Annotated in this window: 58 protein-coding genes and 1 tRNA gene (2 of these 59 only partly in view); 19 read left to right on the top strand and 40 right to left on the bottom strand. The window is 72.3% G+C overall.

Going from position 1 to position 54,227, the window contains the following annotated elements:
• Window positions 1–223 carry the 5' portion of an AraC family transcriptional regulator gene (locus tag ACQSSQ_RS01130; RefSeq protein WP_431325191.1) on the bottom strand. It extends 497 nt beyond the left edge of the window, so 223 of the gene's 720 nt are visible here — the first part of the coding sequence; its start codon is at window positions 221–223; its stop codon lies beyond the left edge, outside the window.
• Between the two features lie 111 nt (window positions 224–334).
• Here ACQSSQ_RS01130 and ACQSSQ_RS01125 point away from each other — a divergent pair, with 111 nt between their 5' ends.
• From ACQSSQ_RS01125 to ACQSSQ_RS01115, 3 genes are all read left to right on the top strand, one after another.
• Window positions 335–937 (top strand): malonic semialdehyde reductase, encoded by a 603-nt coding sequence (locus tag ACQSSQ_RS01125; protein WP_431325190.1) that lies wholly within the window; start codon window positions 335–337, stop codon window positions 935–937.
• 114 nt (window positions 938–1,051) lie between these two features.
• A tRNA-Phe gene (locus ACQSSQ_RS01120) sits at window positions 1,052–1,125 on the top strand.
• Between the two features lie 70 nt (window positions 1,126–1,195).
• On the top strand, window positions 1,196–1,534 hold the full coding sequence (locus ACQSSQ_RS01115; protein ID WP_431325189.1) for a DUF6191 domain-containing protein: 339 nt from the start codon (window positions 1,196–1,198) through the stop codon (window positions 1,532–1,534).
• Here the strand turns inward: ACQSSQ_RS01115 and ACQSSQ_RS01110 are convergent.
• Entirely contained in the window at window positions 1,510–1,962 is a 453-nt protein-coding gene (locus tag ACQSSQ_RS01110) for a hypothetical protein (RefSeq protein ID WP_431325188.1), read from the bottom strand. The genes ACQSSQ_RS01115 and ACQSSQ_RS01110 overlap by 25 nt on opposite strands.
• Before the next feature lie 76 nt (window positions 1,963–2,038).
• The gene (locus tag ACQSSQ_RS01105) at window positions 2,039–2,254 is read right to left on the bottom strand and encodes a BldC family transcriptional regulator (protein WP_431325187.1); all 216 of its coding nucleotides are present in this window, start codon (window positions 2,252–2,254) and stop codon (window positions 2,039–2,041) included.
• Window positions 2,255–2,413: 159 nt separating this feature from the next.
• On the opposite strand from ACQSSQ_RS01105, the gene ACQSSQ_RS01100 reads away from it, so the two are divergent.
• From ACQSSQ_RS01100 to ACQSSQ_RS01090, 3 genes are all read left to right on the top strand, one after another.
• Window positions 2,414–3,493, top strand: coding sequence for a Leu/Phe/Val dehydrogenase (locus ACQSSQ_RS01100; RefSeq protein WP_431325186.1), 1,080 nt, complete (start codon window positions 2,414–2,416; stop codon window positions 3,491–3,493).
• 82 nt (window positions 3,494–3,575) lie between these two features.
• Window positions 3,576–5,282, top strand: a complete 1,707-nt coding sequence (locus tag ACQSSQ_RS01095) for an ABC transporter ATP-binding protein (protein WP_431325185.1) — start codon at window positions 3,576–3,578, stop codon at window positions 5,280–5,282.
• Window positions 5,279–7,066, top strand: coding sequence for an ABC transporter ATP-binding protein (locus ACQSSQ_RS01090; RefSeq protein WP_431325184.1), 1,788 nt, complete (start codon window positions 5,279–5,281; stop codon window positions 7,064–7,066). Before ACQSSQ_RS01095 ends, ACQSSQ_RS01090 begins: the two co-directional genes overlap by 4 nt.
• An 86-nt stretch (window positions 7,067–7,152) precedes the next feature.
• Here the strand turns inward: ACQSSQ_RS01090 and ACQSSQ_RS01085 are convergent, their stop codons facing one another.
• The 3 genes from ACQSSQ_RS01085 to purF form a co-directional block, all read right to left on the bottom strand.
• Complete coding sequence (locus ACQSSQ_RS01085) at window positions 7,153–7,347, bottom strand: DUF3073 domain-containing protein (protein WP_431325183.1); 195 nt, start codon at window positions 7,345–7,347, stop codon at window positions 7,153–7,155.
• Window positions 7,348–7,485: 138 nt separating this feature from the next.
• Window positions 7,486–8,535 (bottom strand): phosphoribosylformylglycinamidine cyclo-ligase, encoded by a 1,050-nt coding sequence (purM, locus tag ACQSSQ_RS01080; RefSeq protein ID WP_431325182.1) that lies wholly within the window; start codon window positions 8,533–8,535, stop codon window positions 7,486–7,488.
• A 16-nt stretch (window positions 8,536–8,551) separates the two neighbouring features.
• A complete protein-coding gene (gene purF, locus ACQSSQ_RS01075) occupies window positions 8,552–10,066 on the bottom strand; it encodes an amidophosphoribosyltransferase (protein WP_431325181.1) in 1,515 nt (504 codons plus the stop codon).
• 61 nt (window positions 10,067–10,127) lie between these two features.
• Here purF and ACQSSQ_RS01070 point away from each other — a divergent pair, with 61 nt between their 5' ends.
• A complete protein-coding gene (locus tag ACQSSQ_RS01070; RefSeq protein ID WP_431325180.1) occupies window positions 10,128–10,586 on the top strand; it encodes an SRPBCC family protein in 459 nt (152 codons plus the stop codon).
• A gap of 9 nt (window positions 10,587–10,595) precedes the next feature.
• Here the strand turns inward: ACQSSQ_RS01070 and ACQSSQ_RS01065 are convergent, their stop codons facing one another.
• Window positions 10,596–10,724, bottom strand: a complete 129-nt coding sequence (locus tag ACQSSQ_RS01065; RefSeq protein ID WP_431325179.1) for a hypothetical protein — start codon at window positions 10,722–10,724, stop codon at window positions 10,596–10,598.
• Between the two features lie 138 nt (window positions 10,725–10,862).
• On the opposite strand from ACQSSQ_RS01065, the gene ACQSSQ_RS01060 reads away from it, so the two are divergent.
• Window positions 10,863–12,434 (top strand): long-chain-fatty-acid--CoA ligase, encoded by a 1,572-nt coding sequence (locus ACQSSQ_RS01060; RefSeq protein ID WP_431325178.1) that lies wholly within the window; start codon window positions 10,863–10,865, stop codon window positions 12,432–12,434.
• Window positions 12,435–12,506: 72 nt separating this feature from the next.
• Here the strand turns inward: ACQSSQ_RS01060 and ACQSSQ_RS01055 are convergent, their stop codons facing one another.
• Window positions 12,507–13,625 carry a hypothetical protein gene (locus ACQSSQ_RS01055; protein WP_431325177.1) on the bottom strand — a complete coding sequence of 373 codons (1,119 nt, stop codon included), beginning with the start codon at window positions 13,623–13,625 and terminating at the stop codon, window positions 12,507–12,509.
• Between the two features lie 154 nt (window positions 13,626–13,779).
• Window positions 13,780–15,117 carry a dipeptidase gene (locus ACQSSQ_RS01050; RefSeq protein WP_431325176.1) on the bottom strand — a complete coding sequence of 446 codons (1,338 nt, stop codon included), beginning with the start codon at window positions 15,115–15,117 and terminating at the stop codon, window positions 13,780–13,782.
• A 21-nt stretch (window positions 15,118–15,138) separates the two neighbouring features.
• Here ACQSSQ_RS01050 and ACQSSQ_RS01045 point away from each other — a divergent pair, with 21 nt between their 5' ends.
• The gene (locus ACQSSQ_RS01045; protein ID WP_431325175.1) at window positions 15,139–16,464 is read left to right on the top strand and encodes a glycoside hydrolase domain-containing protein; all 1,326 of its coding nucleotides are present in this window, start codon (window positions 15,139–15,141) and stop codon (window positions 16,462–16,464) included.
• Window positions 16,465–16,467: 3 nt separating this feature from the next.
• Here the strand turns inward: ACQSSQ_RS01045 and ACQSSQ_RS01040 are convergent, their stop codons facing one another.
• Together ACQSSQ_RS01040 and ACQSSQ_RS01035 are read right to left on the bottom strand one after the other, a co-directional pair.
• Window positions 16,468–16,833: a sterol carrier family protein gene (locus ACQSSQ_RS01040; RefSeq protein ID WP_431325174.1), complete on the bottom strand. Its 366-nt coding sequence runs from the start codon at window positions 16,831–16,833 to the stop codon at window positions 16,468–16,470.
• A gap of 4 nt (window positions 16,834–16,837) precedes the next feature.
• On the bottom strand, window positions 16,838–17,689 hold the full coding sequence (locus tag ACQSSQ_RS01035) for a patatin-like phospholipase family protein (RefSeq protein ID WP_431325173.1): 852 nt from the start codon (window positions 17,687–17,689) through the stop codon (window positions 16,838–16,840).
• A gap of 36 nt (window positions 17,690–17,725) precedes the next feature.
• Here ACQSSQ_RS01035 and ACQSSQ_RS01030 point away from each other — a divergent pair, with 36 nt between their 5' ends.
• The gene (locus ACQSSQ_RS01030; RefSeq protein ID WP_431325172.1) at window positions 17,726–18,766 is read left to right on the top strand and encodes an NAD(P)-dependent alcohol dehydrogenase; all 1,041 of its coding nucleotides are present in this window, start codon (window positions 17,726–17,728) and stop codon (window positions 18,764–18,766) included.
• Window positions 18,767–18,769: 3 nt separating this feature from the next.
• On the opposite strand, the gene ACQSSQ_RS01025 is transcribed toward ACQSSQ_RS01030, so the two are convergent.
• The 4 genes from ACQSSQ_RS01025 to ACQSSQ_RS01010 form a co-directional block, all read right to left on the bottom strand.
• Window positions 18,770–19,693: an AEC family transporter gene (locus ACQSSQ_RS01025; RefSeq protein WP_431325171.1), complete on the bottom strand. Its 924-nt coding sequence runs from the start codon at window positions 19,691–19,693 to the stop codon at window positions 18,770–18,772.
• A 114-nt stretch (window positions 19,694–19,807) separates the two neighbouring features.
• Window positions 19,808–21,460, bottom strand: a complete 1,653-nt coding sequence (locus ACQSSQ_RS01020; protein WP_431325170.1) for a solute symporter family protein — start codon at window positions 21,458–21,460, stop codon at window positions 19,808–19,810.
• Window positions 21,457–21,795 (bottom strand): DUF485 domain-containing protein, encoded by a 339-nt coding sequence (locus tag ACQSSQ_RS01015; RefSeq protein WP_431325169.1) that lies wholly within the window; start codon window positions 21,793–21,795, stop codon window positions 21,457–21,459. The genes ACQSSQ_RS01020 and ACQSSQ_RS01015 overlap by 4 nt, the downstream gene beginning before the upstream one ends.
• 171 nt (window positions 21,796–21,966) lie before the next feature.
• On the bottom strand, window positions 21,967–23,472 hold the full coding sequence (locus ACQSSQ_RS01010; RefSeq protein ID WP_431325168.1) for a glycosyltransferase family 39 protein: 1,506 nt from the start codon (window positions 23,470–23,472) through the stop codon (window positions 21,967–21,969).
• A gap of 255 nt (window positions 23,473–23,727) precedes the next feature.
• Between ACQSSQ_RS01010 and ACQSSQ_RS01005 the strand changes: the two genes are divergently transcribed.
• Both ACQSSQ_RS01005 and ACQSSQ_RS01000 read left to right on the top strand, forming a co-directional pair.
• On the top strand, window positions 23,728–25,194 hold the full coding sequence (locus ACQSSQ_RS01005; RefSeq protein WP_431325167.1) for a DEAD/DEAH box helicase: 1,467 nt from the start codon (window positions 23,728–23,730) through the stop codon (window positions 25,192–25,194).
• Between the two features lie 66 nt (window positions 25,195–25,260).
• On the top strand, window positions 25,261–26,517 hold the full coding sequence (locus ACQSSQ_RS01000; RefSeq protein WP_431325166.1) for a S1C family serine protease: 1,257 nt from the start codon (window positions 25,261–25,263) through the stop codon (window positions 26,515–26,517).
• Window positions 26,518–26,533: 16 nt separating this feature from the next.
• Here ACQSSQ_RS01000 and ACQSSQ_RS00995 read toward each other — a convergent pair whose 3' ends face one another.
• The 8 genes from ACQSSQ_RS00995 to ACQSSQ_RS00960 form a co-directional block, all read right to left on the bottom strand.
• A complete protein-coding gene (locus tag ACQSSQ_RS00995; protein WP_431325165.1) occupies window positions 26,534–28,045 on the bottom strand; it encodes a sodium/solute symporter in 1,512 nt (503 codons plus the stop codon).
• 18 nt (window positions 28,046–28,063) lie between these two features.
• Window positions 28,064–28,441, bottom strand: a complete 378-nt coding sequence (locus tag ACQSSQ_RS00990) for a hypothetical protein (protein ID WP_431325164.1) — start codon at window positions 28,439–28,441, stop codon at window positions 28,064–28,066.
• 1 nt (window position 28,442) lies between these two features.
• Window positions 28,443–29,195: a LytR/AlgR family response regulator transcription factor gene (locus ACQSSQ_RS00985; protein WP_431325163.1), complete on the bottom strand. Its 753-nt coding sequence runs from the start codon at window positions 29,193–29,195 to the stop codon at window positions 28,443–28,445.
• A 66-nt stretch (window positions 29,196–29,261) separates the two neighbouring features.
• Window positions 29,262–30,353 carry a sensor histidine kinase gene (locus ACQSSQ_RS00980; protein WP_431325162.1) on the bottom strand — a complete coding sequence of 364 codons (1,092 nt, stop codon included), beginning with the start codon at window positions 30,351–30,353 and terminating at the stop codon, window positions 29,262–29,264.
• 30 nt (window positions 30,354–30,383) lie between these two features.
• On the bottom strand, window positions 30,384–31,112 hold the full coding sequence (locus ACQSSQ_RS00975) for a hypothetical protein (RefSeq protein WP_431325161.1): 729 nt from the start codon (window positions 31,110–31,112) through the stop codon (window positions 30,384–30,386).
• Window positions 31,109–33,487, bottom strand: a complete 2,379-nt coding sequence (locus tag ACQSSQ_RS00970) for a MinD/ParA family ATP-binding protein (protein ID WP_431325160.1) — start codon at window positions 33,485–33,487, stop codon at window positions 31,109–31,111. The genes ACQSSQ_RS00975 and ACQSSQ_RS00970 overlap by 4 nt, the downstream gene beginning before the upstream one ends.
• A gap of 100 nt (window positions 33,488–33,587) precedes the next feature.
• A complete protein-coding gene (locus tag ACQSSQ_RS00965; RefSeq protein WP_431325159.1) occupies window positions 33,588–33,788 on the bottom strand; it encodes a hypothetical protein in 201 nt (66 codons plus the stop codon).
• Window positions 33,789–33,828: 40 nt separating this feature from the next.
• On the bottom strand, window positions 33,829–34,023 hold the full coding sequence (locus ACQSSQ_RS00960) for a hypothetical protein (protein WP_431325158.1): 195 nt from the start codon (window positions 34,021–34,023) through the stop codon (window positions 33,829–33,831).
• 262 nt (window positions 34,024–34,285) lie between these two features.
• Between ACQSSQ_RS00960 and ACQSSQ_RS00955 the strand changes: the two genes are divergently transcribed.
• The 3 genes from ACQSSQ_RS00955 (at window position 34,286) to ACQSSQ_RS00945 (ending at window position 35,794) form a co-directional block, all read left to right on the top strand.
• A complete protein-coding gene (locus ACQSSQ_RS00955; RefSeq protein ID WP_431325157.1) occupies window positions 34,286–34,498 on the top strand; it encodes a hypothetical protein in 213 nt (70 codons plus the stop codon).
• A gap of 152 nt (window positions 34,499–34,650) precedes the next feature.
• Window positions 34,651–35,382, top strand: coding sequence for an AfsR/SARP family transcriptional regulator (locus ACQSSQ_RS00950; protein ID WP_431325156.1), 732 nt, complete (start codon window positions 34,651–34,653; stop codon window positions 35,380–35,382).
• A 22-nt stretch (window positions 35,383–35,404) separates the two neighbouring features.
• Entirely contained in the window at window positions 35,405–35,794 is a 390-nt protein-coding gene (locus ACQSSQ_RS00945) for a nuclear transport factor 2 family protein (protein WP_431325155.1), read from the top strand.
• Between the two features lie 10 nt (window positions 35,795–35,804).
• Here ACQSSQ_RS00945 and ACQSSQ_RS00940 read toward each other — a convergent pair whose 3' ends face one another.
• The 4 genes from ACQSSQ_RS00940 to ACQSSQ_RS00925 are packed head-to-tail and all read right to left on the bottom strand — an operon-like array spanning window position 35,805 to window position 39,369.
• Entirely contained in the window at window positions 35,805–36,305 is a 501-nt protein-coding gene (locus ACQSSQ_RS00940) for a GNAT family N-acetyltransferase (RefSeq protein ID WP_431325154.1), read from the bottom strand.
• A gap of 6 nt (window positions 36,306–36,311) precedes the next feature.
• Window positions 36,312–38,618, bottom strand: a complete 2,307-nt coding sequence (purL, locus tag ACQSSQ_RS00935) for a phosphoribosylformylglycinamidine synthase subunit PurL (RefSeq protein WP_431325153.1) — start codon at window positions 38,616–38,618, stop codon at window positions 36,312–36,314.
• A 30-nt stretch (window positions 38,619–38,648) separates the two neighbouring features.
• Window positions 38,649–38,963 (bottom strand): cupin domain-containing protein, encoded by a 315-nt coding sequence (locus ACQSSQ_RS00930; protein ID WP_431325152.1) that lies wholly within the window; start codon window positions 38,961–38,963, stop codon window positions 38,649–38,651.
• A gap of 10 nt (window positions 38,964–38,973) precedes the next feature.
• Window positions 38,974–39,369, bottom strand: coding sequence for a VOC family protein (locus tag ACQSSQ_RS00925; protein WP_431325151.1), 396 nt, complete (start codon window positions 39,367–39,369; stop codon window positions 38,974–38,976).
• A 73-nt stretch (window positions 39,370–39,442) separates the two neighbouring features.
• On the opposite strand from ACQSSQ_RS00925, the gene ACQSSQ_RS00920 reads away from it, so the two are divergent.
• Entirely contained in the window at window positions 39,443–40,594 is a 1,152-nt protein-coding gene (locus ACQSSQ_RS00920) for a GNAT family N-acetyltransferase (protein ID WP_431325150.1), read from the top strand.
• A gap of 33 nt (window positions 40,595–40,627) precedes the next feature.
• Here the strand turns inward: ACQSSQ_RS00920 and ACQSSQ_RS00915 are convergent, their stop codons facing one another.
• The 12 genes from ACQSSQ_RS00915 to ACQSSQ_RS00860 form a co-directional block, all read right to left on the bottom strand.
• Window positions 40,628–41,473, bottom strand: coding sequence for a siderophore-interacting protein (locus tag ACQSSQ_RS00915; protein ID WP_431325149.1), 846 nt, complete (start codon window positions 41,471–41,473; stop codon window positions 40,628–40,630).
• Window positions 41,474–41,546: 73 nt separating this feature from the next.
• Window positions 41,547–41,963: a VOC family protein gene (locus ACQSSQ_RS00910; protein ID WP_431325148.1), complete on the bottom strand. Its 417-nt coding sequence runs from the start codon at window positions 41,961–41,963 to the stop codon at window positions 41,547–41,549.
• A 45-nt stretch (window positions 41,964–42,008) separates the two neighbouring features.
• Window positions 42,009–43,247 (bottom strand): Nramp family divalent metal transporter, encoded by a 1,239-nt coding sequence (locus ACQSSQ_RS00905; protein ID WP_431325147.1) that lies wholly within the window; start codon window positions 43,245–43,247, stop codon window positions 42,009–42,011.
• A 61-nt stretch (window positions 43,248–43,308) separates the two neighbouring features.
• Window positions 43,309–43,797, bottom strand: a complete 489-nt coding sequence (locus ACQSSQ_RS00900; RefSeq protein ID WP_431325146.1) for a hypothetical protein — start codon at window positions 43,795–43,797, stop codon at window positions 43,309–43,311.
• A gap of 2 nt (window positions 43,798–43,799) precedes the next feature.
• On the bottom strand, window positions 43,800–44,213 hold the full coding sequence (locus ACQSSQ_RS00895) for a hypothetical protein (RefSeq protein WP_431325145.1): 414 nt from the start codon (window positions 44,211–44,213) through the stop codon (window positions 43,800–43,802).
• A gap of 114 nt (window positions 44,214–44,327) precedes the next feature.
• Window positions 44,328–44,630 carry a GNAT family N-acetyltransferase gene (locus ACQSSQ_RS00890; RefSeq protein WP_431325144.1) on the bottom strand — a complete coding sequence of 101 codons (303 nt, stop codon included), beginning with the start codon at window positions 44,628–44,630 and terminating at the stop codon, window positions 44,328–44,330.
• Window positions 44,631–44,657: 27 nt separating this feature from the next.
• The gene (gene purQ, locus ACQSSQ_RS00885) at window positions 44,658–45,326 is read right to left on the bottom strand and encodes a phosphoribosylformylglycinamidine synthase subunit PurQ (RefSeq protein ID WP_431325143.1); all 669 of its coding nucleotides are present in this window, start codon (window positions 45,324–45,326) and stop codon (window positions 44,658–44,660) included.
• The gene (purS, locus tag ACQSSQ_RS00880; protein WP_431325142.1) at window positions 45,323–45,598 is read right to left on the bottom strand and encodes a phosphoribosylformylglycinamidine synthase subunit PurS; all 276 of its coding nucleotides are present in this window, start codon (window positions 45,596–45,598) and stop codon (window positions 45,323–45,325) included. Before purS ends, purQ begins: the two co-directional genes overlap by 4 nt.
• A 73-nt stretch (window positions 45,599–45,671) precedes the next feature.
• On the bottom strand, window positions 45,672–47,222 hold the full coding sequence (locus tag ACQSSQ_RS00875; protein WP_431325141.1) for a long-chain-fatty-acid--CoA ligase: 1,551 nt from the start codon (window positions 47,220–47,222) through the stop codon (window positions 45,672–45,674).
• Between the two features lie 26 nt (window positions 47,223–47,248).
• Window positions 47,249–48,904: an HNH endonuclease signature motif containing protein gene (locus ACQSSQ_RS00870; RefSeq protein WP_431325140.1), complete on the bottom strand. Its 1,656-nt coding sequence runs from the start codon at window positions 48,902–48,904 to the stop codon at window positions 47,249–47,251.
• A gap of 105 nt (window positions 48,905–49,009) precedes the next feature.
• Complete coding sequence (locus ACQSSQ_RS00865; protein WP_431325139.1) at window positions 49,010–49,879, bottom strand: phosphoribosylaminoimidazolesuccinocarboxamide synthase; 870 nt, start codon at window positions 49,877–49,879, stop codon at window positions 49,010–49,012.
• Between the two features lie 34 nt (window positions 49,880–49,913).
• Window positions 49,914–50,348 (bottom strand): nuclear transport factor 2 family protein, encoded by a 435-nt coding sequence (locus tag ACQSSQ_RS00860; protein ID WP_431325138.1) that lies wholly within the window; start codon window positions 50,346–50,348, stop codon window positions 49,914–49,916.
• A gap of 96 nt (window positions 50,349–50,444) precedes the next feature.
• On the opposite strand from ACQSSQ_RS00860, the gene ACQSSQ_RS00855 reads away from it, so the two are divergent.
• Window positions 50,445–50,879, top strand: a complete 435-nt coding sequence (locus ACQSSQ_RS00855) for a MarR family winged helix-turn-helix transcriptional regulator (RefSeq protein ID WP_431325137.1) — start codon at window positions 50,445–50,447, stop codon at window positions 50,877–50,879.
• Window positions 50,880–50,882: 3 nt separating this feature from the next.
• Here ACQSSQ_RS00855 and ACQSSQ_RS00850 read toward each other — a convergent pair whose 3' ends face one another.
• On the bottom strand, window positions 50,883–52,025 hold the full coding sequence (locus ACQSSQ_RS00850) for a serine hydrolase domain-containing protein (protein WP_431325136.1): 1,143 nt from the start codon (window positions 52,023–52,025) through the stop codon (window positions 50,883–50,885).
• A gap of 121 nt (window positions 52,026–52,146) precedes the next feature.
• Here ACQSSQ_RS00850 and ccmA point away from each other — a divergent pair, with 121 nt between their 5' ends.
• Window positions 52,147–52,788, top strand: coding sequence for a heme ABC exporter ATP-binding protein CcmA (ccmA, locus tag ACQSSQ_RS00845; RefSeq protein ID WP_431325135.1), 642 nt, complete (start codon window positions 52,147–52,149; stop codon window positions 52,786–52,788).
• Window positions 52,785–54,227, top strand: the 5' portion of a protein-coding gene (locus ACQSSQ_RS00840; protein WP_431325134.1) for a DUF6297 family protein. The gene runs 108 nt beyond the window's last position; the window shows 1,443 of its 1,551 coding nt (coding positions 1–1,443); its start codon is at window positions 52,785–52,787; its stop codon lies off the right edge, out of view. Before ccmA ends, ACQSSQ_RS00840 begins: the two co-directional genes overlap by 4 nt.

Here is a 54,227-nt window from a genome sequence, read left to right as displayed (position 1 = left end):
AGACGATCCCGAACGAGTCCGAGCCGTCGGGGACGTCCGCGCTCGTCGCCACCGTCTCCGGGCCGCGCATGCTGACGTGGAGGCTGCCCTCGTGCTCCCACACCACGAGCTCCTTGTGGGACGTGGCGATCGAGGTCATGCGGCTCACGCCCGCGGTGCGGCTGCGCCAGACGCGCTCGACGTACGGCGAGTCCGACTGCCGCTCCGCGATCTCCATCCCCATGCCGTCCCCCTGTCCCGGCCCCTAGGGTCCCACTTCGGACCGACACGTGGCGAACGCCACATCTGGTTGCGGAATGCACCTAAAGTGCTTGCCGTTTCAACCACCATGACCGTGACGCTTCCTGACCTCGCGCTGCCCCAGGCCGCGCAGGACCTGCTCTTCCGCCAGGCCCGCACCGCGAACACCTTCACCGACGAGCCCGTCACCCCGGACGAGATCCGGGCCGTGTACGACCTCGTCAAGTTCGGTCCGACGGCGATGAACAGCCAGCCGCTGCGCATCACGCTGGTCGAGACGGCCGAGGCTCGCGAGCGTCTGCTGCCGCACATGGCCGAGGGCAACCGCGCCAAGACGGCGAAGGCGCCTCTCGTGGCGATCCTCGCCGCCGACGCCGACTTCCACGAGAACCTGCCGACGGTCTTCCCCCACGCCCCCGGCATCCGCGACATGCTCCACGGCCAGGAGGACAGCCGCACCTCGATGGCGGCGCTCAACAGCGGCCTCCAGATCGGCTACTTCATCATCGGTGTGCGGGCTGCCGGCCTCTACGCCGGTCCCATGACCGGCTTCGACGGGGCCGGCATCGACGCCGAGTTCCACACCGGGACCTCCAAGAAGACGCTCGTCGTCGTCAACATCGGCCACCCCGCCGAGGACAGCTGGTTCGACCGGCTCCCCCGCCTCGACGACGCCGACGTGATCACCGTCGTCTGAGCCGCTGCTCGCAGGCCCGACCGGGTTTCTTCCCGGTCGGGCCCTCCTTGTATAGTGGTGCTCGCCCGGGCAGGCCCCGGGCACACCACTGTTGAGCACCTGGTGCTCGACGACGGCCAGGTAGCTCAGTTGGTACGAGCGTCCGCCTGAAAAGCGGAAGGTCGCCGGTTCGACCCCGGCCCTGGCCACCGCTCACCGAAGGCCCGCAGGCACCGCCTGCGGGCCTTCGTCGTCCGTACGACGGCTACGCTCGACAGCGTGAACGCCGGCCTGCTCTTCGCGACCACCTTCCCCGCGCTGGTGGTCCTCCTCGTCGCGGTCGCGGCGATCGAGGTCGTGGTGTCGCGCCGGCGCCGCCGCAACGGCGACCTCGACGCACACACGCCTGTGGCGGCAGCAGGCTTCGACGCGTTCACCGGCGTGGTCGCTCCCGGGTCGCAGGACGCCCTCGAGCACCGGGCGTCGCAGAAGGTCCGACGTGCCGACGACGCCGACGGCGTGCCGCCGTGGGGACGAGTCGACCTCGACCGCGGACTCGTCCGACTCCGCCCGACCGCGGGCCGGCGCGAGGGTCAGGACGGCGACACCGCACGGTAGGCGGCGTACGCGAGCCCGATCGAGACGACGTCCTCGACGACGGCGGCAGGGAAGTCCGGTCGACCCGACCGCGCCCAGGCCCCGCGCCAGGAGGCGCCGGCGTACGAGCCTGCGACCGCGGCGGCGGCTCCGGCGAGCGCGGGCGTCACCACGGAGACGCCGCGGGCACGGGCGAGCAGCACACCGGTCAGGCCCCCTGAGAGCGCGCGTCCGGTCAGTGGCACGGCGCCGAGCCGGCTCGGCGTACGAGGCAGCTTGTCGCCGACGAGCTCCGCGGCGACACCGGCGACCACGGCACCTCGGGCGAGGGCCGACGGTCCACGCACGAGGCGGGTGACGGCAGGTCCGAGCGACGAACGACCGCCGCTGGCGAGGCCGGCGACGACGCTCGCGAGCAGGACCGAGCGCGGCCCGGAGTCCTGTGACACGTCGTCCTCCTGGTCTGCGGTGCGAGGTCCCCCGACCCCTCTACCGCGGCTGCGCGGCCTGCTCGTGCGTCTCGGTCTAGCTTGCCCGGCTCTCGTCGTCGTGTCCGAACCCCTCCGCGAGGAGGCGCCGGACCTCGGCCTCGCGGAACCGGCGGTGGCCGCCGAGGGTGCGGATGGAGCTGATCTTGCCTGCTTGTGCCCAGCGGGTCACGGTCTTCGGGACCACGCGGAACATCGCGGCGACCTCGGACGGCGTGAGAAGGCGTTCCGCATCGGGGGAGTGCGAATCCATGGCTGAATGATGCCAAACGCACCTATGCCTGCCGAGGGGTATCTCCGAATCCGTACCGAGATGTAACCAAGCGGGCGACATCGGGACGTTTCGCTCCCGCTGACCCGCCAGCGGGAGGCGCCGATCCTAGAGTGGGGAGAAGGTACCGAGGAGGTTGGTGTGGACGGTCCACAGGGGGTGTCCCCGTTCGGCGGCGGGCACGAGCAGGTGGTGTTCTGCCAGGACGAGGCGAGCGGGCTGCGCGCGATCGTCGCGATCTGGTCCACGGCGCTCGGCCCGGGGCTCGGAGGTACGCGCTTCTACCCGTACGCCGACGAGCACGCCGCACTCGCCGACGTGCTCGCGCTGTCCCGGGCGATGGCCTACAAGGCGTCGCTGGCGGGGCTCGACCTCGGCGGCGGCAAGGCGGTCATCATCGGGGACCCGCACCGCGACAAGTCGGAGGCGCGGCTGCGGGCGTACGGGCGGTTCGTCGAGTCGCTGCACGGGCGCTACTACACGGCGTGCGACGTCGGCACCTTCCCGGAGGACATGGACCTGATCGCCCGCGAGACCTCCTACGTCACCGGTCGCACGACCGAGCACGGCGGTGCGGGCGACTCGTCGGTGCTCACGGCCTTCGGCGTCTTCCAGGGCATGCGCGCGAGCGCCGAGTTCGTCTGGGGCGCACCGTCGCTGTCCGGTCGCCGCGTCGGTGTCGCGGGTGTCGGCAAGGTCGGGCGGCACCTCGTCGGGCACCTGGTCGAGGACGGCGCCGACGTCGTCGTGGCCGACGTGGACCCGCGCGCCGTCGAGGCCGTGCGGACGGCCCACCCGTCCGTGAAGGCGGTCGCCGACACCGCGGCGCTGGTCCGCGAACCGCTCGACGTCTACGCCCCCTGCGCGCTCGGCGGTGCTCTGGACGACGAGACGGTCTCGGTGCTCAGCGCTCGGATCGTGTGCGGCGGGGCCAACAACCAGCTCGCGCACACCGGCACGGAAGACCTGCTCGCCGCGCGCGAGATCGTCTACGCGCCCGACTACTGCGTGAACGCCGGTGGCCTGATCCAGGTGGCTGACGAGCTCGAGGGCTTCTCCTTCGACCGGGCGAAGGCGCGGGCGACGCGGATCTACTCGACGACGCTCGACGTCCTGCACCGCGCGAAGGCCGAGGGTGTGGCTCCGTCGAACGCCGCCGACCGGATCGCGGAGCAGCGGATGCGCGAGGTCTCGCGCCTGCGCGGGGTCTGGCTGCCCTGACCCCGCGACACCGGCCGTACCATCGTCCTCGTGCTCCACGACCTGGCCTCGGCCGCGCGACGCAGAGACCAGCCCGTGGTCCATGGCTGAGCCCGCGGGCGCGCCCCCGCTGAGCGCCGGGGCGCTGCTGCGGCGGATGCTGCGCCGCCATCGCGGTCGCCTGCTCGGGTCGTACGCCCTCCTTAGTCTGTGGCACGTGTGCGAGGCGCTCGTCCCGGTCGCGATCGGCATCATCATCGACACGGGCATCGCGACCGGCGACCTGACCGCCTTCGCGTGGGGCGCGCTCGGGCTGTGCGTGCTGATGGGTGTGCTGAGCTTCGCCTACCGGTACGGCGCACGGCTGGGCTTCACCGCGGTCCAGCGCGAGCAGCACGCGCTCCGGCTCGAGATCACCGGCCGCGTGCTGCATCCCCGCGGCGCCCGCACCGGACTGCTGCCCGGCGAGCTGCTCTCGGTCGCGACCAGCGACACCGACGCGGTCACGTACGTCGTGCGCCAGCTCGGCTACGCGGTGAGCGCCGTCGTCGCGATCGTCGGCGCCGCGGCGTACCTGCTGTGGCTGGACGTCTGGCTCGGTCTCCTCGTGCTCGTCGGCGTGCCCGCGGTCGTGGGGCTCACGCAGGTGGTGAGCCCGGTGATCGCGCGCCGTTCCAGCACCGAGCAGGCCGCGGTCGCACGCGCCGCCGGCATGGCCACCGACCTCGTCCAGGGGGTACGCCCGCTGGCGGGCGTCGGCGCACAGCGGACCGCGGTCGACCGCTACCGCGACGCGAGCGGACGCGCGGCCCGTGCGGCGGTCCGCACCGTACGCGGCTGGGGCGTCCTCGCCGGCACCACGACGGGGCTCAGCGGCCTGCTCCTCTCCGCGGTCGCCCTGGTCGCCGGCCTCCGCGCGCTGGACGGGGGCCTCACGCTCGGACAGTTCGTCGCCGTCGTCGGCCTCACGCAGTTCCTCGCCGAGCCGGTCGGCATGCTCGCCGAGGTCGGCGCCCACGCGGCGGCGTCGCACGCGTCGGCGGGCCGGGTCGGCGCGGTGCTCCGCACGCCCCACCTCGTCCCCGGCGGTGACGCGCAGCCGACGCCGAGGCCGACGGTCCGCTTCGACCGGGTGGTCTCCGGACCTCTGGCCGGACTCGACCTGCACGCCGCGCCGGGCGAGCTGGTGGCGGTCGTCGTCGACGACCCGGCCGCCTCCGACGCGCTGGTCGCCGTCCTGAACGGCGAGGCGGTCCCCGAGAGCGGCGCCGCCCACCTCGGAGGAGCACCGTTGCACACGCTGGCCCACGACCGCCGTCGCGAGACCCTGCTCGTCGCCCACCACCACGTCGACCTCTTCGAGGGCACGGTGCGCTTCAACGTCGATCCCGCAGCCGGTGCGGCCGAGGACCGGCTCACCGCCGCGTTGGACGCGTCGGCTGCCGACGAGGTCGTCGGCAGCCACCCGGACGGCCTCGACCGGCGGGTCCGGGTCAGCGGCGCGCTGTCGGGCGGTCAGCGTCAGCGGCTCGCGCTCGCGCGAGCCCTGACCGCGGAACGTCCGGTCCTCGTGCTGCAGGATCCGACCAGTGCGGTCGACGCCGTCACCGAGCAGGCGATCGCCGCCGGTATCCGCAGCCTGCGGCACTCCCCGGGATCGGCGTCGACGACGGTCGTCATCACCTCCAGCCCGGCCCTGCTGCAGCAGGCCGACCGCGTCGTCCTCGTCGTCGACGGGCGCACGGTCGCGACAGGGACGCACGCCGATCTCCTCGCGCGGGAGGACTACGGAAGGGCGGTGCTCCGTTGAGCGGCTCGATCCTGCCGATCGCGTCGCGCGGGGAGACGGTGGCGCTCGCGTGGACGCTCCTGCGGGCGCAGCGGGCGCCGCTCGCGATCGCGACCGGCGCCTTCGCCGCCAGCGGCGCGCTCGGGCTCGTACCCCCGTGGGTCCTCGGCGACCTCGTCGACGTCGTCCGGGACGGCGGCAGCACGGCCGACGTCCTCACCGGCGCGGCCGTGATCGCGGTGGCCGCGCTCGCGGGCGCGCTCTGCGCGGGGCTCGCCGTCGCCGCGCTCGGCCAGGCCGTCGTCCCCGCGCTCGCCCGGCTGCGTGAGGAGGTCGTCGCGCGGGTGCTGGGGCTGGAGCCAGACCGGATCGAGGAGGCCGGCACGGGCGACGTCCTCTCGCGGGTCGGCGACGACGTCCGCACGGTGACGACCGCGCTCGACGAGGCCGTGCCGTACACGGTCGAGTCCTCGGTCGCGATCGCCTTCACCGCGGTCGGGCTCGCCGCGCTGGACTGGCGGCTCGGTCTCGCCGGGCTCTGCGCCATCCCGTTCTACGTGCTCGGTCTCCGCTGGTACCTCCCCCGTTCCGCGCCGCTCTACCGCGAGGAGCGCATCGCCCAGGGCGAGCGCGCCGAGGCGCTGCTGACCGGCGTGCACAGCGCGCCCACGCTGCGCGCGATCGGGTACGAGGAGGAGTGGCAGGAGCAGATCGCGGCACGCTCGTGGCGCGCCGCGACCGTCTCGATCACCGTCTTCCGGATGCTCACCCGCTTCTACGCCCGGACCAACCGCGCGGAGCTCGTGGGCCTCCTGCTCGTGCTCGGGACCGGGTTCGTGCTGGTCCGCGCCGACGCGGTGACGGTCGGTGCGGCGACGACGGCGGCGCTGTTCTTCCACCGGCTGTTCGGGCCGATCGGTGGCGTGCTGACGACCTTCGACCAGGTGCAGTCCGCCGGCGCCTCGCTCGCGCGCCTGGCGGGGCTCGCGCTGCTGCCGGAGCCGGACGACGCCGGCGGAGCAGTGGCAGCGGAGCCGGGAGCGGAGCGGGGACCGTCAGCGTCGGCGACTCCGGCGAGCCGCCCCGCGCTGGTGCTCGAGGGCGTCCGGCACCGCTACGCCGACGGCGACGAGGTCCTGCACGACGTCACGCTGCGCGTCGGTCCCGGGGAGCGGGTCGCGCTCGTGGGGGCGACCGGCGCCGGCAAGAGCACCCTCGCCCTGATCGCTGCCGGGCACCTCATCCCGAGCGCGGGCACCCGGACGCTGGACGGGACGGCGTACGAGACGTGGGGCGGCGGCGTCCGCGCACGCGTCGCCCTCGTCACCCAGCAGGTCCATGTGTTCGCCGGCACCGTGCGGGACAACCTCACGCTCGCGGCTCCCGCGGCCGACGATCCCGCCCTGCACGACGCGCTGAAGCGCACCGGTGCGCTCGGCTGGGTCGCGGCGCTGCCCGACGGGCTCGACACCGTGGTCGGCGCGCACGGTCGCACGCTCACCCCGGCCCAGGCCCAGCAGCTCGCGCTGGCCCGCGTGGTCCTGGCCGACCGGCCCGTCGTCGTCCTCGACGAGGCGACCGCGGAGGCAGGCTCGTCGGGCGCACGCCAACTCGACGCCGCGGCCGCCGAGGTGCTCGAGGGGCGGACCGCGCTCGTGGTCGCGCACCGGCTCAGCCAGGCTGAGGCCGCCGACCGGGTCGTCGTGCTGGACCACGGCACCGTCATCGAGGACGGCACGCACGCGGAACTGCTCGCACGGGGCGGCCAGTACGCCACGCTATGGGCGTCCTGGACACAGGTCTGACCCGCTCGCGTCGCGCGCCTGGTTCAGGCGGTGACAAGGCGTGACGCAGCCCGCGGGAGGACCCTGCGGGCTGCGTCAGCGACGATTCACTTCGGAGGACCGGACTCGCTGTCGGCGTAGTCGGCGTACTTCTCGAGAAGCTCGGGATCCGGCTCTTCGACAGGGCGCTCGGGCTCACCGTGGAGCTCGCGCTGCAGCTGGTCGAAGTCGGTGTCGAGCGTCTGATACTTCAGGTTGCGTGCAACCTTCGTCTGCTTGGCTTTTGCACGGCCGCGCCCCATAGGGTCCGACCCCCTCGCGAAGTCTCGGAATGTGGTCTCTCGTAGCGCTAAGGCTACCTGTTCGGCCCAAGGATGCGCGAACCGACCCGGCGTCTCGTCTCCAGCATTTCCGGAGGACGGAGGCGTGGGTGATGCAGATCACATCGTGCGGTAGTCGCCGACCAGCTCGACCTCTCCGCTCGGGACGTCCAGGACCTCGCCGCACTGCCAGGCGTCGATCCCCTGCTGCGCGAGCACCTCGAGGGCCGGCTCCGCCGCGTCGCGCGCGACCAGCGCCACCATGCCGACGCCCATGTTGAGCGCGGACTCGAGGTCCGGGCGGCTCACGCTGCCGAGCTCGCCGACGAGGCCGAACACCGGCGCGGGGGACCACGTGCCGCGGTCCACGCGGACCGACAGCGTCTCCGGGACCACACGCGCGAGGTTGGCCGCGAAGCCGCCGCCGGTGATGTGGGACATCGCGTGCACCTCGACGGACGCGGCCAGCTCCAGGCACGGCTTGGCGTACAGGCGCGTCGGGGTCAGCAGCGTCTCCCCGAGGGTGCCGCCGAGCTCGGGCACCTCGCGCTCGAGGTCCCATCCGGCCACCTCGAAGAAGACCTTGCGCACGAGCGAGTAGCCGTTGGAGTGCAGCCCCGACGAGGCCATCGCGATCACCGCGTCACCCGCCTCGACCTTGTGGGCGCCGAGCAGCGACTCGGCCTCGACGACGCCCGTCGTAGATCCCGCGACGTCGTACTCGTCCGGTCCGAGCAGCCCCGGGTGCTCCGCCGTCTCGCCGCCGAGGAGCGCGCAGCCGGCCTCCTCGCACGCCTGGGCGATGCCCTTCACGATCGCGGCGACCCGCTCGGGGACGACCTTGCCGGTCGCGATGTAGTCGGTGAGGAACAGCGGCTCCGCGCCGCAGACCACCAGGTCGTCCACGAGCATGCCGACGAGGTCGTAGCCGATCGTGTCGTGCACGTCCATCCGCTGCGCGATCACGACCTTCGTGCCGACCCCGTCGGCCGAGGTCGCGAGCAGCGGGCGCTCGTAGCGCTTGAGCTGCGAGGCGTCGAAGAGCCCCGCGAAGCCGCCGATGCCCCCGAGCACCTCGGGGCGGCGGGCCTTCTCGACCCACTCCTTCATCAGCTCGACCGCGCGGTCCCCGGCCTCGATCGAGACTCCGGCGCTGGCGTACGACGTCACGTGCGACCCTCCGTCGCTAGGGGTTGACCATGGTCACGGAGACGCGGTCGTCCGCGTGCTCCTCCGGCTCGAGCAGGTTCTTGCCGCCCAGGCTGCCCGCGGGAAGCGGGACGGGGTACTCGCCGTCGAAGCACGCGCGGCAGAGGTTGGCCTTGGGGACGTTGGTCGCGTCGACCATCGCCTCGAGCGAGATGTAGGAGAGGGAGTCCGCGCCGATCGAGCGGCAGATCTCGTCCACCGAGATGCCGTTGGCGATCAGCTCGGCGCGGGTCGCGAAGTCGATGCCGTAGAAGCAGGGCCACTTCACCGGCGGGCTGGAGATGCGGACGTGGACCTCGGCGGCGCCCGCCTCGCGGAGCATGCGGACCAGCTGGCGCTGGGTGTTGCCCCGCACGATCGAGTCGTCGACGACCACCAGGCGCTTGCCGGCGATGACGTCGCGCAGCGGGTTGAGCTTGAGCCGGATGCCGAGCTGGCGCAGCGTCTGGCTCGGCTGGATGAACGTACGACCCACGTAGGAGTTCTTGACGAGACCGTGGCCGAACGGGATCCCCGACGCCTCGGCGTAGCCGATCGCCGCCGGCGTGCCGGACTCCGGCACCGGGATGACGAGGTCGGCCTCGACCGGCGCCTCCGCGGCCAGCCGACGCCCGATCTCGGAGCGGACCGAGAAGACGCGCTGCTCGGAGATCTGGGTGTCGGGGCGCGCGAGGTAGACGAACTCGAAGACGCAGCCCTTGGGCTTCGGCTCGGCGAAGCGGTGGTGGCGCAAGCCCTCGGCGTCGATCGCGATGAACTCGCCGGGCTCGATCTCGCGGATGAACGACGCTCCGACGATGTCGAGGGCGGCGGTCTCCGACGCGACCACCCAGCCGCGCTCGAGGCGGCCGAGCACGAGCGGCCGGATCCCCTGCGGGTCGCGCGCGGCGTACAGGGTGTCGTTGTCCATGAAGACGAGCGAGAACGCGCCGCGCAGCTGCGGGAGGACCTCGAGGGCCGCCTCCTCCAGCGAGCGGTCCTCGTACGACGCGAGCAGCGACGCCATCACGGCGGTGTCGCTGGTGGCGAACTCGCGGACGCGGCCGACGAGCTCGCTGCCGGACTCCGCGGTGCGCTTCTCCAGCAGCTCCGCGAGCTCGGCGGTGTTGGTCAGGTTGCCGTTGTGGCCGAGGGCGACGGACCCGTGCGCGGTGGGCCGGAAGGTCGGCTGGGCGTTGTTCCAGACGCTGGCGCCGGTCGTCGAGTAGCGGGTGTGGCCGATCGCGAGGCCACCCTGCAGCGAGTCGAGCGTCGCCTCGTCGAAGACCTGGGACACCAGGCCCATGTCCTTGTAGACGAGGATCTGCGACCCGTTGCTCACCGCGATGCCGGCGGACTCCTGTCCGCGGTGCTGGAGGGCGTAGAGCCCGAAGTACGAGAGCTTGGCTACTTCTTCACCTGGAGCCCAGACACCGAAGACACCGCAGGCATCCTGGGGGCCGACGTCGTGGGGGTCCAGGTCGTGGGTCAGACGACCGTCTCCGCGAGGCACGAGTCCAGTGTAGGTGTCGCGCCCGAATGCGCCGCATCCGCGACCCCATCACCCTGGACGCATGGACTCCGACCGCATCCGCGCCGTGCGCACCGTCGATGCGTCGGCGGCACGGATCTTCGCCGTCCTCGCCGACCCGTACGCCCACCCTGCCCTCGCCGGCGCCGAGGACGTGGTCGAGGTGGTCTCGGCGACCGAGGTGCCGCTGCGGGAGGGGTCGGAGTTCGAGGTCCGGATGTCGCGCGGACTCCCCTACACGACGCACAACGTCGTCGTCGCCCACGTCCAGAACCAGACCATCGCCTGGCGGACGACGATGCTCGGCGGGCTCGTCGGCGGCCGGGTCTGGCGGTACGACCTCGAGGTCGTGCCGGCGGGGACGATCGTCACCGAGACGTGGGACGTGTCGGAGGACCGGCAGCGGTGGCTGCTGACGCGAGGGCGTCGGCCGGAGGCGACGCAGCGGCAGATGACGCGGTCGCTCGAGCGCCTGGCCGCGCAGGTGACCGCGCGGGGGTGAGAGCGCCCGTCAGCGCTTCTTCGGGCGGTCCCAGAAGACGAAGAACACCGCGATGATCAGCAGCGGGATCCCCACGGCGACCGCCCCGACGAGCGGTTGAGGGAGCGTTCCTTCGGCAGCGATCTGGGCGAGCGACACGTCGTCCAGCCTACGAGGAGCGTCCACACCCTCGGGCGGCGGGGAGGGATCGTGACAGCAACCTTGCCTCGATGTGTGAGGCGTGTCACAGTCTTGGCACTGTCCGCCGACGCACCGCGCCGCACCGAGGAGTCAGCCATGACCGGGTCCCCTCCGACACCTACCTTCCTGGACGACCGCATCGCCTACTGGGCCGAGACCACACCCGACGCCGAGTGCATGACGTACGGCGAGCGCACGTGGACCTACGGCGAGTTCGACGAGCGGGTACGCCGTGCGGCCGGGGGTCTGCGCGACCTCGGTCTCGGACGGGGCGACGTCGTCGCGTTCCTCGACAAGAACCACCCCGCCTGCGTCGAGGTGACCCTCGCGGCGGCGTCGCGCGGCCTGGCGATGGCCGTCGTGAACTGGCGCCTCGCCGGTGACGAGCTCGACTACACGATCAACGACTCCGGCGCCCGGGTTCTCTTCGTCGGGACCGAGCTGCTGCCGGCGATCGAGACCATCCGCGAGAGGCTCCCCGCCGTCGAGCAGATCATCCTCGTCACGCCGGACGGCTCCGAGGACGACGAGTACGAGGCGTGGTTGGCGTCCTCGACCCCGGCGGGACCCTCGCCCGACCATGCGCCCGACGACACGTGCCTCGTGATGTACAGCTCCGGCACCACCGGACGGCCCAAGGGCGTGATGCTGAGCCACCGGTCGATGGTGGCGCACACCATCAACGCCCACGACGGCTGGGAGCTCGAGCCCGGCGACAAGAGCCTCGTCGCGATGCCGCTCTTCCACGTCGGCGGCACCTCGTACGTGCAGTTCGCCCTGCACGACGGGATCCCCAGCATCATGACCCGCGATCCCGACCCGGTGTCGCTGGCGACCGCGATCATGAAGGGCGCCAACTCCGCCTTCCTCGTCCCTGCGGTCGCCCAGATGGCGCTGGCCGGGGGGCCCGAGGCCGCGGCGCTGTTCGGGAAGCTCAAGTTCTTCACGTACGGGGCGGCGCCGATGCCGCTCCCGCTGCTGCAGCGCGCGATGGAGGCGTGGCCGGACACGAAGTTCATGCAGGTGTACGGCCTGACCGAGGTGTGCGGCGTCATCACGCACCTCCTGCCGGAGGCGCACCTCGACCCCGAGCACCCCGAGCGGCTGCTCTCGGCCGGCGTCCCGATCCCCGGGGTCGAGACCCGCGTCGTCGACCCGTTCACGCTCGAGGACGTCCCCGAGGGCGAGCCGGGCGAGCTGTGGTTCCGCACGCCGCAGCTGATGAAGGGCTTCCTCAACAAGCCCGAGGCGACCGCCGAGGTCATCACCGAGGACGGATGGTTCCGGACCGGGGACGTCGGGCGGTTCGTCGACGGCTACGTCTACGTCGAGGACCGGATCAAGGACATGATCGTGACCGGCGGCGAGAACGTGTACTCGCCGGAGGTCGAGCGCGTGCTCACCGCGCACCCCTCGGTCGCCGAGGTGGCGGTGATCGGCGTGCCGGACGAGCGGTGGGGGGAGACCGTGAAGGCGGTCGTGGCGTTCCGCGAGGGCGAGATGGTGACCGAGGAGGAGCTGATCGCCTTCACCCGCGAGCAGCTGGCGGGCTACAAGTGCCCCACGTCCATCGACATCGTGGAGCTGCTCCCGCGCAACCCCTCGGGCAAGATCCTCAAGCGCGACCTGCGCAAGTCGTACTGGGCGGACAGCGGCCGCCAGATCTGACGCACGACCCGACATGAGGACCCGACGCTCGCGCCACGATCTGGCGCGAGCGTCGGGTCCTTCTGCAGGGTCCTACTTCTTGACCTTCACGGCCTTGCTGGTCTGGACGACCGCCTTGTAGCCGACCTTCGTGTACGTCACGCGCACGGAGATCTTCTTGCCCTTGAAGGACTTCTTGAGCTTGAGGGTCTTGCCCTTCGCGCCCTTGATGGCCTTGCCGTTCTTGAGCCACTGGTAGGAGACCTTCGCCCCTGCGGCGGCGCCGGGCCTGGCGGTGAGCTTCTTGCCCACCTTCGCCTTGCCGACGACCTTGACCTTGCCGGAGACCGCGAACGTCCCCGCCGCCACCTTGCCGACGGTGATCGTCTTCGACAGCGACGTGTAGCCGGCCTTCGTGGCGGTCGACGTCACGGTGACGACCTTGCCGAGGTCAGCGGGCTTCACGACGTACGCGGTGCCGGTGCCGGCGGCCCTGCCCCCGACGGCCCAGCGGTACGCGACCGTGCTGGCGGGCGTCGTCGTTCCGCCGGACGCGGTCAGGCGCTGGCCGACGGCGACCTTGCCGGCGGACTTCAGCGCCACCGCCGGCGCGAGCGCGGGCATCGGGAGGACGTCGACGGACGCGACGGTCGGCGCGGTGCCCGTGACGGTGCACGGGAGCGCGAGCGGGACGAAGTTGCCGCCGGTGTAGGTGAGCGCGATCATCCCGCTCACGTCGACCTTGCCCAGGGTGACCGCGACGTCGGCGCCGGAGGTCGTCGGGATCGGCGGCAGCGAGACCGAGGCAGCCGGCCACGTCTGGTTGCCCGCGGCCGGGACGGCGAGGTCGGCGTCGTTGAAGGTGAGGGTCGCGCGCTGCGCGAGCGCGACACCGTTGACGAGAACGGTGGCGGTCGCCGTCACGCCCTTGAACTGGAAGTTGAGCGAGCGTCCGTAGTCGCTCCAGGAGGTGCCCCAGGCGATCGACGCATCGGCGGTGAGCGTCACCGGCTGCCCCTGGGTGACCTGCGCGGGCCCGTCCACGTCGAGGACGAGCTTGGTGTCGTACGGACCACCGGTGTACGCGCAGGCGTAGTCGGTCGAGGTCTCCGCAGCCTGCGCCGCGGAGACCGGAAGTGCAGCGAGGGCGCCGGCCACGAGGGCACCCGCCGCGATCAGGCCCGCACCACGGCGGGTTCGTGTCGTCTGCATGTCTCTCCCTTCACGCGGCCGCCTCTGCAGCGACCGTTCAGGAGAACATAGGACGAAATCACAGAAGATATATGGTTACGAATATATCTTCTCGCATGGTGGTGAATTTTTGAGCGCTCGCGAGGACCCCCGGTACCCGGGCTGCAGGCGTCGGTCAGAGCTCCGCGAGCTTGCCCAGCAGCAGCGTCTCCGCCTCGCACACACGGGCGAACTCCCCGAGGTGCAGCCCCTCGTCGATCCCGTGCGCCCGGGTGTCCGGATCCTCGACCCCGGTGACGAGAACCGCCGCCGCCGGATAGCGGTCGGCGAACTCCGCGATGAAGGGGATCGACCCGCCGACCCCCATGTCGATCGGCTCCACGCCGCCCCAGGCCTCACGGAAGGCGGCGCGCGCCGCGTCGTACGCCGGGCCCTGCGCGTCGATCGCGTACGCGTCGCCGCGGTCGTTCGGTGTGACGGTGACGCGCGCGCCCCACGGCGCGTGCGTCTGCAGGTGCTCGACGAGAGCGTCCATCGACGCGTCGGTGTCCGAGCCGGGCGCGATCCGCATCGACACCTTCGCCCGTGCGCGGGGCACGAGCGTGTTCGAGGAGTCGGCCACCGTCGGGGCGTCGATGCCGATGACGCTGATCGCGGGCTTGGTCCACAACCGGTCGACGACCGATCCGGAGCCGATCTGCTCGACGCCCTCGAGGACGCCCGACTCGGACACGAGACGGTCCTCGGGATAGACGACGTCGGCGGCCTCCCCGGCGTGCAGACCCTTGACCGCCACCTCGCCGTCGTCCTCGTGGAGCGTGGCGAGCAGGCGGACGAGGACCGAGAGCGCGTCCGGGAAGACGCCGCCCCACATCCCGGAGTGCACGGCGTGCTCGAGCGTCTCGACCTCGACGACGCAGTCCACCAGGCCGCGGAGCGTGGTCGTGAGGGCCGGGGTGCCGATGTCCCAGTTTCCCGAGTCGGCGATCACGATCACGTCGGCGGCCAGGCGGTCGCGGTAGGTGTCGAGCAGCGTGCCGAGGCCCGCCGAGCCCGACTCCTCCTCGCCCTCCACGAAGACGGTCACGCCGACCGGCGGCTGGCCGTCCCACGCCCGGAACGCGGCCAGGTGGGCCGCGATCCCGGCCTTGTCGTCGGCGGCGCCCCGGCCGTACAGGCGTTCGCCCCGCTCGGTCGGCTCGAACGGCGACGACGTCCACGCCGCGGGGTCGCCCGTGGGCTGGACGTCGTGGTGCGCGTAGAGAAGCACCGTGGGGGCGCCGGGAGGGGCGGGGTGGTTCGCGATGACGGCCGGTCCCCCGCCCGCCGACACCACGTCGACCTCGGCGAACCCGGCCTCGCGCAGCAGTGCGGCCACCGTGTCGGCGCTCCGCCGGACATCCTCGGCACGTGAAGGATCGGCGCCCACGGAAGGAATCCGTACGAGGTTCTTCAGATCCGCGAGGACCGAAGGCATGATGCTATGGAGTCGTTGCACCGCTGCTTGGCTCATGTCCGCACCATACGGGGGATCATGTCTTCACTCGTCAGCCGTCTCCGCACCGCCTGGGCACGCCGGCTGGGCGCAGCCGCCACGGGCCTCGCGCTCGCCGCCGGAGCGCTCGCTCCCGCGCTCGCCGCGAGCCCCGCGTCCGCGGCCGTCGACGCTCCCGGCAACTTCACGGGGCTCGCCTTCGACACCTGCACCGCACCGACGCAGGCGCAGATGGACGCGTGGTGGGTGTCGTCCCCGTTCGGGGCCGTCGGGATCTACATCTCCGGGTCCTCGCGGGCCTGCACCCAGGCGCAGCTGACGAAGACCTGGGTGTCCACCCAGGCAGGGCGCGGCTGGCGCTTCCTCCCGATCCACGTCGGGATGCAGGCCCCCTGCTACGGCGGCAACAAGCAGAAGATGTCGACGAACCCGACCACCGCGCGCGCCCAGGGAGTCGCCGCGGCCAACGAGAGCGTGACGGCCGCGAAGACGCTGGGCATCGGCTCCGGCCGGGTGCTCTACCTGGACATCGAGTGGTACGCGATCTCGAACACGACCTGCAACTCGGCCGTCGTGAGCTTCATCGACGGCTGGGGGTCGCGGATCGCACAGCTCGGCTACCGCTCGGGCCTCTACTCCAGCGCCTCGGCCGCGATCGCCGCGATGAACCAGCTCCGTGACGCCCAGGTCGGCGGCTACCACTACCCGAACCACCTGTGGTTCGCCTGGTACAACGGCAAGGCCAACCTCGCCGCGGAGCCGTACCTCGACGACCGCTACTGGGTCGACGGCAAGCGGATCCACCAGTACGTCGGCAACCGGCTCAGCCGCTACAACGGCGTCACGATCAACATCGACCTCAACTACATGGACGTCGGCGCCGGCTCGCGGCCCACCAAGCCGAAGGCGCAGTGCGGCACGCAGGACGTCACCAAGTACCGCACCGTCCGGCCCGGCCAGCGCCGCCCGACCCTGGCGCCCGCATCGAAGTGCCTGCTCCGCCAGCGCGGCTACTTCTCGGGCAAGACGACCAGCCCCGTGCACGGCGCCAAGGCGCAGCGGGCCGTCAAGCGGTTCCAGGCCGCGCACGGGTGGGCCCAGACCGGCGTGATCTCCCGACGCGTGTGGGTGGCGCTGCTCTCCGACGGCAGCGCACCGGTGCTCAAGCGCGGCTCGACCGGCAAGTACGTCTACCGGCTCCAGCGCTCGCTCACCGCAGCGCTCGGGCGCTCCGTCCCGCGCAACGGGCTGTTCGACGCGACGACCGAGCGGGCGGTGCTCGACTACCGCAAGAAGGTCAAGCTCCCCGCCTGGCGGACCGCGGAGCCCCGGCTGTGGGCCTCGCTGCGCGCCGGCAAGTACTGACGGTCAGGCGAGCGGGAGGTACGCGGAGAGGTCGCTGCGCTCTCCTGACGCGCGCACCTTCCCGGCCGCGACCGCGTCAGCCCACGGCGTACGACCGGTGGCGAGGGCGATCCACGTCGCCGCATCGGTCTCCACGACCGCGGGCGGGGTGCCACGCGTGTGCCGGGCCCCGGGGACGACCTGGACCGCGGCATAGGGCGGCACCCGAACCTCGACGCTGTTGCCCGGCGCGCGCTGGTCCAGGAGCGCGAGCAGGTGCTTCGTGGCAGCGCGGAGGTCGTCGGCGGACGCGTCCGCGCCCGCCTCGGTCACGCGCGCGGCCAGGGCGTCCCACGCGGCGGGGTCGAGCGGCTTCAGTCGTCGCGCCACGGCGTCACGCCCAGATCTCGGACACGGCGCCCGCGACCGCGCGGGCCTGCGCGTACCCGGCGCGCGCGGTGCGGGCCCGGGCTGCGGGATCGAGGACGTTGCGGCCGATCGCCTCGCGCGCGGGCTTGTCGGGAGCGACGACCGTGTGCGCGGAGCCGATCCCGGCGAGCTGCGCGGCCGCTCCGCGCGAGCGCGGCACCGCCGCGGCGATCGGAGTCAGGGCCACGACCCGGTCGTGTCCCGCAGCGAGGTCGGCGTTCGCCGAGGACCGCGTGCCGCCGTCGATGTAGCGGCGTCCGTCGATCGTCACGGGCGGGTAGACGCCCGGCACCGCGCAGCTCGCGGCGACGGCGCGGGCGAGCGGGACACCGTCGTCGGCGCCGAACACCCGGAAGGCGCCTGTCTGCGCGTCGACGGCGGTGACGCGCAGGTCCCGAGCCGGCCACTCCTGCGAGACGAGACGCCGGGAGACGACCGCGATGCGCTCCTCCTCCGACGGGAGGCGCCCGGACGCCGCGGCACGGACCGCGTACGCTCCGAGGCGCCGACCGAGCGCCTCGAGGTCGCGTCCGCTGCGCAGGCCGGTCCAGATCCAGCGCGCGGTCACGGCTGCGCCGATCACGGCCGTCGGCTCCGGCCCGTACGTGCCGAGCGGCGCGAGCTGACGCGCGTACATCGCCTCGGTCGTCGCGCCGTTGGTCACCTGGGCACCGACGACCGACCCGGCGGACGTGCCCACCACGAGGTCGGCGTCCGTCAGGTCGACCCCGGCTTCGACGAGGCCGTGGAGGAGCCCGATCTCCCAGGCGATGCCGGTGATCCCGCCTCCACCGAGGACGAGTGCGCGTGTACTCACCGCGCCATTGTGCCGGAGCGGTGGTTTCGTGAAGCCATGCGAGCACTCCAGTACGTCGAGATCGGAAGCCCTCCGCGCGTCGTGGACGTCGAGACCCCGGAGCCCGGGCCCGGCGAGATCCGCCTGAAGGTCACCGCCGCCGGTGTCTGCCACTCGGACGAGTTCATCATGAGCCTGCCGGAGGACCAGTACATCTACGGGCTCCCCCTCACCCTCGGCCACGAGGGCGCCGGCACGGTCGATGCGCTCGGCGAGGGCGTCACCAGCGTCGAGGGCGGCGAGTCCGTCGCGGTCTACGGACCCTGGGGGTGCGGGCGCTGCCACGCGTGCGCGCGCGGGATGGAGAACTACTGCCCGTACGCCGCCGACCTCGGCATCGCGCCTCCGGGACTCGGCGCGCCCGGGGCGATCGCGGAGTACATGATCGTCGACGACGCGCGGCACCTCGTCCCGCTCGGCGACCTCGACCCCGTGCGCAACGTGTCGCTGACCGACGCCGGACTCACGCCGTACCACGCGATCCGCTCGTCGATGCCGAAGCTCGTCGCCGGCAGCACCGCGGTCGTGATCGGCACGGGCGGTCTGGGGCACGTGGCGATCCAGATGCTCCGCGCGCTCACCGGCGCGCACGTGATCGCCCTCGACGTCAACGACGAGAAGCTGTCGCTCGCCAAGGACGTCGGCGCGCACGAGACGGTGCTGTCGAACGCCGAGGCCCCCGACGCGATCCGGCGGCTCACCGGCGGACTCGGCGCGACGGCGGTCTTCGACTTCGTCGGCGCACCGCCCACGGTCGCGATCGCGGCCGCGTCGGTGGCGACCGACGGCGACGTGCAGATCGTCGGCATCGGAGGCGGCACGGCGACCGTCGGCTTCGGGGCGACGCCGTTCGACGCCACGTTCCAGGCGCCGTACTGGGGCGCGCGCTACGAGCTCATCGAGGTCTTCGAGATGGCCCGCCGCGACCAGGTCCACGTCGAGATCGAGACCTACTCGCTCGACGAGGCGCCGCGGGCGTACGAGCGGCTGCACGCGGGACAGGTCCGCGGGCGGGCGGTGATCCTGCCGAACGGGTGAGGGTCAGGCGAGGAGGGCGGCGATCGCGAGGATCGTGGGGAACGACAGCACCGTCGTCGCGAACACCACGTCGCGGACGATCGGGACGGACCTGCCGTAGCGGACGGCGGTGACGAACACGTTCTGCGCCGTCGGCAGGCCTGCGACCACCACCACGGCGAGCAGTGCGCTGCCCTCGAGACCGAGGGCGAACCGACCGACGACGTAGGCGACGGCCGGCTGGACGAGCAGCTTGAGCACGCTCAGGGTCGCGACCTGGCCGCTGGCGCCGCTCGCGCCGGGCTTCGGCCCGAGGCGCAGCGAGATGCCGAACGCGATCAGCATCCCGGGGATCGCGAGGCCGGCCAGCAGGTCGATCGGGTCCGCGACCCAGCGCGGCACCGGCACGCCGGACAGCGCCACCACGACACCGATGACCGCGCCGACGGTCACGGGGTTGCGGAACGGGCGCGAGAGGATGGAGAGGACGGTCGGGCGTTGCTTGGACGCCGACTGGTCGAGGACGACGAAAGCCAGCGGCGCGAGGACGAGCAGCTGAAGGAGCAGCGCGCCGGCGACCGCCGAGGCATCCCCGATCACGTAGATCGCGATCGGGAGACCGAGGTTCCCCGCGTTGACGTAGCCGGCCGACAGTGCTGCCAGGGTCGTGTCGCCCCACCCCCGCCGCCACCGCCAGCGCGCGAGAACCACCGCGATGGCCGCGACGACGGCCACGCTGACGGCGTTCGCGACCAGCGCCTGCGACAGGGCACCGGCGACGTCGGTGTCGGACAGGACAGAGAAGAGCAGGGCCGGGCTGCCGACGAAGAAGACCAGCCGCGACAGCATCCACTGGTAGTCGAGCGTGACCACGCCGAGGTGCGCGAGGACGAAGCCGACCGCGATCACGACGGTGATCACACCGAACCCCTCGAGCACCCCCGTCACGCCTCCATCGTGACGGAAGCGCCGCGGCGACGTACGACTCCCCCCGGCCCGACGAGCCGCAGCCCGCGGGACGGAGGGAGTCGTACGTCCTTGTGGTGTCCCCGTGTCAGGTGGTCACTCGGCGCCCGCGCCGGTCATCGACCGGACCTCGAGCTCCTCGTACTTCAGCGGGTCCGCCTTCTCCTTCGCGGTGATCGTGCCGAGCCAGCCGAGCAGGAACCCGACGGGGATCGACACGAGGCCGGGGTTCTCCAGCGGGAACCAGCTGAAGTCGACGCCCGCCCCGAACAGCGACAGGCTCTCGCCCGTCTCGGGGTTGACCTTGCCGGAGACGACCGGGGAGAAGAACACCAGACCCACGGCCGTGATCAGGCCGCCGTAGATGCTCCACACCGCGCCGCGCGTGTTGAAGTCCTTCCAGAACAGGTTGTAGATGAGGGCCGGAAGGTTGGCCGACGCCGCCACCGCGAACGCCAGCGCCACCAGGAACGCGACGTTGAGCGACTGGCCCGGGATCGCCAGCGCGATCGCCACGCCGCCGATCACGAACGCGGCGATCCGCGCGACCCTGACCTCGTCCTTGCCCGAGACCTCGCCCTTCTTGAAGACGTTGGCGTAGAGGTCGTGCGCGACCGAGGAGGCCGACGCGAGCGTCAGGCCCGCGACCACCGCGAGGATCGTCGCGAACGCCACTGCCGCGATCAGGGCGAGCAGGATCGCGCCTCCGGTCGATCCCGCGCCACCACCGACGGCTTCGGCCAGCAGCGGTGAGGCGAGGTTGCCTCCGGACTCGGCGACCTTCGCGTACTGGTCGTCGCTGAGCAGCGCGGCCGCACCGAAGCCGAGCACCAGCGTCATGAGGTAGAAGGTGCCGATGATGCCGATTGCCCAGTTGACCGACTTCCGCGCCTGGCGTGCCGTCGGCACGGTGTAGAAGCGGATGAGGATGTGCGGGAGCCCGGCGGTGCCCAGGACGAGCGCGATGCCGAGCGAGAGGAAGTCGAGCTTGCTCGTGAAGGTCGCGCCGTACTTGAGGCCGGGCTCGAGGAAGGCCTGGCCGTGCCCGGAGTTCGAGGCGGCCGTGCCGAGCAGGTCGGACAGATTGAAGTTGAACTTCGCGAGCACCAGGACGCTGATCAGCAGCGTGCCGACCATCAGCAGGACCGCCTTGACGATCTGCACCCAGGTCGTGCCCTTCATGCCGCCGACGACGACGTAGAAGATCATCAGGATGCCGACGCCGACGATCGTGAGGTTCTTGAGCGTGTCGCCCTCGACCCCGAGGAGCAGAGAGACGAGCGCGCCGGCACCGACCATCTGCGCCAGCAGGTAGAAGATCGAGACGACCACCGTCGACACCGACGCCGCGGTGCGGACCGGCCGCTGCCGCATGCGGTACGCCAGCTGGTCGGCCATGGTGAAGCGCCCGGAGTTGCGCAGCAGCTCCGCGATCAGCAGCAGCGCGACCAGCCACGCGACGAGGAAGCCGATCGAGTAGAGGAAGCCGTCGTACCCGGAGAGGGCGATCGCGCCCGAGATGCCGAGGAACGACGCGGCCGACATGTAGTCGCCGCCGATCGCCATGCCGTTCTGGAAGCCGCTGAAGGAACGTCCACCGGCGTAGTAGTCGGCCGCCGTCTTGGTGTTGCGGCTGGCCCAGAAGGTGATGCCGACCGTCAGGAGCACGACGCCGATGAACAGCACCGTGGTGAGCGTCTGGTGGTCTCCCTCGGCGCTGGCGGCGAGGATCACGTCGCGGGAGCTCATCGGCCGACCTCCTCGTCGTAGTCGGCGCGCAGCTTGTCAGCGATCGGGTCGAGGTTCTTGGCGGAGAACTTCGAGTACCAGATCGCGATGCCGAACGTCGTGACGAACTGGAGCAGACCGAAGACGAGGGCGACGTTGATGTTGCCGACGATCTGGGTGCTCATGAAGCCAGGGGCCCAGTTGGAGCAGATGACGTAGAGCAGGTACCAGCTCATGAAGCCGATCGTCACGGGGACGACGAAGCCGACGTACTTGCGCTTGAGGGTTCGGAACTCGTCGGTCGAATGGATGCGCGCGTAGGCCGCATCCTCCGCCGCAGTGGTTCTCTCGATCACGGCTTCACCTCTCGGGTGCACGGACATGGGGGATCTCCGCGTGACGCTAGAGGCGGTACCCGGGTGTGTGCCAGATCACACTCGAAGGGGTCGCCGGACGCGTCCGAGCGGTCGCCGTACGGCGCGGTCGCCGCGGTGAGCGGTCGCGCTCACGCGACGAACGGTGGGTGCTCAGTCGAGGTGCCGCAGCTCGTCCCAGAGCTCCGGCCACGGCCGCGACGGACCCCGGCACACCCCGATCGGGAGGCCCTCCTCCTCGTTGTCCACGCCGACGCCGTTGTCGAGCCGGCCCACGACCTCGCAGCTGTCGAACAAGGTCCGCGCGAATCCGTACTGCCCTCCGACGAACACCACCGTCTCCGTGTCGTCCGGTGGGCGCGCCTGGTCGTGGAGGGCGTTCTGACCGCTGTACGGCGTGGGCAGGCCGAGCGCGGGACCGTACCGGTCGATCGCCCCGGCCTCGCCGTAGTTGCTGGTGACGATCGCGGCGTCCGCGCGCTCGGCGGCGGTCAGCCCGTCCCACGCCGCCGCGACCTGGCGGACGTAGGCCGGCCAGCCCACCTGGTCCGCGGCCGCCATGTTCAGCTCCGGGACCGGGGAGTCACCCAGCGTGCGAACCGGCAGCACGGGGAGGGACACCACGACACCGACGGCCGTGTACGCGACCAGCAGCGCACCCACGACCACGCGCGTGGCCGTCCCCGACCGCACCAGCCATGACGCCGTCGGCACCCACCCGACCGCGAACAGCACGGCGAGCAGCCCGACCGGGTAGTAGAACTGCGCCCCGCCGACGAACGTCAGGACCACGACGACCACGAACGCCACGTCGAAGGCACGGAGAGACCGCCACGCCGGTCGCCGCCACAGCGCGATCGCCCCCACCACCCAGATCGCCGGCAGCAGGATGAACAGGAACGGCCACATCATCACCCGGACCTCGTCGGCGTTGTTCTCCGCGAGCGCAGCCCCCATGTCGAGCTGCGGGAAGCCGTTGACGACCTGGTAGACGAGGTTCGGCAGGCCGACCAGCGCCGCGACCGCCCCGCCGGCCCAGAACCAGCCCGAGCGCAGGACACGACGGGGTCCGACGAGCGCCAACCCGACGACCAGGCCCAGCACCCACCACGGGATCAGCAGCCGGTCGTACGTCGCGAGGCCCACGACGAGTCCCACGGCGAGCCACCAGCGGTCCTCGCCGCGGAGCAGCGCACGGATCGCGAACCACGAGGCGAGCACCCACGCGAGCAGGTCCGGCGAGGTGGTGACCAGCACGTGCCCGGCCACCAGCGGGAACGAGGCGAACGCGAACGTCCACGCGCACAACCCCTGCGCAAGCGCGCCGCCGCCGACCTCGCGGGTGATCGCCGCGGCCACGAGAGTCGCCGCCACGACCGAGACGATCGCCGGCAGCCGCAGTGCCCACGGCTCGTCCGCCACCAGATCGGTCATCGCCCCCGCGAGCAGCGGGACGAGCGGGGGCTGGTCGACGTAGCCCCACGCCGGGTCGAGCATCCGGAAGTACAGCTCGTCGCGGTGGAACCCGTAGCGGTTCGCGGTGGCCAGCAGCACCACCGCGAGCGCGGCGGCGGCAGAGACGACCGGCACCCGGGCGTACGGCGGGAGGGGTGCGGTGGTCGGTGCGTCTCCACGGACCTCGGGGGCCGTCGTACCCATGCCCCGCAACCTAGGCGATCAGCGGAGCCACGGCACCGTCATTTGAGCGCGCGCTCGCCGCGCGCGATCCGCCGCGCCCCGTGTGATCACGGCCACTGGATTCGTTGCGGCGCCCACCCGCCCCGTACTGTTGCCTCAGGACGCACCCCGCGTCCGCGGTCGTCTGCTCGAGCGGCGCGCCTTACGCGCCCTCCCATCCTCACCTCGTGAGTGCTGGCATCCACGGCCATCCCCCACGACGTGAAGGACACCTCTGTGCCCACCTTCGCCGATCTCGGCGTGCCCGCACCTCTCGTCGCCTCCCTCGCGGAGCGCGGCATCACCACCCCGTTCCCCATCCAGGCGGCGTCGCTCCCCGACTCGCTCGCCGGTCGTGACGTCCTCGGCCGCGGCCGCACCGGCTCCGGCAAGACCGTCGCGTTCAGCCTCCCGACGCTCGCCGTCCTCGCCGCCAGCGGCCGCCGCCGGCGTGCGCGCCACCCCCGCGCCCTGATCCTGGTCCCGACCCGCGAGCTCGCGACCCAGGTCCTCGAGACGCTGGCGCCGCTCGCCCAGGCGATGCAGCTCCGCACGATGACGATCTTCGGCGGCGTCGGTCAGAACCCGCAGGTCACCAAGCTGCGCAACGGCGTCGACGTCGTCGTCGCGACTCCGGGCCGCCTCGAGGACCTGATGGGCCAGGGCCACTGCGACCTCAGCGACATCGAGGTCACCGTCCTCGACGAGGCCGACCACATGGCCGACCTCGGCTTCCTCCCCGGCGTGAAGCGGATCCTCGACCGGACTCCGCGCGACGCGCAGCGCCTGCTGTTCTCGGCGACGCTGGACAACGGCATCGACACCCTGGTCAAGCGCTACCTGCACAACCCCGTCACGCACTCGGTCGACGAGGCGACGTCGCACGTGCCGGACATGGAGCACCACGTCCTCACCGTGCCCCACGACGCGAAGCAGGCGCTCGTCAACGAGCTCGTCGGCGGCGAGGGCAAGACGCTGGCGTTCACCCGCACCAAGCACGCGGCCAAGAAGCTCGCGAAGAAGCTCACCGCCTCGGGCATCCCGGCGGTGGACCTGCACGGCAACCTCAGCCAGAACGCGCGGCAGCGCAACCTCTCGGCGTTCGCCGACGGCACGGTCCGCGTCCTCGTCGCGACCGACATCGCCGCCCGCGGGATCCACGTCGACGACGTGTCGCTCGTCGTGCACGTCGACCCGCCGGCCGAGCACAAGGCGTACCTGCACCGCTCGGGCCGTACGGCGCGGGCCGGCGCCTCCGGCATCGTCGTCACCGTGGCAACCCCCGAGCAGCGCCGCGACGTCCGCACGCTGATGCGCGCCGCCGCGATCAAGCCGACCGACCACGAGGTGGGCCCCGGCGCGGAGATCGTCGGCACCCTCGTCGGACCGCAGGCCGAGCGCGTCTCGCCGCCCCCGGCGCTCACGGCGGGATCCGGCAGCAACGGCAACGGTGGTGGACGCGGCAACGGAGGCGGGCAGCGCTCCGGCGACGTCGCCCGCAACGGCAACCGCTCGCGCCGCCGCCGTCGCAGCGGCACGGGCTCCGGCGGCGGCCAGGGCAGCGGTCAGGGCACGGGCGGCCAGCGCCGCTCCGGCTCGGGCCAGGGCGCGTCCGGCGGCTCCGCCTCGCGCGGTGGCGGTGCGTCGCGCAGCGGTGGCGCCGCGGCGTTCTCGGCGCAGGCCGGGCGCCGTCGCAGCCGCTGACGAACCCTTCGCTCCTGCACAGGACGCTCACAGGGTTCCCCCAGGTGGCGGCGTTGCACTGAGGTCATGGACACGACGACCTCGCCTCAGGCCACGCAGCCCCGCCACCTCGGTTCTCGGCGTTCCGTGACCCGCACCTTCGCACGCACCGGCATCGCCGGTCTGGCGGCCGCGGCCGTGCTCGGCACCTTCGGTGTCGGGTACGCGTCCGCGGCCGCGATCACGTCCGCTCCCCCGTCGACGAACGGGACGACCGCGGTCGCCGACCCGTGGACGAACCCGTACGGCGACCAGAGCGGCACCGGGACGCCCAGCACCGAGACCACCAGCGCCACCGCGGCGCAGAAGGTCGGCCTGGTCTACATCACGACCACCCTCGACTACGGCAGCGGCCAGGCCGCCGGGACCGGCATGGTGCTGACCTCGGACGGCGAGGTCCTCACCAACCACCACGTCGTCGAGGGCGCGACCGCGATCTCGGTCGAGATCGCATCGACGGGCGCGACGTACGAGGCCGAGGTCGTCGGGTACGACGCCACGTCCGACGTGGCGCTGCTCCAGCTCGAGGACGCCTCGGGGCTCCGCACCGTCACCACCGACACCGACGAGCCGGTGCAGGTCGGCGACGCGGTCGTCGGTGTCGGGAACGCCGGCGGGACCTCCGAGGCCAGCGCCGCCGCGGGGACCGTGACCGCGCTGGAGCAGGCGATCACCGTGTCCGACGAGTCCGGCGGGTCGGAGCACCTGACCAACCTGATCGAGATCAACGCCGACATCGTCTCGGGCGACTCCGGCGGACCGCTGTACGACGACGACGGCGAGGTCGTCGGGATGGACACCGCGTCGAGCGGGTCGGCCGACGTGACGGCGTACGCGATCCCCATCGCCACCGCGCTGCGCATCGTCCACCAGATCAGCTCGGGCCAGGAGAGCGGCACCGTCCAGATCGGCGCGACCGCGTTCCTCGGCGTCACGCTCGCCAACACCGCGAGCGCCGTCCTCCCGGGCGAGCAGTACGGCTCGGACGGAACGTACGGGTACGGCTACGGCTACGGCTACGGCTACGAGCTCCCGCAGCAGCAGTCCGCGCTGTCCGGCGTCGTCATCGCCGGCACGGTCGAGGGGTCCGCGGCGGCGGACGCCGGAGTCACCGCCGGCGACATCATCACGGCGCTCGACGGCACCGCGACCACCTCCGCGGACGCCCTCTCAGAGACGATCGCGAGCCATGACGCCGGCGACCGGGTGAGCATCGCGTGGACCGACACCGCGGGTCAGAGCCACACGGCGACGGTCACGCTCGGCGAAGGTCCCGTCGGGTAGCCCCGGCGGCGTCGCGTCAGGCGTCGGCCCGGTCGAGCCGGAGCCGCTCGGGGGTGTGGAGGCGCACCATCGTCCGCGCCACGTTGGACGGCCGGCGGTTCTGGGTCAGCAGCGAGACGCCGACCATCGCGGCGAAGGCCAGCGGCACCGACCATGCGGCCGGGCGCGACAGGAGGAGGTCGAGCCACCCGTCGTCGGTGCCGCGCACGATCGTCGCCACCACAGCTGCACCGGCCCCCAGCCCGCCGGCGAGCATGCCCGCGACCGCGCCCGCAGCCGTCAGCCGGCGCCACCAGATGCCCAGCACCAGCAGCGGGCAGAAGGTCGACGCGGCCACGGCGAAGGCGAACCCGACCGAGCTGGCCACCGCGATCTGCTCCGACGCGAGCGCCAGCACGAGCGGGAACAGCGTCCCCACCACGGCGCCGGCGCGCAGGCCGGCGACCGGCCCGAGGTAGCGCCGTCCGACCGAGCCCTGCGCGAGGACCCCGGCAACCGACATCGTGAGACCGGACGAGGTCGACAGGAACGCCGCGAAGGCACCAGCGGTGAGCAGCGCTCCGAGCACGTCGCCGAGCGAGCCGCCGATCATCCGCATCGGCAGCTCGAGCACGACGATGTCGGTGTTCCCCGTGTCGACGAGGTCGGCGGCGTACACCCTGCCGATCACCCCGTACGTCGTCGGGAGCAGGTAGAAGAACCCGAGCAGCGCCAGGACCAGCAAGGTCGTCCGGCGCGCGGCGCGGCCGTCGGGGTTGGTGTAGAAGCGCACCACCACGTGCGGCAGGCCCATCGTGCCGAGGAACGTGGCGACGATGAGCGAGTACGTCGCGTAGAGCGCGAGGCCCGTCCCCTCCGCCGCCATCGGCGACAGCCAGCTGCCGGAGGCACCGGCGTCGCTCGGCGTCGGGCGCCCGTCCTCGGTCCACGCGTGCAGGAGGAACATCAGCGGCACGAGGAGGGCGGTGAGCTTCAGCCAGTACTGGAAGGCCTGGACGAAGGTGATGCTCCGCATCCCGCCCGACACCACGTTCACCACGACGATCCCGGCGACGAGCACCGATCCGACCCAGGTCGGCGCCCCGGTCACGGTGTGCAGGACCAGCCCCGCACCCTGGAACTGCGGCATCAGGTAGAGCCACCCGATGACCACGACGAGCATCGACGCGACCGCCCGGGCCGTCGTCGACTGGACGCGCATCTGGGTGAAGTCCGGCAGCGTGTACGCCCCGGAACGCCGCAGCGGGGCCGCCACGAACGCGAGCAGGACCAGGTAGCCCGCCGTCCACCCGACCGGGAACCACACCATGTCGGCGCCGTAGGTGAGGATCAGACCGGCGACACCGAGGTACGACGCCGCCGACAGGTACTCGCCGCCGATCGCCGAGGAGTTCCACAGCGGGCTGACCGAGCGCGACGCGACGTAGAAGTCCGAGGTGGTCCGGCTGAAGCGCAGTCCGAAGAGTCCGATGCCGAGCGTCGCCAGGGCGACCACGGCGACGGCGACGGCGGCGTAGGTGCTGTTCACGGCAGGCTCCCGGCCCGCCTACGGGCGTTCGACGAGGTCGCTGAACGCCCGCTCGTTGCGCTCCGACGCGGCGACGAACGCCCACCCGATCAGGAACAGCACCGGGTAGACGGCGACCCCGAGGATCCACCACGGCAGCGGGAGGGGCCCGATCTGGACGGCCTCGAGGTGGGTCAGGACGAAGACGATCGGCAGTCCCCCGATCCCGACCGCGACGACGACCGCGACGATCAGCGCCAGGCGCAGCTGCGAGCGGACCAGCGAGCGCATGTAGACCTCGCCGATCGCCGTCTCCTCGTCGATCTCCTGCACGACGGTACGGCGCCGGCGCGGGTGTGCGGCCGTGTGCGGGCTGGTGACGCGGACCCGGGTGGAGGCCGGGTCGGTGTCCGTCACGTCACCCACCGCCGGAGCGCGACCGCTGCTGGACCAGGTCGCGCAGGTCGCGCGTGTGGCGGCGCGCGACCTGGAGCTCGGTGTACGGCGGGCCGCCGGCGTCGACGAGGACCGAGCACCGGCCGGCGATCATCCGGACCTCCCGGACCCGCGAGGACGCCACGAGGAGGCTGCGGTGGATCCGGACGAACCCGGCCGAGGCCCACTCGTGCTCCAGCGTCACCAGCGCCGTACGGAGCAGGTGGCTCTCGCCCTCGACGGTGTGCAGCCGCACGTAGTCGCCCTGCGCCTCGACGTAGGCGATGCTGCTGCGCGGCACGAAGCGGGTGACGCCCGCGAGCTCCACCGCGACCACGTCGTCGTCGGGCGCGGCGGACGACGTCTGCGGGGAGCGGGCGCCGCACACCCGGCGAACCGACTCGCGGAGCCGGTCCTCGGCGACGGGCTTGAGAACGTAGTCGACGGCGTCGAGGTCCCACGCGTCGACGGCGTGGTCCTCGTGGGCGGTCACGAAGACGACCTTGGGCTGCGTCCTGAAGCGGGCGAGGACTCGCGCGACCTCCAGTCCGGACAGGGCCGGCATGGCGATGTCGAGGAACACCGCGTCGACCGGGTCGGTCTCCAGCGCCCGCAGGACGTCGGCACCGGAGGCGACCGCCCGGACGTGGTCGATCCGCTCGTCGCGCTCGAGGAGGTACACGAGCTCGTCGAGGACCGGTTGCTCGTCGTCGGCGACGAGAACGTTCAGACCCATGGCGCCCGAGTCTAGGCGTCGCCTGTGGTCCCCGTCACGTGGCCGGGGCCTGGCTCCGGACCGGACTCAGCGCTCGGCGCCCGGCGCGTACTTCGGCACGCGGACGATCACCTTCGTCCCGGCCCCGGGCGCGGTCTCGACCACGATCCCGTACGCGTTGCCGTACACGGTCCGCATCCGCTCGTCCACGTTGCCGAGCCCGACGGAGTCTCCGGCGCTGTCGCCGGCCAGCGCACGGCGTACGCGGTCCGGATCCTCACCGACCCCGTCGTCCTCGACCGTGATCACAGCCTCGTTCCCGGCGTCGCGGGCGATCACGACGACGGTGCCCCCGTCGGCCTTGCGCTCCAGGCCGTGCCGGACGGCGTTCTCGACCAGCGGCTGGATGGAGAGGAACGGCAGCGTCACCGCGAGGACCTCCGGCGCCACCTGCACCGTCACCTGGAGCCGGTCGCCGAAGCGCGCCTTCTCGAGCACCAGATAGCGCTCGATCGAGCGGAGCTCGTCGGCCAGCGTCGTGAACTCGCCGTGCCGCCGGAAGGAGTAGCGGGTGAAGTCGGCGAACTCGAGCAGCAGCTCACGGGCCCGCTCCGGGTCGGTGCGGACGAAGGAGGCGATGGCGCCGAGCGAGTTGTAGACGAAGTGCGGGGAGATCTGGGCCCGCAGCGCCCGCAGCTCTGCCTCCATCAGCGCCGTCCGGGACTTGTCGAGCTCGGCGAGCTCGAGCTGGCTCGACACCCACCGGGCGACCTCCGTGGTCGCCCGGGCGAGACCGGCCGAGCTCGTGGGTGCCCTCACCACCACCGCCCCGACGACCGCGTCCTCGACCGTCAGCGGGGCCACGATCGCGTGGGGGTAGTGCGCGTGCGGCGTGCTGAAGGCCTGGGTCGTCCCGGCGGCGATCGCCTGCTTCGCGAGCTCCATCGCGTCGGAGCGCCGCTCGCGGGAGCCTTCGACCGCGAGGACCCGCTCGGTGTCGGTCAGCGCCACCGACGGCGCCCCGAGGAGAGTGCGGAGGTGCTTCAGCGACGCCGACGCGCTGTCCTCGTCGAGGCCGCGGCGCAGCGCCGGCGCTGCCAGGGAGGCCGTGTGCAGCGTCTCGTACGTCGCACGGTCCTCGGCCGACCCGAGCGAGCGACGGGACCACGGTGTCCACATGGGAGGGAGTGTGCCACGCCCTCCGTACGATCAGCGGACGCGGACGTCGGCGTCCTTGCGCTCGATGCTCCCGCCGGTGGCGTCCACCGCGAAGGCGGCGAGGTCCTCGAGGCCCGCCCTGGTCACGCGAGCGGCCTGCCTCTTGGCGGCGCGGCGCCCGAACCGCTCGGCCGACGTCGCGGTCTGCATCTGGTCGTGGAGCTGCGCGACCAGCGCCTCGAGCTCGCGGCGCTCGGCGCGCGACAGCGGCTTCGCGCCGCGCTCGGCGACCACGACCTGGTACGCCGCCGCGACCGACCGGCACTCCGTGCAGGCAGCGTTGAGCGCCAGCGCCCGGTTGTTCGCCTCGATCGTCCGGCCGCGCGGCAGGACGACGAGCTGGACGGAGAGTGCGCTCGCGCCGCACGACATGCCGCAGGACGACCACGCGGAGGCGACGTTGTCCGCGGTCGCGCTCCGGGTCCGCCACCCGTACACGACCTCGAGCGTGACGGCGTCGCCCGAGCAGCCGTCGCAGACGGCCGAGCTGGTGGCGACCGCGTCGGCCTTCAGGCGTCGGCTGTCCTTCCAGCGGTACTTCACGACCTCGTCGGAGTCCGTCGGGTGGGCACCGGTCGGCTGGGACGACGCGACGGCGTCGACGGTGCCCACCTCGTCGCCGTGGCGCGCTGCCGCACCCGTCGCGGCGGCCGAGCCGGTCGCGACCAAGATCCCGCCGAGCGCCAGGGCAAGGCCGGCTGTCGTCGTTCGTGTCCTCATCGTTTCGTCCCTCTCTGACGGAAGTTGTCCGCCACGGCGGCGGCCACCTCGGTGAGTGCGTCCCTCGTCGCCGGCTGGAGGTCTCCGAACAGCGTCAGCGCCCCCGCTTCCAGCGTCTTGTCCCACGGCACGGTGACGACCTGCGCGCACCGCTGGAGGAAGTGGTCGGTCATCGGCTCGAGCGGCGCACCGACCCCGCGGCGTACGCCGTTGATCACGACGACCGCGTTCTGGACGAGGTCCTCGTAGTGGTGCTCGTCGAGCCAGTCGAGGGTCAGCGCAGCGGCGCGCCCTCCGTCGAGCCCGGCCCTCAGCACGAGGACGAGCTGGTCGGCCTCGGTGAGCAGGCCCTGGTTCGCACTGTCGAGGATCCCGGTGCCGGTGTCGAGCAGGATCAGGTTGTAGTACTGGTCCAGCAGCTCGATGAGCCGGTGGTAGTCGTCGCGCCCGAGCGCCATCTCGATGTGGGGGTTGTCGTCGGAGGCGAGCACTTCGAGCCTCGAGTCGACGGCCTGGGTCGTGTAGCGGCGCAGGGTCGCGTACCGGTCGATCTCCTCGGTCGCGGCGAGCACGTCGGTGATCGAGAGCTCGTTGGGACGCCCGATCCGGTGGGCGAGGTTGCCGGCGTCGGGGTTCGCGTCGACAGCGATCACCCGATCACCCCGTGTCAGCGCGAACGTCGCCCCGACCGCGTAGGTCATGGTCGTCTTGCCGACGCCTCCCTTGCGGCTCATGACCACGACGCGCCGGGTGCCCTCGATCGGGGAGCGCAGGCGGGACTCGATCGCGAGCTTGCGGCGCTCGGCGGGCCCGGGCCTCGGTGACACCCGGCCGCGGGTCGCGCGGTACACCGAGGCCTGCCAGCCCTGGCGCGCCGGGGTCGGGCGGGGCGCCAGCATGTCCTCGTCGGTGAACGCCGCCGCGGTGAGCAGGGCGCCGGTACGCCGGGGCGGCACGTCGGGCGCCTGGGTGACCTCCTCGGGCGGCTCGGCCGCGTCGTCCCCGGCGTCGGAGGCGTGGCGTCCCGATCCCCGGGCCGCGCGGGCGAGGCGCCGGTACCAGACGCTCCTCCCCACCATCTGCCCGACGGTCCGCAGCAGCCGGAGGAAGAGCACCGCGATGCCGAGGAGCGGCAGCACGAGCAGCAGCATCGACAGCACGGACAGCACGACGACCACGACGTCGGTCGTCCGCCACGCCGCGACGAGGGTCGCTCGCTGCGCGTCGAGCGCGGCGAGGGTCTGCTCGACGATCGTCGGGGTGCTCCAGACGAGCCACCCGAACCCGAACGCGAGGAGCGGCACGACGACCACGACCCAGCCCACCACGAGGCGGCGCGAGGCGGGTCGCAGGTCCGCGACGGTGGGGTCGACCGGGCGGCCGGGGAGCGCCGACAGCAGGACCGGCTTGACGCGCGCGAACAGGTCCGGCACCCCGGCGAGGTCGCTCAGGATCCAGTAGCCGTCGAAGCGCACCACCGGGATCAGCTGCTGGACCATCTCGAGGAGCATCAGCAGGATCACCAGCAGCACGAGTCCGCTGCCCGTGGCGAGGTAGGTCCCGCCTGCCACGACGAGGAACAGCACGTTGAAGTAGAGGCCGCCGAGGTCGGTGCGGACCCGCCCTCCACGGCCGAGCCGGTAGGACTCGGTGACGTCGGTGAAGAAGGCCGGGAACACGAGGTAGACGCCGACCCCGATCGCGCCCGGCTCGGCACCGCCGTACCGGCAGGCCGTCGCGTGCCCGAGCTCGTGCACGATCGCGCCCGCCGTCAGGATGCCCAGCAGCGCGAGCAGCAGCACCGGCGACGCGAGCGTCTCCTGCAGCGCCAGAAGGAGGTCACCGCGGACGACGACGCCCACCCCGACACCGACGAACGCGACGAGGGCGAGGGCCACGAACCACGGCCGGTAGAGGAACGTGAGGTGCCGCGCGACCGCTCGCACGGTCCGCGCCGGCATCAGCCGACCCCTCAGCGTCAAGGAGAGGAGCGGCTTGGCGACCGGGGCGGGGGTCACCTCGGGCTCGTTGTCACCGTCGACGGCCAGACCGAGCGGCTGCAGCCGCTCCCGCAGGAGGAACTCGAGGCCCTCGGCGTCGAGGGTGCGTCCGTACGACTGGCTCACCGCGTCCGCGATCGAGACGTTGTCCCGGCCGACGGTCAGCTCGCCGACGACGTGGTACAGCAGCTCCGACACCTGGACGACCTGCCCGTCGCCACGTCGTACGAGGTAGGTGGGCTGCTTGAAGCCGGACCCCTTGCTCTCGCCGAGCATGCGGAGTCCGGGCGCACGTCGCCACCGGCCCGTGCCGCTCGCCGTGCCGGCGGGTGGCGGGCTCGTCCCGGCGACGTCAGGAGCATGTGCGGTCGCCATCGTCCGTCCTTCGTCCCTGGGCCTCACTACGATCGGGAACAGGCGACGGCAGGTGGGTCTTGGAGTTGCCCACCTGCCGCCGCCCCAGCGGGAGCCTCGCTCACTGACGCACGCCGACGCCCTGGAGGGCGACAGCCTGGGCGTGAGCGGCGATGCTCGCTGCATTCACTGCCAGCGCGATGTTGACCGCGACCACGGGCGCGACGTTGATGCCCCCGTGGCACAGGGTCTCCCGCGCCGGAAGGAGCGCCGCGGACTGCCGTTGGAGCTCGGCAGGACGCACGGACGGCGCGATGCCCATCCCGCATCACTTCCTCTCGATTGCGGCGAGACGGACGGCCTCACCCCTGGTTGATCTGGATCGCCTGGTTCGCCTGGCTCTGCGCGACCGAGAAGGCCGTCGCTGCGTTGAGCGCCATCGACGAGTTGGACGCGTAGACGCCCGCCCAGTTGTTGCCCCAGTGGAAGAGCGTCTCCCGTGCGGGAAGCAGCTCGACGTGCTCCTCGCGGAGCTCGGACATCGTCATCGTTGCCATGTGGTGTCACCTCCCCTCCTGTCCGGTGGTGGCCCCGGCGTACGAACCGCCCGAGCACCCCTCGCGACCCATGGTTCGGATGTGGTGCGACCCCGCCGCGACCGTGGCGCGACCCCGTCGCGACGACGGCGCGACCGGCCCGCAACCGGTCCGCAACCGGCCCGCGACGGTGCCGCGACGGGGGCGTGACGGCGGCGCGACAGCGGTGCGACCTGTTGCTGGTTCTCTGGCGGCATGGCTCCGCGATGCCGACAATCAGGGGGTGGACGACATGGGGGAGGTCCCTCTCTCACCGGCGACGCTGCCGCCCGCCGGGCGCGGCAGCGTGCTCGTCGTGTCCGCCTGGGTGGAGGACGCGACGGCCTTCCGCGCGCGCCTCACGTTCACCCAGGGAAACGACTCCGTCGTCATCGTCACGCGGTCCCGCTCGAGCGCGATCCAGGCGGTCGAGAACTGGCTCGAACGCGTCCGCTGAGAGTCGCGCAAACAAGCCACGGAATGATCACGGCTTGTGCCACAGTGGTTGAGGCCATGGGCCATCCATCTCCCGGATCTGTCTCGGGTTTGTCCGACTGAGGGACGACCGCAACGTCGCGCTGACGCCGACGGTGCGTGCGAGGCGGGGCGATGGCGATGACGACGGGGGCAGCGGCAAACGGCGACTACGCCCTGTCGCTGTGCGGGCACTGGACGCTCGAGCACGAGGGCAGCCCGGTCGTCCTCAAGCCTCGCGAGCGCCGGGTTGTCTCGTCGCTCGCCCTGCTCGGTGAGCAGACGCGTCGCCACATCGCCGGCGTGCTGTGGCCGGACGTCCCCGAGCGCCACGCCCTCGGCAGCCTGCGGGCGTCGCTGACCCACCTGCGCTGCCACGCCCCGGGGCTGCTCGACATCACCCCGTCGACGGTCGCCCTCGCCGCGTCGGTGAGCGTCGACCTCGAACGCCTCGAACGGTTCGCGCGCGAGACGATGCGCGCGCCCCAGGACGCCGACGACGTCGCCCGGGTCCTGGCCGACGCCGAGCTTCTTCCGGGGTGGGACGAGGACTGGCTCGCGTTCGCGCGCGAGCGGATGCAGCAGCTGCGGCTGGAGGCCCTCGAGGCCGCGGCCCGAAAAGCCCTCCAGGACGGTCAGACCGCCGCCGCGGTGTGGGCCGCACAGCTCGCGCACCACATCGAGCCCTTGCGGGAGACCCCGATGGCGCTCGCCATCGAGGCTCACATCGCCGAGGGGAACCGTGCAGAGGCCGTCCGCGAGTACGTCACCTTCCGACGCATGCTCGGGCGCGAGCTCGGCATCCTGCCGTCGGAGCGGCTCACGGCCACGGTGAGGGTGCTGCGGGTGGAGCGACCCCACGGGTGAGGGTTGGGCTAGCGTGCCCTCCATGCGACCGGACAACCCTCGGGCCTTCGCCGACCAGTGGTGCGCCGCGTGGAACGCCCACGACGTCGAGGCCGTCCTCGCCCACTTCGCCGACGACGTCGTCTTCACCTCTCCCGTGGCCGCACAGCTCCTCGAGGGCAGCGACGGCAGCCTGCGGGGCAAGGAGGCGCTCCGCGCGTACTGGACCGAGGGACTGCGCCTGATCCCGGACCTCCGCTTCGAGGTCGTCGGCGTGTACGCCGGGCTCGACACGGTCGTGATCCACTACCGCAACCAGAAGGGCGGCCTGGTCAACGAGGTGCTGCACTTCCGCGACGGGCTCGTGCGCGAGGGGCACGGGACGTACCTCGCCGCCGGGAGCGACGACAACCTTGCCGGCGCGACCCGCTGACGCCGACGTCTCAGGCGACCTGCTTCTCGAAGCGGGCGAGGGTCTTCCACGGCGCGGGGAATTCCCGCTCGCCCCGCTCGCGGAACCCGAGGCCGACGTAGTACGCGCGCAGGGCCGTGTTGGCCGCCGCGCAGTCCAGACGCAGCGTCGCGCGCCCGGCATCACGGACGCGCCCGGCCACCCAGTCGAGCATGACGCCACCGAGCCCGCGGCCGCGGTGGGTCCGCCGGACCATCAGCCCGTGGACGTACAGCGCGTCACCGGTGCCGGGTGCGACGAGGTCGTCCCAGATCCTGGGGTCGTCCTCCATCACGCGCACCGTCGCGCTGATCGCACCGTCGTCGCGCAGGACGAACCACTCCTGGTCCGCGATCTGGGTCCGGACCATGTCCGCCGTGACCTCGCCCGGCTGCCACTGCGCGATCCCGGACCCCAGCTGCCAGCGCGCGAGGTCGTCGCGCAGCGCGACGATCGCCTCGGCGTCTCGGGGGTACGCACGCGTGGGGAACACGGTCGCTCAGGCGCCCATGACCGCCGGGATCGTCGCCGTCCAGCGGTCGCGGAGCTCCGCGACCGGGATCGAGAACGCTCCCTCGACGGTCAGCGCGTCGCCGCCCGTCTCGCCGAGACGGGTCACCGGCACGGCGTACGACCCGGCGAGCGCCGTGAAGGCCTCCACGTCCGACGCAGCGACCGTCACCACTGCACGAGCCGCCGACTCCGAGAACAGCGCCACGAAAGCGTCTCCGTCGAGGGAGACCGTGGCGCCGACGCCGTGACGGATCGACGCCTCCGCGAGCGCGATCGCCAGCCCGCCGTCGGACAGGTCGTGCGCAGCGGTGGCGAGCCCCTGCGCGGCCACCTCGACCATCAGGTCGGCGAGGGCCTTCTCCGCGGCGAGGTCGACCTGCGGCGGCACACCGCCGAGGTGGCCGTGCGCCACCTGCGACCAGGCCGAGCCGTCGAGCTCCTCGCGCGTCGTGCCGAGCAGCAGGACGACGTCGCCCTCGTCGGCGAAGCCCTGCCTGACGCGCTTGGTGACGTCCTCGATCACGCCGAGCACGCCCACGACCGGGGTGGGGAGGATCGCCGTCTCGCCGGTCTGGTTGTAGAACGAGACGTTGCCGCCGGTGACCGGGATGCCGAGCACGGCGCAGGCGTCCTTGAGGCCGGAGGTGGCCTGCTCGAACTGCCACATCACCGCCGGGTCCTCGGGAGAGCCGAAGTTGAGGCAGTCGGTGACCGCGAGCGGCAGGGCACCCGCGACTCCGACGTTGCGGTACGACTCAGCCAGCGCCAGCTGGGCGCCGGCGTACGGGTCGAGCTTGGCGAAGCGCCCGTTGCAGTCGGTCGCGACCGCGACGCCGAGGTTGGTCTCGTCGTCGATGCGGACCACACCCGCGTCCTCCGGCTGCGCGAGGACGGTGTTGCCGCGGACGTAGCGGTCGTACTGGTCCGTGACCCACGACTTGTCCGCCTGGTTCGGGGAGCCGAGGACGTCGAGCAGCGTCGTACGGAGCTCGTCGTCGCCGGACGGGCGGGCGAGCGACGCCGTCGTGTCGGCCTGGAGCGCGTCCTGCCAGTCGGGGCGGGCGTAGGGACGGTGGTAGGTCGGGCCGTCGTGCGCGACCGAGCGCGGCGGCACGTCGACGACGGTCTCACCGTGCCAGTCGATGACCAGGCGGCCCGTCTCCGTGACCTCGCCGACGACCGTGGCCTCGACGTCCCACTTGCGGCAGATCTCCATGAAGCCGTCGAGGTGCTGCGGCTCGACGACGGCCATCATCCGCTCCTGCGACTCGCTCATGAGGATCTCCTCCGGCGAGAGCGTGGAGTCGCGCAGCGGGACCGTGTCCAGCTCGACGTGCATGCCGCCGTCGCCCGCGCTCGCGAGCTCGCTGGTGGCGCACGACAGCCCGGCGCCGCCGAGGTCCTGGATCCCCGCGACCACACCGGCCTCGAAGAGCTCGAGCGTGCACTCGATGAGGAGCTTCTCCATGAACGGGTCGCCCACCTGGACGCTCGGGCGCTTCGTCGGACCGGCGTCGGTGAAGGTCTCCGACGCGAGCACCGAGACGCCGCCGATGCCGTCGCCACCGGTGCGGGCGCCGTACAGGACGACCTTGTTGCCCTCGCCGGAGGCGTGGGCGGTGTGCAGCTGCTCGTGGCGCAGGACGCCGACGCAGAGGGCATTGACGAGCGGGTTGCCGAGGTAGGTCTCGTCGAAGACGACCTCGCCCCCGATGTTGGGCAGTCCGAGGCAGTTGCCGTAGCCGCCGACGCCGGCGACGATGCCCGGCATCACGCGCTTGGTGTCAGGGGCGTCGAGCGGGCCGAAGCGCAGCGGGTCCATCACCGCGACCGGGCGCGCGCCCATCGCGAGGATGTCGCGGACGATCCCGCCGACACCGGTGGCCGCCCCCTGGTAGGGCTCGACGTAGCTCGGGTGGTTGTGCGACTCGACCTTGAACGTGACCGCGTAGCCCTGACCGACGTCGATCACGCCGGCGTTCTCACCGATCCCCGCGAGGGTCTTCCCCAGCGGGGTCTCCTGCGGCAGCTCGCCGAACTTCTTGAGGTGGACCTTGCTCGACTTGTAGGAGCAGTGCTCGCTCCACATCACCGAGTACATCGCGAGCTCGGCACCGGTCGGGCGACGCCCGAGGATCTCGCGGATGCGCTCATACTCGTCGGGCTTGAGCCCCAGCTCGGACCACGGCTGATCGTGGTCCGGGGTGGCGCTGGCGTGCTCGACGGTGTCGAGGCGGGTCTTGACGGGGTCGGCTGGAGAGGTCGAAGCCGTGGCGGCGGGCGCGTCGGTCACGGCACCAGGGTAGTCGGCGCCCCCACACCGCTACTCCAGCCAGTCGGTCTCGAAGGAGTCGCTCGCGTGGATGTGGGTCGCGCGGTAGCCCCCGGGGAGCACCGAGAACTTGTGCGGGGTCTCCGCGGGGACCACGATGACCTGCCCCGCACGCCCGACCAGCTCCTCGCCGGCGACGGTGAAGAGGGCGCTGCCCGCGTGGATGACGAACGTCTCCGGGTACGGGTGCTTGTGCAGGCGTGGCCCGCTCCCCTCGACGTCGGTGTCCTCCTGGATGATCGAGATGCCCGCCCCGTACTCCGCGCCCTCGATGTTGTCGGTGGTGGTGACCTCGATGACGTGCATGGGCCGCACGCTAACCGATCTCCGCCGGCGACGCGGTCTCCCAGAGGCCGATCACGTTGCCCTCCGGGTCCGTGAAGTAGGCGGCGAAGCCCATGCCCCCGACCTCCTCCTTCCGGCCGACCGGGGTGGCGCCGAGCGCCTCGACCCGCGCGAGCGTGTCGTCGATGCTGTCGACGCCGACGGTGACGACCGGCCCGGTGAACGGTTCCCTGCGCTCGAACATCCCGCCGTTGATGAAACCCGGCTCGCTCGGCGCCATGTCGTCGCCGACGGGACCGGTCTGGACCATGGTGTAGTCCATCTCCGGCAGGTGCTGGACCTCCCATCCGAACGCGTCCCGGTAGAACGCCCGAGCGCGTTCGCCGTCTCCGAACGGGATCTCGAAGTGGACGATGCTGTTGGCCATCACGGACTCCTCGTCTCGTACCGTCCCGAGAACTCCTTCGACGGTAGCCCGGCATCCGGACTAGTTTCAGCCCGTGGAGATCCGTGACCTGTCGCCCGACGACCTCGACGCCGCCCTCGACGTCCGGTCCCGCTCGTTCGGCCCGCTCTCGTCCGGCGACGTCGACCACTGGAAGGCGATGGTCGTGCGTGCGATCGACCAGCACCGCGTGGTCGCCGCGTACGACGGCGGCACCGTCGTCGCGACGGCGCGGATCAACGCCTTCGGCCAGTGGTGGGGCGGCCGCCGGGTCCCGATGGCGGGCATCGGCGGCGTCGTGGTGGCGCCCGAGCACCGCGGGAGCGGGGTCGGCTCGGCGCTCATGCGCGGCGTGCTCGACCGGTCGCGCGACCTCGGGTTCGTGGTGTCGACCCTCTACCCCGCGACCACCGCGCCGTACCGCGCCGTCGGCTACGAGATCGCGGGGACGCGACGCGTCGTCGACCTCTCGACGGACGCCCTCCGGCGGCTGTCCGGCGACGCGGTCCCGGTGCGGCGGGCCAGCCCTGCGGACGCCGCCGAGGTCACCCGCCTCCTCGCCGCCGGCTACGCGGCCCGGCGGGACAGCGGTCCGTTCGACTGGGACCCCGTCGAGGTCACCGTCGACCTCGAGGACGACGACATGCTGACCTACCTGGCCGACGACGGGGTGGTGTCGTACGCGTTCGCGCGCGACCGCTTCGACGTGCAGGTCTTCGGGGCGGGTTCGTCGACGACGATGCGCGCGCTCTGGCGGCTCGTCGGCACCGGTTCCTCGACGCAGGCGTCGGTCCGCGTGGCGCTGGGACCGCAGGACCCGGTGTTCTGGATGCTGCCCGACAACGAGGTCTCCGTGCACGCCACCCAGTGGTGGATGCTCCGTCTCGTCGACGCCCCGGCGGCGGTGGACGCCCGCGGATTCCCCGCCGGGGTCGACCTCGAGGTGCCGCTGGTGCTGACGGACCCTCTGGACGAGGGGTCGTCCGGCCGGTTCGCGCTCGCCGTGTCCGGCGGTCGCGGAGTCCTGCGCCGCGAGGAGGGCGCGGGCGGGCTGACGCTCGGTCCGCGCGGGACCGCCGCGCTGTTCGCGGGGACCCCGGTGGCCACCTTGCGTGCCGCGGGCCTGGCCGACGGGGGCGACCCTCGCGAGGACGCGCTCCTCGACGCCGCGTTCGCCGCGACGCCGTTCATGGTCGACTACTTCTGAGCGCCGCCCACTCGGCGTCTGCCAGCGGGAGGATCAGGCCTTCGGCTGCGTGCTCTTCCAGGCCCGGAAGCCCTCCTCGGTCTCGCCGCGACGCCAGTAGCCCGAGAGCGAGAGCCGCTCGCGGGGGACGCCGCGGTCGGCGAGGAGGTAGGACCGGAGCTGCTTGAGCAGCCCGGACTCGCCGTGCACGAACACGTGGGGGGCACCCTCCGGCCACAGGTCGGTCCGCACGGCGTCGGCGATCAGCGTCGTCGATCCCGCCGGAGCACCGTTGCGGTGCAGCCAGGTGAGGGTCACGTCGGCCTCGGACACGACAGGCTGCTCGTCCTCGGGCCCGTCGACCTCCACGTAGGCGTGCACGCGTGCGCCGGCCGGCATCGCCTCGAGGGCGGCCTGGATCGCGGGGAGGGCGGCCTCGTCGCCCGCGATGAGGTGCCACGGCGCGGTCGGGTCCGGCGCGTACGCACCTCCCGGCCCGTTGACGTGCAGGACGTCGCCCGGCTCGGCCCGCGCCGCCCAGGGCCCCGCGACGCCGGCGTCACCGTGGACGACGAAGTCGATCGTGATGCGGCCGTGCTCCAGGTCGATCCCGCGCAGCGTGTAGGTGCGGACGACCGGCTGCGCCTCGGGCGGGAAGGACTGGCGCACGAAGTCGAGGTCGAGCGGGTCGGGGTAGTCGACGCCCTCGGCGAGGAAGACGAGCTTCACGTAGGAGTCGGTGAAGCCTCCGAACCGCCGGGCGAACTCGTCGAACTGGTGGCTCGCGAGCACCACGCGCTGCATGTGCCGTGTGAGCCGCTCGCTGGAGACGACCTCGAACTTGAGAGGGGCGCGACGGCCCTTGGCTGCGGACGACTCCGGCTGTGCCGTGATGCTCATATCAGGCAACCCTAACTGCGGGGTCAAGAGCGCTCGGCGCCGCCGTCGAGGTGCCGGACGCCTCTCCGTCGGCTCAGGGAACGAGCTCCTGGCCGATCGGACCGGGGTTGTGGGCGATCTCCCAGGCGTAGCCGTCGGGGTCGAGGAAGTAGCCGCTGTAGCCGCCCCACTCGCGCTGCGAGCCCGGCGATCGGAGCGTCGCCCCGGCCGCCACCGCCTCCTCGAGCACCTCGTCGACGTCGGCGGGACTCGCGACGTTGTGCGCGAGCGTGATCGGCGCGAAGCCGGCCCCTGTGGCGATCGGACCGACCTCCTCCTCGAACCCGCTCCGGTCCCAGAGCGACAGCACGACGCGGTCCGCGACCTTGAGCATCAGGACCTCACCGGGGACGTAGAGGCTCTCCTGCCAGCCGAGACCGTCGACGAAGAAGGCACGGCTGCGGGCGACGTCGCCCACCGCGAGCGTGATGAAGCTGACGCGTTGGTCCATGTCGCAACCCTAGGACCGCGCCCCGACGCGGCGCCACGGTCGTGCTCAGGCGAACGTCAGCACCAGGAGCGCGACGTTGAGGGCGATCACGAGGCCCGCGATCACGGCCGCGAGCACCGTCGTGACCCGGCGGTTGACCGCGTCGCCCATCACCGACCGGCGCGCGGTCAGCCACAGGAGCGGCACCAACGCGAACGGGATGCCGACCGACAACACCACCTGGGACCCGACCAGGGCACGCGACGGCTCGATGCCGAGCACGAGGACCGCCAGCGCCGGGATCACGGTCACCACCCGGCGGGCGATCAGCGGAACCTGCACCCGGAGCAGTCCCTGCATCACCTCGGCGCCCGCCGCGCAGCCGACCGACGTCGACGCCAGCCCGGACCCGAGGAGCGCGACGGCGAAGAGCAGGGCGACGCCGGCGCCGAGCTCGGACGACAGGAGCGTGTGGACGCCCTCGAGCGTGTCGGTGCCGTCGAGGCCGGACAGGCTCGAGGCCGCGGTCAGCAGCAGCGCGAGGTTCAGCGACCCGGCGACGACCAGCGCGACCACGACGTCGACCCGCGTCGCGGCGAGCAGCTCCGCGACGGTACGGCGCTGGCCCCGGCGGCCGAGCCGTCCGGCGGTGAGCCCCGAGTGCAGGTAGATCACGTGGGGCATGACCGTCGCCCCGATGATCGCCGAGGCCAGCAGCACGCTCTCTGTCCCGGCGAACTGCGGGACGAGCCCCTCGGCGACGGCGCCTGCCTCGGGAGGAGCGACCACGAGCCCGGCGGTGAACCCGGCGGCGATCAGCAGCAGGAACGCCATCACGACACGCTCGAGGGTGCTCTGCCCGAACCGGTCGCCGATCTTCAGGACGAGCATCGAGACCGCCACCGTCACCAGCGCGCCAGGCACCAGCGGCAGGTCGAAGAGGAGGTAGAGCGCCAGGGCCCCTCCGACGACCTCGGCGACGTCGGTGGCGATCGCGACGCCCTCGGCCTGGAGCCAGTACGCGATGCGCGCCGGGCGCGGGAGCACCTCGCCCATGTGCGTCGCGAGGGACTGACCGGTGACGAGCCCGAGCTTCGCGGAGAGGTACTGGACGACGACGGCCATCGCGTTGGCCAGCACCACCACCCACACGAGGGTGTAGCCGAAGGTCGCTCCCGCCGTGACGTTGGTGGCGACGTTGCCGGGGTCGACGTACGCGACCGCGGCGACGAACGCCGGCCCGAGCAGGCCGACGCTCCTCGGGAGGCGGGGCGCACGCACGAACACGTCCCCAGCATGGCCCATTCGGGGCCGCCCGCGGAGGGCGTCCACGGATCGGTGGTCGGTCGTCTGTTCGTCGCCGCGGTCAGACCACGACGTACCAGGCGCCACCGGCCTCGACGAGGACGAAGACCGCCTTGCGCATCGCCACCGGGGCGCCGGCGATCTGGCCCGGGCGCACCGTCGCGCTGTTGCCCTCGACGAAGGCTCCGCGCACGTCCACCTCGCGGTAGGCCTTCAGGAGCCGGGGGTCGAGCTCCTCGAGCTGGTCGCGCAGAGAGGTCTCGCACGTCGACAGCGCCTCAGGAGTCCTGATCGGGAACCCGTCGGGCGCCGCGACGCCGCACGCGGCACGGACGTCGGACCTCCCGAGGGCGGTGAGCATCTGCTCGAGCGCTGCGGTCGGCGACCCGGGGGGAGGAACGACCGACGCCGCGGCGGTCCGCTGGCCGGCGACCTGCGACGAGCCGAGCCCGACAGCCAGCGTGACGAGGGCGACGATGATGGAGGCGACGACGAGCGCCGCGACGGCGGCGAGCGGGCGCGGGACCCCGGGCTCGGCGTGGGTGCGCATGCTCAGCCCGCCGCCACGTACCACTTGCCGTCGACCCGGACCAGCTCGTAGACGGTCTCGGCGAACGGCGACGGCGCCCCGACGACGGCGTCCCCGGAGATCTCGACGCGCGACCCGCGCTCCGGCACCTGCTCGACGGTGATGTCCCGAAGCCGGCGTACCGCGCCGGGACGGATGCCCTCGGCGTAGACCCGCATCGTCTCGGCGCACTCCGACCCGTCGCCCTCGGCGACCGGGGTCCCGCCGTCGAGGATCATCTCGCACGCCTCCGCGTAGTCGCCGCTCCCGAGGGCGACGAGCATCCGCTCCAGGCTCTCCGCAGGGTCACCGGCCGGCCCCTTTCCCGCGCCACCGACGAGACTCAGCGCGGCGACAGCCGACAGAGTGATCGACCAGGTGACGAGCTTCGCAACCATCGAGCGGACCCCCGAGTACGGACTGCTGGAGTACGGCGTCGGGGGTCTTCTCGAATCCTCACCCGATCAGGCGGGGTTCGCTACTCGAACGCGAGAGCGGGCGTCCGAGGTCGCTCAGCGGGAGGCGACGAGGTCCTCGTACTCAGGGTGCTTGCCGATGTACGACGCGACGTAGGGGCAGGTCGGGACGACCTTCCAGCCCTTCGCACGGATGTCGTCCAGCGCCGCCCGGGCGACCACGCCGGCGAGCCCGCGGCCGCCCAGCTCGGGCTTGACCTCGGTGTGCACGAGCTGACGCACACCGTCGCTCGGGTCGCGGTAGACGATCGTCCCTCCGAGCTCACCGTCGACCAGGAGGTCGTAGCGGCTGTCCTCGGTGTTGTCGACGACCTCGACGCTCGCGTCGATCTCGGTCATGCTGGCTCCTTCGTACGAGGCTGGGGGCTACTTGACGAGGGCGGTGAGCACGGAGGTGAAGAAGCCGAGCCCGTCGGTGCCCGGACCGCAGAGGTCCTCGACGGCGTGCTCGGGGTGGGGCATGAGGCCGACCACGTTGCCGCGCTCGTTGCTGATGCCGGCGATGTCGCGCAACGACCCGTTGGGGTTGTCCTCCAGGTAGCGCGCGACCACGCGGCCCTCGCCCTCGAGGACGTCCAGCGTGAGCTCGTCGGCCACGAAGCCGCCCTCGCCGTTCTTCAGCGGGATCACGATCTCGTCGCCGGCCTCGTACGCGCTGGTCCAGGCGGTGGCGGCGTTGTCGATGCGCAGGCGCTGGTCACGGCAGACGAACTTGCGGTGGTCGTTGCGGATCAGCGCGCCGGGAAGGAGGTGGGACTCGCAGAGGATCTGGAAGCCGTTGCAGATGCCGAGCACGGGCATGCCCCCGTTCGCGGCGTCGATGACCTCGGACATCACCGGCGCGAAGCGGGCGATGGCGCCGGCCCGGAGGTAGTCGCCGTACGAGAAGCCGCCGGGGAGCACGACTGCGTCGACCGCCTTGAGGTCGTGGTCGCCGTGCCAGAGCGCGACGGGCTCGGCACCGGCCAGACGCACCGCGCGCTGGGCGTCGACGTCGTCCAGGGATCCCGGGAAGGTGACGACGCCGACCTTCACGCGAGCCCGCCCTCGGTGGCCACGAGCTGCTCCTCGACGCGGACCGAGAAGTCCTCGATCACGGGGTTGGAGAGGAGGGTCTCGGCGATGTTGCGGATCTCGGCGAGGCGCTCCTCTGTGATCTCGCCCTCGACCTCGAGCTCGAACCGCTTGCCCTGCCGGACGTCGGCGATGCCGCCGAAACCGAGGCGGTCGAGGGCGCCGTGCACGGCCTTGCCCTGGGGGTCGAGGATCTCGGGCTTGGGCATGACGTCGACGACGACACGAGCCACGGTGGCACTCCTTGAGGCGGTGACGGGATTCCGGCGGAAAGTCTACCTGCCGCCGGAATCCCGCCCGTACGGCTCAGAGCTCGCGCTTGAGGATCTTGCCGGTGCTCGTCATCGGCAGGGACTCACGGAACTCGACGATGCGCGGGTACTTGTAGGCCGCCATCTGCTCCTTGGCCCACGCCACCAGCTCCTCCTCGGTGGTCTCGTCTCCGGGGTTCTTGATGACGACGGCCTTGACCTCCTCGCCGTGGCTGTCGTGCGCGACACCGATGACCGCGACCAGCGAGACCGCGGGGTGGGTCATCAGCACCTCCTCGAGCTCACGCGGGTACACGTTGAAGCCGCCGCGGATGATCATGTCCTTGGCGCGGTCGACGATGTAGTAGTAGCCGTCCTCGTCCTTGCGCCCGAGGTCGCCCGACCGGAACCAGCCGTCCTTGATGACCTCAGCAGTGGCCTCCGGGCGGTTGTAGTAGCCCTTCATGACGTTGGGTCCCTTGATCGCGATCTCGCCGATCGCGTCCTTGTCGGTGACCTCGTTCCACTCCGGGTCGATGAGCTTCATCTCGACGTCCGGGATCGGCTTGCCGATCGAGCCGGGGCGCGGCTCGGCACCCAGCGGGGCGAAGCTCGCGACGGGCGAGGTCTCGGACAGGCCGTAGCCCTCGAGGATGTCCACGCCGAAGCGGGCCTTGAACTCCTTGATGATCTCCACCGGCAGCGACGAGCCGCCGGCTGCCGAGACCCGCAGCGTGGCCGCGACCTGCTCGGCACTGATGTCGCTGCCCTCGAGCGCGCCGAGGAGGCCCCAGTACATCGTCGGGACACCGGCGAAGAACGTCACGCTCTCCTTGGCGATGAGGCCGAGCGCGGCCGCGGCCTCGAAGCGCGGCAGCATCACGACCGTGCCGCCGTAGGCGAAGGCGCCGTTCTGGATGACGGTCTGGCCGAACGAGTGGAACAGCGGCAGCACGCAGAGGTAGGTGTCCGGGTTCTTCTCGTCGGCCCCGAAGAGCTTCTCCCCGGCGAGCGCGTTGCTCAGCATGTTGGCGTGCGACAGCTCGGCGCCCTTCGGCTGGCCCGTGGTGCCGCTGGTGTAGAGGATGACCGCGGTGTCGGTGTCGGCCGTCTCGACGGTCGTGTGCGTCGGAGGCTGGTTGCCCACCGCTGCGGCGAACGTCTCGGCACCCTCGATCGGCGACGGCGCCGTCGGGTCGGCGGTGATGAGGAAGAAGTGCTCGCAGCCCTCGGTCGCGTTGAACCCGTCCCACGCCTCCTGCCCGATCGGCAGGTCGGGCGTGCCCTGGAAGGCGAAGAGGGCGCGCGCGTCGGAGTCGTCGAGGTGGTAGGCGACCTCGCGACCCTTGAGCAGGATGTTGAGCGGGACCACGGTCGCGCCGGCCTTGAGGATGCCGTAGTAGACGATCGAGAAGTAGGGCAGGTTCGGGCAGGACAGCGCGACCTTGTCCCCGTGCCCGATGCCGCGCGAGGCCAGCAGGTTGGCGACCTGGTTCGCTGCCGCGTCGACCTGGGGATAGGTCAGCCGCATGTCACCGAAGACGATGGCGGTCCGCTCGGGGTACTTCGACGCCGAGCTCTCGAGGAGGGAGGCCAGGTTGCTCACCGCAGTGCTCCTGTTCAGGTGTCCGGTCAGAGGACCGCAGCGCCACCGGGAGCGAGCAGGCTACCGGTCAGTACGGTCTCCCCAAGGGTGACACGGGCCACGTGACGCCCGTCGCATCGGGGTGGAGAACCCACTCCCGCCTCCGCCACCAGCCGACCGGGTCTCAGACCCGAGGCGTCAGGTCGTGGCACCGCTCGCCGTCGTCGCGTCGTGTCCGTGGTGGCGGCCCCGGTGCGGGTGCGGGCGCTGGTGGTGGCGGCGCCGCCAGTACGGATGCGGGTGGCGGCGCCGGTGCGGGCGCGGACCGAACGCCCGCGGCCTTGCCCGGAGCGCGGGGCGGCCGGCGCCGGCCCGGATCGAGGGCGCGGAGGTAGCCGTCGAGTCGATGCCCCTGCACCCGCTCGTGGTCCTCGAGGGCGAAGCCGCTCACCCCGTCGCCCGAACACGAACCCGCGCTTGCCGTCGCCGGCCACCCGCAGGCGACCGCTGTGCACCGCCGTGTGGCAGCGACCGCAGAGCCCGACCAGCTCGTCGAGGTCGGTGCGGCCTCCGTCACGCGCCCACCAGGCCACGTGATGGATCTCGGCGATGCGATGTCGGCATCCCGGGGCCCCGCAGACGCCGGCCTGACGAGCAAGCACCGCGGCGCGCTGCTTCGCCGTCGCCAGCCGCACGGTCCGCCCGACGTTGAGCACGTCGGCCTGCGGGGTCGGCCCGCCCGTGACGCCGTCGACCAGGATCGCCGTCACGTCGGCCTCGCACCCCAGGTATCCGAAGAGCTCCGGCCCGATCGTGCCGAACCCGACGAGCGTCGGCGCGCCAGGCAACCCGACTGCGCCTCCCCGGCCCCTGCGCTTGCCCCCAGGCGAACCAGCATCGCCATCCTGCCCCGCGCCTTGGCTCGCGAGCCAGGTCGCGTCGACCATGACGTGCAGCTGGGGTCGCGCACCGCGGTCCGACGGCATCCCGTGGCGGAGGACCGCGTCGACGATCCCGCCGAACGCGTCGACCCGGCGCTGCGCGGGCGCCCGCACGTCCTCCGCCCCGAGCGGGGCTGAGGCGGCCGTCAGCCAGGTCGCGAGCTTCGCACCGTTGACGACATCCAGGAACCCGCTCAGGTGGTAGCCGTCACCGCAGCGCGTCACCGCCACGTCGTGCTTGTCCATCCCGCGGCGGTAGTGCTCGTCGAGGCGCTCGGGATGAACCACCTCGGCCAACCGCGTCACCGCGGCGGCGACATCCTTGGGTGTCGCTACCCTCGCCAGGGAAAGGAGCGTGCTTGCCGTCGCCTCGACCATGTGCTCCTGTCCGACCTTGGTGATGCCGGCCGTGAGCTCGTAGACGTGCTCGAGCCGGACATCGCCGGCGAACAGCGCCTCCGCCACACCAGGAAGCAACCGCATCGACCGGCCGGCGGCACGCCGCTTCTTGATCTCGGCGTCGCTCAGCCGCAGCTCCCGCCGTGCCCAGGAGAGCGACGACGAGGCCCCGTCGTCGGCGAAGGCCCGGGTCTCCTCCAGCGCATCGAGCGCAGCAGCCTTGAGCCCGTCGAGCCGGTCGCTCCCGCCCTGGAGCACCCGCAGCAGCCGCCGCACCTGGGCGCCGTCCGCCAGGGCGACCGGCTGCTCGCAGAGCGCGTCGACAGCCTCGACGAACCGTCCAACCGCCTCGTTATCGAACATGTGTTCACGACATCGAGCACTGCGGACAGCCGCGATCGTCGTGCACAGCCTTCGCGCCCCGCGCCTGCTTCCACAGGCATGGAGGCGCCGAGCCGGGCAGCGGCGTCAGAAGCGTTGGCCGGTCAGCGTCTCGTACGCCTCGACGTAGCGGGCCCGCGTCTTCTCGACGATGTCGTCGGGCAGCCGCGGCGGCGGGGCGTCGCCGGCGCGGTCCCACCCCGAGGCCGGCGAGGTGAGCCAGTCGCGGACGAACTGCTTGTCGTACGACGGCTGCGCGTGGCCGGGCTCCCACTGGTCGGCGGGCCAGAAGCGCGACGAGTCCGGCGTCAGCAGCTCGTCGGCGAGGACGAGGGTGCCGTCGGGGCGCAGCCCGATCTCGATCTTGGTGTCGGCGACGACGATGCCCTTCTCGCGCGCGATCGCCTCGCCTCGGGCGTACACCTCGAGCGTCAGGTCCCGCAGCCGCGCCGCCAGCTCCTCCCCGACCTGCTCGGCCACCTGGGCGTACGAGATCGGCTCGTCGTGGCCCCCGTAGGCCGCCTTCGTGCTCGGCGTGAAGATCGGCTCCGGCAGCTTCGAGCCGTCGGTGAGCCCCTCGGGCAGCGTGATCCCGGAGACGACGCCGGTCGCGCGGTAGTCGAGCAGGCCCGAGCCGGTCAGGTAGCCGCGCGCGATGCACTCGACCTGCACCATCTCGAGCCGCTCGACCTCGATCGCCCGGCCGGCGACGACGTCGGGGACGTCGGTCGACACCACGTGGTTGGGCGCGACGTCGGCGAGCTGGTCGAACCACCACAGCGACATCCGGGTGAGGATCTCGCCTTTGTCGGGGATCGGGGGGTCGAGCGCGTGGTCGTACGCCGAGATCCGGTCGCTGGCGACCATCAGGAGGTTGCCGGACTCCACCTCGTAGAGGTCACGGACCTTGCCCGAGTAGACGTGGGTTGCTCCGGGGACGTCGTACGGCGCGCTCACGGGCCAAGCCTAGATGAGGCCGTCGCGACGGTCCTCACGCTGCGGGCACCCTGCTGTTCAGCGACCACGCCGGCGTCGCGGTCATCCGGGTGAGCCGCCACCCCTGCGCGGTCCGCCGCGCCTCGAAGGCGTAGACCTCGCCGAGCAGGAACGGCGCGGGGTCGGCGTGGTCCGCCGCGAACGCGACGAGGAGGTTCGCCCGAATAGTGGCGGCGTCTCCGTCGACGTCGACGACGTGGCCGGTCACGCTGTGCCAGACGACGCCGTCGGAGTGTCGTCGGGCGGCCTGGGCCACGAGGGCGTCGTGCCCTTGCGCGGTGCCGCCGAGGGTGACGACGCGCCCGTCGGGAGCGAAGACGTCACGGATGCCCTCGAAGTCGCCGGTGTCGAGGCACCGGCCGAGCCTCGAGACGAGGTCGATCAGCGCGGAGCGGTCGTCGGTGACGGAACGATCGGTCGTGGGGCTCATGGGGTCCACCTTCACTCGCGGAATGTTTGTTGGTGATCCCCACGATAGGGATTACCCATTGTTTGCGCAACCCACGACCACCCCTACGATGTCGCCATGGAGATCGCCCGGGCACCCCGACGCATGACCTCGCTGCCCAGCTGGCTGCTCGCCCAGGCGGCGACCGCGAGCGGCCGCACCGTGGCGGCGGCGCTGGCGTCGACCGGGGCGCACCGCACCGAGTTCGCGGTGCTCACCGCCCTCGACGAGTCGGGACCGCTCAGCCAGGCCGGTCTGAGCGACACCGTCGGGCTGGACCGCAGCGACATGGTCCGCCTGCTCGACCGGCTGGCCGAGCAGGGGATGGTCGTACGCGAGCCCGACCCCGCCGACCGTCGGCGCAACCGGATCGCGCTGACCAAGGCCGGACGGACCCGCCTGCGCACGCTCGACGGCGCGGTCGCGGACGCCCAGGACGAGGTCACCGCGCGCCTCTCCGACGCCGAGCGCGACCGGCTGGTCAGCCTGCTCCGCAAGCTCCTCGGCGCCTGAGGCTCACGCGTCGACGCAGGAGTACAGCGTGCGCAGATAGCCCTCGCCACGGCGCGACCCGAGCAGGCCGTTGCCCATCCGGTTCATCACGTACGTCGCAGTGAGCCGGCGGTCGAGGTCGTTGACGACGTACGAGCCTCCCCAGCCGCCCCAGTGACAGATCCGACCCTGCGGGAGGTACGCCTGCGTCGCCGGGTCGACCAGCGCGTAGCCGATGCCCCACCGCAACGGAGCACCGAGCACGAGGTCGGGCCCGGTGGCCTGCTCGTCGAAGACGAGGTCGATCGTCTCCGGCGACAGCAGCTTGTGACCCCCGATCGCGACGCCGTCGTGGCTGAGCGCGGACTGGATCCGGGCCAGCGACCGCGCGTTGCCGTGGCCGTTCGCACCTCCGATGTCGGCCGCGCGCCAAGCGTCGGTGAGCGCGAAGGTCGCGTGCAGCGGCGGCCCGCCCAGCGTGCGCAGCGCGAGCGGCCCCGGCTCGATCCCCGGCGGCATCTCGAACGCGGTCGGCGGGACGATCGCGCTCACCCGGTCGTACGCCTCGAGCGGGAGGCCGATCGTGAAGTCGGCGCCGACCGGACCCGCGATCTCGGCGGCCACGAACTCCTTCAGCGACTGGCCCGTCACGCGCCGCACCACCTCGCCGACGAGGTGGCCGTAGTTGATCGCGTGGTAGCCCGACGCGGTGCCGGGCTCCCACCACGGCTCCTGGCTGGCGAACCGCGCCGCGGCCGCCTCCGCGTCGTACAGGTCCTCGGCCACGGCGGGCTGCTCGAGCGCCGGGACACCGGACGTGTGGGACAGGAGGTGCCGGACCTCGACCCCGCCCTTGCCGCGAGCGGCGAACTCCGGCCAGTACGTCGCCACCTTCTCGTGCACGTCGATCAGACCGCGGTCGTGGAGGACCAGCGCGGCGAGGGCCGTCACGGTCTTCGTGCAGGACCAGACGTTGGTGACGGTGTCCTCGCGCCACGGGGTCGTCCGCTCGGCGTCGGCGTGGCCGGCCCAGACGTCGACGACCATGCGCCCGTCCTGCACCACGGCGAGGGACGCTCCCACCTCGTCGCCGACGTCGACCCTGCGGGCGAGCTCGTCGACGAGAGGCTGGAACCGGTCGTCGAAGGTGCCGTGGATCTCGGCCATGGGGTCTCCTCACGAAGGGACGTCGGGACTAAGCGTCCGCTTACCTTGCCATTCCGGTCCGCGGGTGTCGAGGGCCTGACGGACGGCGCGGCCGTTCGCCCCGCGATGGCAGACTGACGCGGTGAGCCGCAAGTCGAAGAAGACGCCCCCGTCCCTGGTCTCGGTCACCGACCTCGAGCACGCCTACGGGCATCGCGTCGTCTTCGACCACCTGACGTTCCACGTCCGCGCCGGACGCTGCCTGGTGCTGCGGGGTCCGAACGGCTCCGGCAAGACCACGCTCCTGCGGTGCCTGGTCGGCGAGCGGCCGACCTCGGGCACCGTCACGTACGACGGGCGCCGCGTGGACGAGTCCGACCCACGCTTCCGCGCCGACGTGGCGACCGTGCTCGGCGACCTGGACTTCTTCCCCGACCTCACGGTCCTCGAGCACCTCGACCTACTCGCCCGGGCGCACGGCCAGCCGGCCGAGCAGGCGGAGGAGGTGCTGGACGCGGTCGGGATCAGCGACGTGCGCGACCAGTTCCCAGCGACCCTCTCGTCCGGCCAGCGGCAGCGCCTGGCGCTCGCGACCGCGTTCGTCCGGCCGTACCGGCTGCTCGTCCTCGACGAGCCCGAGCAGCGCCTCGACACCGACGGGCAGGCGTGGCTCGCCGAGCGCCTGGCGGCCGACAAGCGCGCCGGCGCCGCGATCGTGATGGCCACCCACGACCCGGACCTCGCTGCTGCCGTCGGCGACGACGTGCTCGAGCTCGGCGCGTGAGCGGCACCGCGCCGGTCGTGGAGGCCGCGCCCGTCCCGAGCCCCCGCGCGCTGCGCCGCAGGCTCACGCGGGCGCGGCGCGCGCACGCCAACCGCACGTGGCTCCAGGTGGCGGAGGACGCGTACGTCGCGATCTTCTCCCTGCTGATGCTCGGCGTCGTCGTCGGCGCCGCGCTCGCCCAGGTGCACCACGAGCTGCTCGGGTGTCCGACCGAGGGGTGCGGTGTCGTCCGCGAGGAGCTCCCCGTCGTGGTCGCCGTCGGAACGATCGGCGCGGTCCTCCACGCGCTGGCCTCGATCGGCCCCGTCGTCAGCAGCGGCGCGTCGGCCCAGTGGGTGCTCGCGAGCCCGGTCGCCCGGGGCGGGCTGCTCCGTCGTCCGTACGCCGCTGCGCTCGGCGTGGCCGTGGCGGCGTGCGTCGCGTTCCCCGGCGTCGCGATGTCCGGTACGACCGCGTCGCCGACGGTCGTCGTGGCGGTGCTCGTGGGCGCGGTCGGCGCGGGGCTGCTGGCCACCGCGCTCGCGACCGCGGCACAGCCGCACCCCGGCGCCCGGCGGGCCGTGGGGATCGTCGGCGACGTGCTCCTCACCGGCGCGGTTGTGCTCGCGGCCGCCGTCGCCTCCGGAATCTCCTGGGAGCTGGCCGGCGGCGCGACGCACGCGGTCGCGATCGCGGGGGTGCTGGTCGGTGTCGGCCTCGTGGCCGTGGTGCTGGCCACGCCGAGGATCGGGCGGCTCACGCGAGCCGACGTGGAGCCGGGCGGAGCGCTCGTCGCCGGCCTGACGGGCGCCGCGTACGGGCTCGACCTGTCGCTGGTCGGCGAGGTCCTCACCGCACGCCGGTTCCGCCTGCTCGGCGCGCGACGCTCGTGGCGTGGCCTCGGACGCGGGTTCGGGGCCGTCGTCGTGCGCGAGGCGATGCGCCTCGCACGGTCCCCGCGGCGCCTGCTCGGTCTGGCGGCGGGCGCCGTCGTCGCGCAGGTCGGCGCCGCGATCGGCCTGGGCTCGCTCGCCGTCCTCCTCGCGGCCCTGGTCGGCTACGCGGCGACCCGGTGGACGACCGCGTCCCTGCGGATCGTCTGGCGCTCGCCGGGCCTGCGGAGGGCGCTCGGTGTCGACGACCTCGCGCTCCTCGTCGGTCTCGCCCTGCCCGGCGGCGCCGTGGCCGCCGTGTGGGCGGTGGTCGTGACGCTGCTCCTGCCGGGCGGCTCGGTCGTGGAGGCCGTCGTGCTCACGTTGGCGATCTGGAGCGGGATCGTCCGCTCGGCCGCGTCCGCGCCGCCGCGGTTCGACGGTCCGCTGGTGACCAGCCCGATGGGCGCGCTGCCTCCGGGCGCGGTCGGCGCCGTGGTGCGCGGCCCGGACGCCGCCGTCCTCGGGTCGCTCGCGCTGGCCCTCGGCGCGTCCACCGGATGGGCCGTGGGCCTCGCGGTGGTCGTC

Origin of the sequence: Mumia spirodelae, assembly GCF_050632745.1 — a bacterium.
Taxonomy (GTDB): domain Bacteria; phylum Actinomycetota; class Actinomycetes; order Propionibacteriales; family Nocardioidaceae; genus Mumia.
The sequence above is the reverse complement of the archived record's forward strand: the minus strand, read 5'-3'. Positions and strand labels throughout refer to the sequence as shown.

Bases quoted from the DNA above. Each gene is read 5' to 3' on its own strand.
- ACQSSQ_RS01050 (WP_431325176.1), bottom strand. From the start codon at position 15,117: ATGAGCCAAGCAGCGGTGCAACGACTCCATAGCATCATGCCTTCGGTC.
- ACQSSQ_RS01105 (WP_431325187.1), bottom strand. From the start codon at position 2,254: ATGGATTCGCACTCCCCCGATGCGGAACGCCTTCTCACGCCGTCCGAG.
- ACQSSQ_RS01020 (WP_431325170.1), bottom strand. From the start codon at position 21,460: ATGAGCTCCCGCGACGTGATCCTCGCCGCCAGCGCCGAGGGAGACCAC.
- ACQSSQ_RS00870 (WP_431325140.1), bottom strand. From the start codon at position 48,904: ATGTTCGATAACGAGGCGGTTGGACGGTTCGTCGAGGCTGTCGACGCG.
- ACQSSQ_RS00905 (WP_431325147.1), bottom strand. From the start codon at position 43,247: ATGGGCCATGCTGGGGACGTGTTCGTGCGTGCGCCCCGCCTCCCGAGG.
- ACQSSQ_RS01000 (WP_431325166.1), top strand. From the start codon at position 25,261: ATGGACACGACGACCTCGCCTCAGGCCACGCAGCCCCGCCACCTCGGT.
- ACQSSQ_RS01045 (WP_431325175.1), top strand. From the start codon at position 15,139: ATGTCTTCACTCGTCAGCCGTCTCCGCACCGCCTGGGCACGCCGGCTG.
- ACQSSQ_RS00925 (WP_431325151.1), bottom strand. From the start codon at position 39,369: ATGGCCAACAGCATCGTCCACTTCGAGATCCCGTTCGGAGACGGCGAA.
- ACQSSQ_RS00855 (WP_431325137.1), top strand. From the start codon at position 50,445: ATGGAGATCGCCCGGGCACCCCGACGCATGACCTCGCTGCCCAGCTGG.
- ACQSSQ_RS00860 (WP_431325138.1), bottom strand. From the start codon at position 50,348: ATGAGCCCCACGACCGATCGTTCCGTCACCGACGACCGCTCCGCGCTG.
- ACQSSQ_RS00900 (WP_431325146.1), bottom strand. From the start codon at position 43,797: ATGCGCACCCACGCCGAGCCCGGGGTCCCGCGCCCGCTCGCCGCCGTC.
- ACQSSQ_RS00915 (WP_431325149.1), bottom strand. From the start codon at position 41,473: ATGAGCATCACGGCACAGCCGGAGTCGTCCGCAGCCAAGGGCCGTCGC.
- ACQSSQ_RS00890 (WP_431325144.1), bottom strand. From the start codon at position 44,630: ATGACCGAGATCGACGCGAGCGTCGAGGTCGTCGACAACACCGAGGAC.
- ACQSSQ_RS00980 (WP_431325162.1), bottom strand. From the start codon at position 30,353: ATGTGGACACCGTGGTCCCGTCGCTCGCTCGGGTCGGCCGAGGACCGT.
- ACQSSQ_RS00895 (WP_431325145.1), bottom strand. From the start codon at position 44,213: ATGGTTGCGAAGCTCGTCACCTGGTCGATCACTCTGTCGGCTGTCGCC.
- ACQSSQ_RS00930 (WP_431325152.1), bottom strand. From the start codon at position 38,963: ATGCACGTCATCGAGGTCACCACCACCGACAACATCGAGGGCGCGGAG.
- ACQSSQ_RS01030 (WP_431325172.1), top strand. From the start codon at position 17,726: ATGCGAGCACTCCAGTACGTCGAGATCGGAAGCCCTCCGCGCGTCGTG.
- ACQSSQ_RS00975 (WP_431325161.1), bottom strand. From the start codon at position 31,112: ATGAGGACACGAACGACGACAGCCGGCCTTGCCCTGGCGCTCGGCGGG.
- ACQSSQ_RS00850 (WP_431325136.1), bottom strand. From the start codon at position 52,025: ATGGCCGAGATCCACGGCACCTTCGACGACCGGTTCCAGCCTCTCGTC.
- ACQSSQ_RS00965 (WP_431325159.1), bottom strand. From the start codon at position 33,788: ATGGGCATCGCGCCGTCCGTGCGTCCTGCCGAGCTCCAACGGCAGTCC.
- ACQSSQ_RS01095 (WP_431325185.1), top strand. From the start codon at position 3,576: ATGGCTGAGCCCGCGGGCGCGCCCCCGCTGAGCGCCGGGGCGCTGCTG.
- ACQSSQ_RS00910 (WP_431325148.1), bottom strand. From the start codon at position 41,963: ATGGACCAACGCGTCAGCTTCATCACGCTCGCGGTGGGCGACGTCGCC.
- ACQSSQ_RS01055 (WP_431325177.1), bottom strand. From the start codon at position 13,625: ATGCAGACGACACGAACCCGCCGTGGTGCGGGCCTGATCGCGGCGGGT.
- ACQSSQ_RS00945 (WP_431325155.1), top strand. From the start codon at position 35,405: ATGCGACCGGACAACCCTCGGGCCTTCGCCGACCAGTGGTGCGCCGCG.
- ACQSSQ_RS01010 (WP_431325168.1), bottom strand. From the start codon at position 23,472: ATGGGTACGACGGCCCCCGAGGTCCGTGGAGACGCACCGACCACCGCA.
- ACQSSQ_RS00985 (WP_431325163.1), bottom strand. From the start codon at position 29,195: ATGGGTCTGAACGTTCTCGTCGCCGACGACGAGCAACCGGTCCTCGAC.
- ACQSSQ_RS01060 (WP_431325178.1), top strand. From the start codon at position 10,863: ATGACCGGGTCCCCTCCGACACCTACCTTCCTGGACGACCGCATCGCC.
- ACQSSQ_RS00950 (WP_431325156.1), top strand. From the start codon at position 34,651: ATGGCGATGACGACGGGGGCAGCGGCAAACGGCGACTACGCCCTGTCG.
- ACQSSQ_RS01070 (WP_431325180.1), top strand. From the start codon at position 10,128: ATGGACTCCGACCGCATCCGCGCCGTGCGCACCGTCGATGCGTCGGCG.
- ACQSSQ_RS01085 (WP_431325183.1), bottom strand. From the start codon at position 7,347: ATGGGGCGCGGCCGTGCAAAAGCCAAGCAGACGAAGGTTGCACGCAAC.
- ACQSSQ_RS00970 (WP_431325160.1), bottom strand. From the start codon at position 33,487: ATGGCGACCGCACATGCTCCTGACGTCGCCGGGACGAGCCCGCCACCC.
- ACQSSQ_RS00960 (WP_431325158.1), bottom strand. From the start codon at position 34,023: ATGGCAACGATGACGATGTCCGAGCTCCGCGAGGAGCACGTCGAGCTG.